48 protein-coding genes (2 of these 48 only partly in view) are annotated in these 57,495 nt (G+C 69.8%); 34 read left to right on the top strand and 14 right to left on the bottom strand.

The window, feature by feature from the left end:
• Positions 1 to 931 carry the 3' portion of a M24 family metallopeptidase gene (locus QRN44_RS09415; protein ID WP_121293753.1) on the top strand. Its footprint begins 122 nt before the window's first position, so only the last 931 of its 1,053 coding nucleotides appear in the window; its start codon lies off the left edge, out of view; it ends in the stop codon at positions 929 to 931.
• Between the two features lie 4 nt (positions 932 to 935).
• Positions 936 to 2,048, top strand: coding sequence for a glycerate kinase (locus QRN44_RS09410; RefSeq protein ID WP_285038983.1), 1,113 nt, complete (start codon positions 936 to 938; stop codon positions 2,046 to 2,048).
• Between the two features lie 25 nt (positions 2,049 to 2,073).
• On the opposite strand, the gene QRN44_RS09405 is transcribed toward QRN44_RS09410, so the two are convergent.
• The 3 genes from QRN44_RS09405 to xylA form a co-directional block, all read right to left on the bottom strand.
• A complete protein-coding gene (locus QRN44_RS09405) occupies positions 2,074 to 3,111 on the bottom strand; it encodes an NADPH:quinone reductase (RefSeq protein WP_285038982.1) in 1,038 nt (345 codons plus the stop codon).
• A gap of 369 nt (positions 3,112 to 3,480) precedes the next feature.
• On the bottom strand, positions 3,481 to 4,908 hold the full coding sequence (locus QRN44_RS09400; RefSeq protein WP_285038981.1) for an FGGY family carbohydrate kinase: 1,428 nt from the start codon (positions 4,906 to 4,908) through the stop codon (positions 3,481 to 3,483).
• Positions 4,909 to 5,038: 130 nt separating this feature from the next.
• The gene (xylA, locus tag QRN44_RS09395) at positions 5,039 to 6,229 is read right to left on the bottom strand and encodes a xylose isomerase (protein ID WP_064295008.1); all 1,191 of its coding nucleotides are present in this window, start codon (positions 6,227 to 6,229) and stop codon (positions 5,039 to 5,041) included.
• Positions 6,230 to 6,416: 187 nt separating this feature from the next.
• Between xylA and QRN44_RS09390 the strand changes: the two genes are divergently transcribed.
• From QRN44_RS09390 to QRN44_RS09360, 7 genes are all read left to right on the top strand, one after another.
• Positions 6,417 to 7,487 (top strand): LacI family DNA-binding transcriptional regulator, encoded by a 1,071-nt coding sequence (locus QRN44_RS09390; RefSeq protein WP_285038980.1) that lies wholly within the window; start codon positions 6,417 to 6,419, stop codon positions 7,485 to 7,487.
• 202 nt (positions 7,488 to 7,689) lie between these two features.
• Complete coding sequence (locus QRN44_RS09385; protein WP_285038979.1) at positions 7,690 to 8,880, top strand: Gfo/Idh/MocA family protein; 1,191 nt, start codon at positions 7,690 to 7,692, stop codon at positions 8,878 to 8,880.
• Between the two features lie 50 nt (positions 8,881 to 8,930).
• Entirely contained in the window at positions 8,931 to 10,241 is a 1,311-nt protein-coding gene (locus tag QRN44_RS09380; protein WP_285038978.1) for an extracellular solute-binding protein, read from the top strand.
• Positions 10,242 to 10,248: 7 nt separating this feature from the next.
• Complete coding sequence (locus QRN44_RS09375) at positions 10,249 to 11,175, top strand: carbohydrate ABC transporter permease (protein WP_071258845.1); 927 nt, start codon at positions 10,249 to 10,251, stop codon at positions 11,173 to 11,175.
• Positions 11,175 to 12,128, top strand: a complete 954-nt coding sequence (locus QRN44_RS09370; protein WP_079003217.1) for a carbohydrate ABC transporter permease — start codon at positions 11,175 to 11,177, stop codon at positions 12,126 to 12,128. The genes QRN44_RS09375 and QRN44_RS09370 overlap by 1 nt, the downstream gene beginning before the upstream one ends.
• A 49-nt stretch (positions 12,129 to 12,177) precedes the next feature.
• On the top strand, positions 12,178 to 12,873 hold the full coding sequence (locus QRN44_RS09365) for a ThuA domain-containing protein (protein WP_064295003.1): 696 nt from the start codon (positions 12,178 to 12,180) through the stop codon (positions 12,871 to 12,873).
• Positions 12,858 to 14,012: a Gfo/Idh/MocA family protein gene (locus QRN44_RS09360; protein ID WP_285038977.1), complete on the top strand. Its 1,155-nt coding sequence runs from the start codon at positions 12,858 to 12,860 to the stop codon at positions 14,010 to 14,012. The genes QRN44_RS09365 and QRN44_RS09360 overlap by 16 nt, the downstream gene beginning before the upstream one ends.
• On the opposite strand, the gene QRN44_RS09355 is transcribed toward QRN44_RS09360, so the two are convergent.
• Positions 14,009 to 14,527 carry a metallophosphoesterase family protein gene (locus QRN44_RS09355; RefSeq protein WP_285038976.1) on the bottom strand — a complete coding sequence of 173 codons (519 nt, stop codon included), beginning with the start codon at positions 14,525 to 14,527 and terminating at the stop codon, positions 14,009 to 14,011. The genes QRN44_RS09360 and QRN44_RS09355 overlap by 4 nt on opposite strands.
• Positions 14,528 to 14,659: 132 nt before the next feature.
• On the opposite strand from QRN44_RS09355, the gene QRN44_RS09350 reads away from it, so the two are divergent.
• Positions 14,660 to 15,271, top strand: coding sequence for a hypothetical protein (locus QRN44_RS09350; RefSeq protein ID WP_064295001.1), 612 nt, complete (start codon positions 14,660 to 14,662; stop codon positions 15,269 to 15,271).
• A gap of 87 nt (positions 15,272 to 15,358) precedes the next feature.
• Here the strand turns inward: QRN44_RS09350 and QRN44_RS09345 are convergent, their stop codons facing one another.
• The gene (locus tag QRN44_RS09345; protein ID WP_285038975.1) at positions 15,359 to 15,832 is read right to left on the bottom strand and encodes a GNAT family N-acetyltransferase; all 474 of its coding nucleotides are present in this window, start codon (positions 15,830 to 15,832) and stop codon (positions 15,359 to 15,361) included.
• Between the two features lie 90 nt (positions 15,833 to 15,922).
• Here QRN44_RS09345 and QRN44_RS09340 point away from each other — a divergent pair, with 90 nt between their 5' ends.
• On the top strand, positions 15,923 to 17,119 hold the full coding sequence (locus QRN44_RS09340) for an ROK family protein (protein WP_285038974.1): 1,197 nt from the start codon (positions 15,923 to 15,925) through the stop codon (positions 17,117 to 17,119).
• 227 nt (positions 17,120 to 17,346) lie between these two features.
• On the opposite strand, the gene QRN44_RS09335 is transcribed toward QRN44_RS09340, so the two are convergent.
• A complete protein-coding gene (locus QRN44_RS09335) occupies positions 17,347 to 18,366 on the bottom strand; it encodes a LacI family DNA-binding transcriptional regulator (protein WP_064294998.1) in 1,020 nt (339 codons plus the stop codon).
• Positions 18,367 to 18,507: 141 nt separating this feature from the next.
• Between QRN44_RS09335 and QRN44_RS09330 the strand changes: the two genes are divergently transcribed.
• The 10 genes from QRN44_RS09330 to QRN44_RS09285 all read left to right on the top strand — a co-directional run bounded on the left by QRN44_RS09330 (position 18,508) and on the right by QRN44_RS09285 (position 30,730).
• Positions 18,508 to 19,527: a serine hydrolase domain-containing protein gene (locus QRN44_RS09330; protein WP_121293787.1), complete on the top strand. Its 1,020-nt coding sequence runs from the start codon at positions 18,508 to 18,510 to the stop codon at positions 19,525 to 19,527.
• Between the two features lie 265 nt (positions 19,528 to 19,792).
• Entirely contained in the window at positions 19,793 to 19,933 is a 141-nt protein-coding gene (locus QRN44_RS09325) for a hypothetical protein (protein WP_153303513.1), read from the top strand.
• A gap of 107 nt (positions 19,934 to 20,040) precedes the next feature.
• Positions 20,041 to 21,153: a multiple monosaccharide ABC transporter substrate-binding protein gene (gene chvE, locus QRN44_RS09320; protein ID WP_079003210.1), complete on the top strand. Its 1,113-nt coding sequence runs from the start codon at positions 20,041 to 20,043 to the stop codon at positions 21,151 to 21,153.
• Positions 21,154 to 21,410: 257 nt separating this feature from the next.
• Complete coding sequence (gene mmsA / locus QRN44_RS09315) at positions 21,411 to 22,919, top strand: multiple monosaccharide ABC transporter ATP-binding protein (protein ID WP_064295024.1); 1,509 nt, start codon at positions 21,411 to 21,413, stop codon at positions 22,917 to 22,919.
• A gap of 32 nt (positions 22,920 to 22,951) precedes the next feature.
• Positions 22,952 to 24,205, top strand: coding sequence for a multiple monosaccharide ABC transporter permease (mmsB, locus tag QRN44_RS09310; protein ID WP_175117388.1), 1,254 nt, complete (start codon positions 22,952 to 22,954; stop codon positions 24,203 to 24,205).
• Between the two features lie 41 nt (positions 24,206 to 24,246).
• Complete coding sequence (locus QRN44_RS09305; protein WP_285038973.1) at positions 24,247 to 25,980, top strand: sugar ABC transporter ATP-binding protein; 1,734 nt, start codon at positions 24,247 to 24,249, stop codon at positions 25,978 to 25,980.
• Positions 25,981 to 26,212: 232 nt separating this feature from the next.
• Positions 26,213 to 27,910: a ribulokinase gene (araB, locus tag QRN44_RS09300; protein ID WP_502928638.1), complete on the top strand. Its 1,698-nt coding sequence runs from the start codon at positions 26,213 to 26,215 to the stop codon at positions 27,908 to 27,910.
• Positions 27,907 to 28,614 carry an L-ribulose-5-phosphate 4-epimerase gene (locus QRN44_RS09295; protein ID WP_121293793.1) on the top strand — a complete coding sequence of 236 codons (708 nt, stop codon included), beginning with the start codon at positions 27,907 to 27,909 and terminating at the stop codon, positions 28,612 to 28,614. The genes araB and QRN44_RS09295 overlap by 4 nt, the downstream gene beginning before the upstream one ends.
• Before the next feature lie 127 nt (positions 28,615 to 28,741).
• On the top strand, positions 28,742 to 30,259 hold the full coding sequence (gene araA, locus QRN44_RS09290; RefSeq protein WP_285038971.1) for an L-arabinose isomerase: 1,518 nt from the start codon (positions 28,742 to 28,744) through the stop codon (positions 30,257 to 30,259).
• A 150-nt stretch (positions 30,260 to 30,409) separates the two neighbouring features.
• Positions 30,410 to 30,730 (top strand): hypothetical protein, encoded by a 321-nt coding sequence (locus QRN44_RS09285; protein WP_121293795.1) that lies wholly within the window; start codon positions 30,410 to 30,412, stop codon positions 30,728 to 30,730.
• A 20-nt stretch (positions 30,731 to 30,750) separates the two neighbouring features.
• Here the strand turns inward: QRN44_RS09285 and QRN44_RS09280 are convergent, their stop codons facing one another.
• From QRN44_RS09280 to QRN44_RS09260, 5 genes are read right to left on the bottom strand one after another with little or no spacing between them, the layout of a single operon-like run.
• Positions 30,751 to 31,845: a hypothetical protein gene (locus QRN44_RS09280; RefSeq protein WP_285038970.1), complete on the bottom strand. Its 1,095-nt coding sequence runs from the start codon at positions 31,843 to 31,845 to the stop codon at positions 30,751 to 30,753.
• Between the two features lie 52 nt (positions 31,846 to 31,897).
• Positions 31,898 to 33,214, bottom strand: a complete 1,317-nt coding sequence (locus QRN44_RS09275; RefSeq protein ID WP_285038969.1) for an alpha-L-fucosidase — start codon at positions 33,212 to 33,214, stop codon at positions 31,898 to 31,900.
• Positions 33,211 to 34,095: a carbohydrate ABC transporter permease gene (locus QRN44_RS09270; protein ID WP_285038968.1), complete on the bottom strand. Its 885-nt coding sequence runs from the start codon at positions 34,093 to 34,095 to the stop codon at positions 33,211 to 33,213. Before QRN44_RS09270 ends, QRN44_RS09275 begins: the two co-directional genes overlap by 4 nt.
• Positions 34,092 to 35,003, bottom strand: a complete 912-nt coding sequence (locus tag QRN44_RS09265; protein ID WP_285038967.1) for a carbohydrate ABC transporter permease — start codon at positions 35,001 to 35,003, stop codon at positions 34,092 to 34,094. Before QRN44_RS09265 ends, QRN44_RS09270 begins: the two co-directional genes overlap by 4 nt.
• On the bottom strand, positions 35,000 to 36,352 hold the full coding sequence (locus QRN44_RS09260) for an extracellular solute-binding protein (protein ID WP_285038966.1): 1,353 nt from the start codon (positions 36,350 to 36,352) through the stop codon (positions 35,000 to 35,002). Before QRN44_RS09260 ends, QRN44_RS09265 begins: the two co-directional genes overlap by 4 nt.
• A gap of 225 nt (positions 36,353 to 36,577) precedes the next feature.
• Here QRN44_RS09260 and QRN44_RS09255 point away from each other — a divergent pair, with 225 nt between their 5' ends.
• A complete protein-coding gene (locus tag QRN44_RS09255) occupies positions 36,578 to 37,558 on the top strand; it encodes a cyclase family protein (RefSeq protein WP_285038965.1) in 981 nt (326 codons plus the stop codon).
• A gap of 55 nt (positions 37,559 to 37,613) precedes the next feature.
• On the opposite strand, the gene QRN44_RS09250 is transcribed toward QRN44_RS09255, so the two are convergent.
• Positions 37,614 to 40,496 (bottom strand): hypothetical protein, encoded by a 2,883-nt coding sequence (locus tag QRN44_RS09250; protein WP_285038964.1) that lies wholly within the window; start codon positions 40,494 to 40,496, stop codon positions 37,614 to 37,616.
• Positions 40,493 to 42,382: an HSP90 family protein gene (locus tag QRN44_RS09245; RefSeq protein WP_285038963.1), complete on the bottom strand. Its 1,890-nt coding sequence runs from the start codon at positions 42,380 to 42,382 to the stop codon at positions 40,493 to 40,495. Before QRN44_RS09245 ends, QRN44_RS09250 begins: the two co-directional genes overlap by 4 nt.
• Before the next feature lie 331 nt (positions 42,383 to 42,713).
• Between QRN44_RS09245 and QRN44_RS09240 the strand changes: the two genes are divergently transcribed.
• Entirely contained in the window at positions 42,714 to 43,955 is a 1,242-nt protein-coding gene (locus tag QRN44_RS09240) for a multidrug effflux MFS transporter (protein WP_231884319.1), read from the top strand.
• Between the two features lie 217 nt (positions 43,956 to 44,172).
• Here the strand turns inward: QRN44_RS09240 and QRN44_RS09235 are convergent, their stop codons facing one another.
• On the bottom strand, positions 44,173 to 44,601 hold the full coding sequence (locus QRN44_RS09235) for a YchJ family protein (protein ID WP_285038962.1): 429 nt from the start codon (positions 44,599 to 44,601) through the stop codon (positions 44,173 to 44,175).
• A gap of 162 nt (positions 44,602 to 44,763) precedes the next feature.
• On the opposite strand from QRN44_RS09235, the gene QRN44_RS09230 reads away from it, so the two are divergent.
• The 11 genes from QRN44_RS09230 to QRN44_RS09180 all read left to right on the top strand — a co-directional run.
• Positions 44,764 to 45,549 carry a phosphatase PAP2 family protein gene (locus QRN44_RS09230; protein WP_285038961.1) on the top strand — a complete coding sequence of 262 codons (786 nt, stop codon included), beginning with the start codon at positions 44,764 to 44,766 and terminating at the stop codon, positions 45,547 to 45,549.
• 259 nt (positions 45,550 to 45,808) lie between these two features.
• Entirely contained in the window at positions 45,809 to 46,861 is a 1,053-nt protein-coding gene (locus QRN44_RS09225; RefSeq protein WP_285038960.1) for a LacI family DNA-binding transcriptional regulator, read from the top strand.
• Between the two features lie 43 nt (positions 46,862 to 46,904).
• Positions 46,905 to 47,927 carry a LacI family DNA-binding transcriptional regulator gene (locus tag QRN44_RS09220; protein ID WP_285038959.1) on the top strand — a complete coding sequence of 341 codons (1,023 nt, stop codon included), beginning with the start codon at positions 46,905 to 46,907 and terminating at the stop codon, positions 47,925 to 47,927.
• 130 nt (positions 47,928 to 48,057) lie between these two features.
• Positions 48,058 to 49,395: an extracellular solute-binding protein gene (locus QRN44_RS09215; protein ID WP_285038958.1), complete on the top strand. Its 1,338-nt coding sequence runs from the start codon at positions 48,058 to 48,060 to the stop codon at positions 49,393 to 49,395.
• A 96-nt stretch (positions 49,396 to 49,491) separates the two neighbouring features.
• On the top strand, positions 49,492 to 50,448 hold the full coding sequence (locus QRN44_RS09210; protein WP_159879807.1) for a carbohydrate ABC transporter permease: 957 nt from the start codon (positions 49,492 to 49,494) through the stop codon (positions 50,446 to 50,448).
• Entirely contained in the window at positions 50,448 to 51,368 is a 921-nt protein-coding gene (locus tag QRN44_RS09205; RefSeq protein WP_138945098.1) for a carbohydrate ABC transporter permease, read from the top strand. The genes QRN44_RS09210 and QRN44_RS09205 overlap by 1 nt, the downstream gene beginning before the upstream one ends.
• Before the next feature lie 145 nt (positions 51,369 to 51,513).
• Complete coding sequence (gene arfA / locus QRN44_RS09200; protein WP_285038957.1) at positions 51,514 to 53,022, top strand: arabinosylfuranosidase ArfA; 1,509 nt, start codon at positions 51,514 to 51,516, stop codon at positions 53,020 to 53,022.
• A 203-nt stretch (positions 53,023 to 53,225) separates the two neighbouring features.
• Positions 53,226 to 53,819, top strand: coding sequence for a TetR/AcrR family transcriptional regulator (locus QRN44_RS09195; RefSeq protein ID WP_285038956.1), 594 nt, complete (start codon positions 53,226 to 53,228; stop codon positions 53,817 to 53,819).
• Positions 53,820 to 54,123: 304 nt separating this feature from the next.
• Positions 54,124 to 55,485 carry an MFS transporter gene (locus QRN44_RS09190; RefSeq protein ID WP_064294978.1) on the top strand — a complete coding sequence of 454 codons (1,362 nt, stop codon included), beginning with the start codon at positions 54,124 to 54,126 and terminating at the stop codon, positions 55,483 to 55,485.
• A gap of 88 nt (positions 55,486 to 55,573) precedes the next feature.
• A complete protein-coding gene (locus tag QRN44_RS09185) occupies positions 55,574 to 56,416 on the top strand; it encodes a sugar phosphate isomerase/epimerase family protein (protein ID WP_285038955.1) in 843 nt (280 codons plus the stop codon).
• A protein-coding gene (locus QRN44_RS09180) for a Gfo/Idh/MocA family protein (protein WP_175117403.1) crosses the window boundary here: on the top strand, positions 56,416 to 57,495 show its 5' portion. The gene runs 99 nt beyond the window's last position; only the first 1,080 of its 1,179 coding nucleotides appear in the window; its start codon is at positions 56,416 to 56,418; its stop codon lies beyond the right edge, outside the window. The genes QRN44_RS09185 and QRN44_RS09180 overlap by 1 nt, the downstream gene beginning before the upstream one ends.

Raw genomic sequence — 57,495 nt, 5'->3', positions numbered from 1 at the left:
CTGGTACCTCGACGGCTCGCGCGTCCATGTGAGTCTCGCGGCCGACCCGATCGTCGCGGTCGTGGTCTCGCCGGGCGACGCGTGGCTCGTCGCGACCTCCAACGAGGTGGACCGGCTGCAGGCCGAGGAGCTGCCCGACATCCGCGTTCGGACGGTGCCGTGGCACACGCCGATCGACACGGTGCTGCCGAGTGGGGACGGGGTGCTGCAGGAGTCCGACGTCGCCGCCGAGCTTCGGGCGGCGCGTGCGTCGCTCCTCCCTGCCGAACTCTCGCGGTTCCGTTCGCTCGGGCGGGCGACGACGTCGGCGCTCGAGACGCTCGTCGACGAGGTCGCTCCTGCCTGGACGGAACGCGAGGTCGCCGCTGACCTCGCCGGGCGCCTCGTCGCGGCCGGGATCGACCCTCTCGTCCTCCTCGTCGCCGGGGAGCACAGACTCGCCCATCGGCACCCGCTGCCGACCGAGGGGCGACTCGGTTCCCGGGCCATGGTCGTCGCCTGCGGCCGCCGCGACGGGCTCATCGTGAACCTCACGCGGTGGTTCGACGAGGGCGGCACCCCGGCCGAGCCGTTCGCCACCGACATGCAGCGCATCCGGGCCGTCGAACGTGCCTATCTCGACGCCACCGTGCCGGGTGCCTCGCTCGCCGACATCCTCCGGACGGGGAGTGCCGCTTACGCCGAGCAGGGCTTCGACGCCGAGGAGTGGACGGAACACCATCAGGGCGGTGCGGCCGGCTACGCGGGACGCGATCCGCGCGCCACGCCTGGGGCGAGCGATGTCGTCCAGCCCTGGCAGGCCTTCGCCTGGAACCCGACCGCACCCGGCGTGAAGGTCGAGGACACCGTCGTGGTCACGCCGGACGGTGTCGAGGTGCTGACGACGAGCTCGGCCTCGACCCACCAGATCCCGTCCACCGTGGGAGGCTGAAGACATGACCCAACACATCGTCATCGCACCGGACTCGTTCAAGGGCACGGCGACCGCCGCGGAGGTCGCTGAGGCGATCGCCGACGGGTGGCGGACCGTCCGACCGGATGACCTCCTGCAGTCGCTTCCCATGGCCGACGGCGGCGAGGGCACGCTCGACGCATTCGCGGCCGCCGTCCCTGGAGCGCGTCGGCACCCGATCACGGTCACCGGCCCGGTCGGCGACCCGGTGGACGCCGAATGGCTCGAGTTGCCCGACGGCTCCGCGGTCGTGGAACTGGCGCAGACGAGCGGGCTGACCCTCCTCGACCCCCTGCAGCCGTTCGCAGCGCACACCGTCGGCTTCGGCGAGGCCATCGCAGCCGCGCTCGACCACGGTGCGCGACGACTGCTGCTCGCGATCGGCGGAAGCTCCAGCACGGACGGCGGAGCCGGACTCCTGTCCGCGCTGGGGGCCCGGTTGATCGACGCCGACGGCGGTTCGACGGCGCACGGCAATGCGGGGCTGGCGACCCTGGACCGGATCGACACCACCGGCCTCCGCGCGCTGCCGGCCGACGGTGCGGTCATCCTCAGCGACGTGACCAACCCGCTGCTCGGCGACCGCGGCGCCGCAGCGGTGTTCGGACCGCAGAAGGGGGCAGACGCGACGGACATCCCCGTCCTCGACGCGAACCTCGCGCGGTTCGCGCGTCGAGCCCAGGACGCCTTCGGCCAGGACCTCGCTGACGCGGCAGCGGTCGAACCCGGCGCCGGTGCCGCGGGCGGTGCGGGCTTCGGCCTCCTCGTGTGGGGAGCCACCGCCACCTCGGGCGCGGGTGGTGTCGGTGAGGCGATCGCCCTCACGGAAGCGGCCGCCGCGGCGTCGATCGTGATCACGGGCGAGGGCCGCTTCGACGACCAGACGGCCGACGGCAAGGTCGCATCCTGGGTCGCGGGGCTCGCGGTGGACCGGACCATGCTCGTCGCCGGAGCGATCCAGGCGCCCACCGAGGGGATCTTCCTCGCGGCGGCCTCGCTCACGGAGCTGGCCGGCGGCGTCGAGGCGGCGATGGCCGAACCGCTCGTCCACCTGCGTGCGGCAGGGGCGGCACTGGCCACCCAGTACCGCCCCTGATCACGTCACCCGGCGGTGACGTACGTCAAGCGGTGACGTCGATGAGGACCTTCCCGACCGTGTCGTCCTCGACGGCGGCGTGGGCCGCAGCCGTCTCGGCGAGCGGGAACACCGTCAGCGCCAGACCGTGGTCTTTGCCGACGTGGAGCGCGCCGTCCTCGATCGCAGCGGTGATGTCCTCAGCGGCGGCGTGGAGTGCGGCGTCGCCGACCGTGTAGAGCAGCATGAACTGGAGCCGTGTGTTGAGCCCCATGTGCGGACGGATGTCGAGCGTGATCGAGTCACCGCCGTTGTTCGCGTAGCTGACGACCGTGCCGCGCGGGGCGAGCACCGCCTGGTCGAGGGGGAGGTTCTGCGCGATCGCGACCTCCACGACGAGGTCGACGCCGTCGGGCGCCACCTCGCGGATCGCCGCGGCGGTGTCGCCCTCGCGGTAGTTCACGACGTGGTGCGCTCCCGCGGCGGTCGCGAGGCGGGCCTTCTCGTCGCTGCTGATGGTGCTGATCACCGTCGCGCCCGCCCAGCGCGCGAGCTGGATCGCGGCATTGCCGACGGCGCCGGCGCCACCCTGGACGAGGACCGTCCGGCCGTCGAGGGCACCGGGGGTGAGGCGGGTCGGACCATCCTGCGCGACGGTGAGTGCACGGTGCGCGGTCATCGCGGGGACACCGAGGCTGGCGCCGAGTTCGAAGGACGCGGCGTCGGGCAGGGGGACCACACGGGAGGCGGGCTGGACCGTGAACTCCTGGGCCGTGCCCAGCGGGCTCTCGTGTGCAGCGAGGTACACCCAGACGCGGTCACCGACGGCGAAGGTGGTCGCCGCGTCGCCGGCAGCGGGGCCGACCGCGTCGATCACGCCGGCACCGTCGAGGTTCGGGACGACCTCGGGGAACGGCATGCCACCCGAGGGGCCGCCGCCGCGCCTGGTCTTCCAGTCGGTCGGGTTGACGCCGGAGAACGCGAGCTTGACGCGGACCTCGCCGGGGCCGGGCTCGGGGAGCTCGCGCTCGACGAGGTGGAGGACGGACGGGTCACCGTTGGTGGAGTAGACGATCGATCGCATACCGTCGCCAACGTCTCCGCCCCGCGGAAGATTCCGTGGTGGCACTTCGACAGGCTCAGTGACCGGTGGATGTTCGCTCAGTGACCGGGTGATGCTCGGTGACCGATGGGGGATATCCGTTCCCTGAGCTTGTCGAAGGGCCCCCGGGTGGCGTTGCGGTTCGGGGGCTTCGGTGTGTGGCACTTCGACAGGCTCAGTGACCGGGGGGATACGCGTTCCCTGAGCTTGTCGAAGGGCCCCCGGGGTGGCGTTGCGGTTCGGGAGGCTCCGGTGTGTGGCACTTCGACAGGCTCAGTGACCGGTGGGGGTCGGCTCGGTGACCGGCGGAGGTCGGCCCCGGGACCGGTGGAGGTCGCCTCGGGCACCGCCTCAGGCTCGGGCGGCGTACTGCTCCCGGGCGATCCCGGACGCGTCGGCAGCGACCGCCCGAACCGCACCGTCGCCGGCCCCCACCGCAGTCCACACCGGACGGGTCCCGCTGAGCACCCAGGCCGCCTGCACCGCTGCGCCGTCGGCGACGTACTCCCCGGGTGCCGGCACGACGACCGGGACGTCGAAGACCTCGCGGGCGATCGCCTGCACCGCCGGGTTCTGCGCCGCTCCGCCGATGAGGAGGACTCGTTCCGCCGTGACGCCCTGCGCGAGCACCGCGTCGAGACCGTCGGCGAGTCCGCAGAGCAGCCCCTCGATCGCCGCCCGGGCGAGCCCCTCCCGCGTCGTCGACTCCAGGGTCATGCCGAAGAGGGTCGCCGTGGCGTCCGGCCGGTTCGGCGTGCGCTCACCCTCGAAGTACGGCTGGAGCACGAGACCGCGCGCTCCGGCCGGGGCCTCGAGCGCGAGTCGACCGAGTTCCGCGTGGTCGACGCCGAGTAGCGCGGCCACCGCGTCGAGGATCCGGGCGGCGTTGAGCGTCGCGATGAGCGGCAGGAACGCGCCGTCGGCGGAGGCGAACCCGGCGACGGTGCCCGAGCTGTCGCGGACCACGGCCGGCGTCACGGCGAACACCGTCCCGCTCGTCCCGATCGACACGACGACGTCGCCGGCCGTCGCCCCGAGCCCGAGGGCGGCTCCCGCGTTGTCACCGGCGCCCGCCCCGATGACGGTGTCCGGCCCGATGATGCCACCGTCGACACCGGTGCCGGCCGACTCCTCCGGCGCGAGCACACGCGGGAGGATCGCATCATGGCCGAGCGCTGCGACGAGTAACTCGCGGTCGTACTCACCGTCGGCGGGCGACCAGTACCCGGTGCCGGAGGCGTCGGATCGGTCGGTCGTCAGTTCGGCGAGGTCCGCGCCGAGTGGGCTCTCGTCGGTTGGGCCGAAGCCGCGCAGACGCCAGCTCAGCCAGTCGTGGGGGAGCGCGACGGCGGCGACCTCGGCGGCGTTCGCGGGTTCGGCATCGCGCAGCCAGCGCAGCTTCGTGATCGTGAAGGAGGCGACGGGGACGCACCCCGTCCGCTGGGCGAGTTCCGCAGCGCCGAACTCCGTGATGAGGTCCGTCGCGGCCTGCGCGCTCCGGGTGTCGTTCCAGAGGAGTGCCGGACGGATGACGCGTCCGTCGACGTCGAGCGCGACCATGCCGTGCTGCTGCGCCGCGACCGACACCGCGGCGACATCTGCCAATCCGCCTGCGGCGGAGGCCGCCTCCTGCAGCGCCTGCCACCACGCGGCCGGGTCGACCTCGGTGCCGGCGGGGTGCGCCGCACGTCCTTCGCGGACGAGTGCTCCCGTCTCGGCGTCGCGGATGACGACCTTGCAGCTCTGGGTGGACGAATCGATGCCGGCGACGAGCGTCATCGCTCTCCCTGTTCTCGGTGGTGGGCGGTCGGGTGACCGCCGGGTCTGCTGTGGGGGTGGAACGCGGAACGGCGTTCCGCCCCCGATCCTCTCGGATCGGGAGACGGAACGCCAGGTTCGCGGGTGTCGGCTAGCGCGCGCCCATGAGGTGGTCGACGGCCAGCTGCTGCAGGCGGACGAACCCGAAGCCCTTGCCGCCGAAGTAGGCGTCGGCGTCGAAGTCCTCGTACGACGAGCGGTCGGCGAGCAGCTGCTCGACGGTCTCGCCGGGGTTGAGCGTCGGCTCGCGCAGCTCGGGCACGCGGGCGGCGGCCAGCGCCTCCTGCACCTCGGGGTCGGCGCGGAACGCCTCGGCGCGCTCCTTGAGCAGCAGGTACATGCGCATGTTGGCGGCTGCGGAGTCCCACACGCCCGTGATGTCCTCGGTGCGGCTCGGCTTGTAGTCGAAGTGACGCGGGCCGTCGTACGCGGGGCCGCCGTTCACGCCACCGTGCTCGAGGAGGTCGACGAGCGAGAACGCGTTCTGCAGGTCGCCGTGCCCGAAGACGAGGTCCTGGTCGTACTTGATGCCCCGCTGGCCGTTGAGGTCGATGTGGTAGAGCTTGCCCTGATACAGCGCCTGGGCGATGCCGGCGGTGAAGTTGAGGCCCGCCATCTGCTCGTGGCCGACCTCGGGGTTGATGCCGACGAGCTCCGGGCGCTCGAGGGTCTCGATGAACGCCATCGCGTGGCCGAGCGTCGGGAGCAGGATGTCGCCGCGGGGCTCGTTGGGCTTCGGCTCGATCGCGAAGCGGATGTCGTAGCCCTTGTCGGTCACGTAGTCGCCGAGGAAGTTGACGGCCTCGCGGTAGCGCTCGAGCGCCGCCTGCACGTCCTTCGCGGAGTCGTACTCGGCACCCTCGCGGCCGCCCCACATGACGAAGGTCTTGGCGCCGAGCTCGGCGGCGAGGTCGAGGTTGCGGAGCACCTTGCGGAGGGCGAAGCGTCGGACGGCGCGGTCGTTCGAGGTGAAGCCGCCGTCCTTGAAGACGGGCGCGCTGAACAGGTTGGTGGTCACCATCGGCACGATGACGCCGGTGTCGGCGAGCGCCTGCTTGAGGCGGTCGATCTGCTTCTGGCGTTCGGCGTCGGTCGAGCCGAAGGCGAAGAGGTCGTCGTCGTGGAAGGTGAGGCCGTAGGCGCCGAGGTCGTTCAGGCGGGTGACGGCCTCGACCACATCGAGGTCGGGGCGGGTGGGGCCACCGAACGGGTCGGTCCCGTTGTAGCCGATCGTCCAGAGGCCGAAGGAGAACCGATCGGCTTTGGTGGGGGTGAGGCTCATGCGTGCAGTCCTTCAACGTCGTTGGTGAGTGGATGATTTGTTGTTAACCACAACTTATAGTCGAGACTAGCAGATCGTCGGCCTCGCGTCACCGGTCGAAGGTCGCGAAATATTTCGTTAGCATGGGCAGAACTTCTCGCTGGAGAGACGGCCGTCCGGCCCGACGGAGCGGGATCGGAGGACTCGGATGAGCGACGACCTCGCGGTGCAGACCGCTGGACCCGGTGCCGTTGGCGGACGCGCGACCCTGTCGCGCATCGCCAGGGAGGCCTCCGTGTCGGTGTCGACCGCCTCGAAGGTGCTCAACGGGCGGCCGGGGGTGTCGCCGGACACCCGGGAGATCGTCGAACGGCTGCTGGACCGCCACGGGTACAGTCGCCGCGGTGCCGAGCTCGCGCAGGGCTCGCTCATCGAGCTCGTCTTCGAGTACATCGACAGCTCGTGGTCGCTCGAGATCATCCGCGGTGTCGAGAAGGTCGCGCGCCAGCACGGCATGAGCGTCACCCTCACCGAGACGGGCGCTCGGCGTTCGACCGGTGAGGGCTGGGTCGAGAGCATCATCTCGCGGAAGCCGGTCGGGGTCATCCTCGTGTTCTCGGACATCGACCCGGCGTACCGGCGCCAGCTCCACACGCGCAACATCCCGGTCGTCGTGGTCGACCCGGCGGGGGACCCGGGCCCGGAGGTCGCCGCCATCGGCTCCACGAACTGGTCCGGCGGGATGGCCGCGACGCGCCACCTCATCGAGCTCGGTCACCGCAGGATCGGCCTGATCTCGGGCCCGCAGGACCTCATGTGCTCGCGGGCGAGGGTCTCCGGCTACCGGTCCGCGCTCGAGGAGGCCGGGATCCCGCTCGACGAGACGATCCTGCGCCGCGGGGAGTTCATCCCGGAGGCTGGACGCGTCCTGGCGCTCGAACTGCTGCAGCTCGAGGACCGACCGACCGCGATCTTCGCCGGCAACGACATGCAGGCGTTCGGCGTCTACGAGGCTGCGCGCTCGCTCGGGATCTCGATCCCGGAGCAGCTGTCGGTCGTGGGGTACGACGACGTCCCGCCGGCCAAGTGGGTCGGCCCGGCTCTCACGACCATCCGGCAGCCGCTCATCGAGATGGCCGAGGAGGCGACCCGCCTGGTGCTGAAGCTCCGGTCCGAGACGGTCGACAACATCCGCCTCGACCTCGCCACCTCCCTCGTCGTCCGGGGTTCGACCGCTGCCCCGCCCACCCCTAGCCCGCGAACTGTCACTCGCCGCTAGTCCCGGCGGTCGGGAATGTGCCGGAGTGACAGTTCGCGGGTAAGGGTGGGGGTGGACGGGCTGGCGATGGGTGCGAAAAGTTTCCAATGCGGGATAGGGAAGTTGCGGGGGAACAGGCGGCGGGGCTAGCTTCAGGGCACCGCAGCGAAGCGATCCGGAACCCCGGGGCCGCAGCTGCGCGAGCAGCTCGGGAGCGTTGCACATGGCGGGAAGCGGACGGCCGGAACTCCGGGTGGCGATGATCGGATACGGCTTCATGGGAGCCGCACACTCGCAGGCCTGGCGCACCGCACCGCGCTTCTTCGACCTCGACGCGGAACCGGTCATGGCGACGATCGTCGGCCGCAACGCCGAAGCACTCGAAGCGGCCCGCGTGAAGTTCGGCTGGGAGTCGGCCTCGACCGACTGGCGGAGCGTCATCGCCGACCCGTCCATCGACATCGTCGACGTCTGCACGCCCGGCTCCTCGCACGTCGAGATCGCGATCGCCGCCCTCGAAGCCGGCAAGCACGTCCTCTGCGAGAAGCCGCTCGCCAACAGTGTCGAGGAGGCGGAGCTGATGGTCGCCGCGGCCGAGGCGGCGAGGGCCCGCGGCGTCCGCTCCATGGTCGGCTTCAGCTACCGTCGTGTGCCCGCCATCGGGTACGCCCGCCAGCTCATCGCGGAGGGCGCGCTCGGCGACGTCCGTCAGATCCGCGCGCTCTACCTCCAGGACTGGCTGAGCGACGCGGAGGGCCCGATGACGTGGCGCCTCGACAAGGACCAGGCCGGCTCCGGCTCGCTCGGTGACATCGGCGCGCACGCCATCGACCTCGTGCAGCACCTGACCGGTGCCCGACTCGACACCGTCAGCGGGACGCTCGCCACCTTCGTCACCGAGCGACCGCTCCTCGGTGAGACCGTCGGCCTGAGCGGGACCGCCTCGGAGGAACGCGGCGCGGTCACCGTCGACGACGCCGCCTGGTTCACCGCGAAGCTCACGGGCGGACTCGCGGACGGCGCGATCGGTGCCTTCGAGGCCACCCGCTACGCGACCGGCCGGAAGAACGCGCTCCGCATCGAGCTGAGCGGCTCCCGCGGAGCCATCGCCTTCGACCTCGAGCGGATGAACGAGCTCGAGGTGTACGACGCCACCGCTCCTGCCGGTAAGCAGGGCTTCACGCGCATCGTCGTCACTGAGCCGGAGCACCCGTACATGGCCGCCTGGTGGCCGACCGGTCACGGCATCGGCTACGAGCACCCGTTCTCGCACCAGGTGCGCGACCTCGTCCAGGCCATCACCGCCGGCACCGATCCCGAGCCGTCCTTCGCCGACGGGCTGCAGGTCCAGCGGGTCCTGCGTGCCGTCGAGTCGAGCGCGGCGAACGGCAGCGCCTGGACACCCACCGACTGATCCGTCCCCATCGCACCATCAGCAGCAGCACCCACCAAGGAGAGAACGCAATGACGCTTCGTACTTCATCCCGCCGTCGGACCCGACTGGCCGCAGTCGCCCTCGGCGTCTCGGCCCTCATGCTCGGCGCGACCGCCTGCTCCAGCGGCGGCGGCGCCCCGAGTGGCAGTGCCACCCTCTGGGGCCTCACCGGCACCGACGAGGACACCGTCCTCGGCCCGTCGCTCAAGGAGTGGAACGGCGCCAACGCCGACGGCCAGGTCGCCGCGACCTACTTCCAGAACGACGCCTACAAGACCAAGATCCGTACGGCCGTCGGCGCGGGCAGCGCCCCGACCATCATCTACAGCTGGGCGGGCGGCACCCTGAACTCCTATGTGGACGCCGGCAAGGTCGCCGACATCACTTCGGAGACCGCGGACGCGAAGGGCAAGTTCCTCGAGTCCGTCTGGAACCAGGGCGTCATCGACGACAAGGTCTACGCGGTGCCGATGAACGCCACCACGCCGATCATGTTCTACTACAACAAGGACGTCCTGAAGGCCGCCGGGGTCGAGGTCCCGACGAACTTCGACGAGATCGTCGACGCCATCCCCAAGCTCAAGGCCGCAGGCGTGGCCCCGTTCTCGCTCGCCGGTGCCTCCAAGTGGCCGTCGCTCATGTGGGAGGAGTACCTCGTCGACCGCGTCGCCGGACCCGAGGCCTTCAACAAGATCATGGCCGGCGAGGCCGACGCGTGGAGCGACCCCGGCATCATCGAGGCGAACGAGAAGATCCAGGAGCTCGTGAAGGCCGGCGCGTTCGTCGACGGCTACGCCTCGGTCACCGCCGACAGCAACGCCGACGTCGCCCTGCTCTACACGGGCAAGGCCGCGATGATGCTCCAGGGCGCCTGGGTCATGACGACCTTCAAGCAGCAGGCGGCCGAGTTCGCCGAGAAGGGTCTCGGTTACACGACCTTCCCCGCTGTCACGGGTGGCAAGGGCGACCCGTCGAACATCGTCGGCAACCCGTCCGGGTACTTCTCCATCTCCGCCTCGGCGACGAAGGAGCAGAAGGCCAGCGCGCTGAAGTACCTCACCGAGGGCGTGTTCGACAAGGGCTACATCGACCGCATGGTGAAGGCCGGCCAGGTGCCGCCCATCACCGACATCGACTCCGAGATCGCGGACGCCGGCGGCGACTTCGGCACGACCGTCTACGACCTGACGAAGAACGCCAAGAACTTCCAGATGTCGTGGGACCAGGCGCTCCCGCCGGCACAGGCGACCGCGCTGCTGACGAACCTCGACCAGCTGTTCAACCTGCAGATCACCCCGCAGGAGTTCTCCGACAACATGAACAAGACGATCGGACAGTGATCTCCCGATGACCGTCACCCGTCCATTGAACGGGGCCCGAGGGGCCGGTGCGGCAGCGATGCGCCGCCGCACCGGCCCCAGCGGCTGGATGGTCGCGCCGGCGCTGGGCTTCTTCCTCGTCTTCGCGATCATCCCGCTCATCGTCGCCCTGTACCTGAGCTTCACCCGCTGGGATGCGATCACCGACCCCGCGTGGGTCGGCCTCGACAACTGGGCTTCCGTCCTCGTCGACCCGGTCGCGATCGACGCCCTCGTCCTGACCCTCAAGGTCATCGTGATCTCCTGGATCGTCCAGACCCCGATCAGCCTGCTGCTCGGGACCTGGACCGCCGGCAAGCAGCGCAACCGGGCCGTCCTCGGCGCGATCTTCTTCCTGCCGCTCCTGCTGTCGTCGGCGGCGACGGCCATCGCGTTCAAGGCGATCCTCGACCCGAACTTCGGCCTGTCGGCGTCGCTCGGCATCCCGTTCCTCAAGCAGGACTGGCTCGGCAACCAGCAGCTCGTGCTCTTCGTCGTGATCTTCATCATCGCGTGGCAGTTCGTGCCCTTCCACACGCTCCTGTTCCAGGGTGGCGTGCGGCAGATCCCGGCGTCCCTCTACGAGGCGGCCGAGATCGACGGCGCGGGGACGGTCAAGCAGTTCTTCCACATCACGCTCCCGCAGCTGCGGTACACGCTCGTGACGTCGTCCACGCTCATGATCATCGGTTCGCTCACCTACTTCGACGTGATCTTCGTGCTCACCGGCGGCGTTCCGAGCGCCGGCACCCGCATCCTCCCGATCCTCATGTACGTGACGGGCTTCTCCGCGAGCCAGTTCGGGCAGGCGAGCGTCATGGCGATCATCCTGGCCGTCATCGGTCTCGCCATCGCCCTGCTGCTCACCAAACTGAGCGGCTTCGCCAAGATGGACAGTCAGCAGGAGGGCCTCTGATGTCAGCGACCAACCCACTCACGAAGCCCGGTGCGCTCCCGACCGGGAGCCTCGACACGGTCAGCGTCTCGACCGCCGGGTCCAAGCGCGGACGCCCGGGCGAGCACGAGACGCGCGGCAGGCGCCCCCGCGGTGCCCGCCGTAAGCCGAACATCATCGGCGGGATCGGCGCATGGATCTGGCTGCTCATCATCGTGCTGCCGATCTACTACATCGTCATCACGAGCGTGCGCCCGCAGGCCGGGTTCTTCTCGAGCAACCAGCTCATCCCGCCCACCGACCCGACCCTCGACGGCTACGCCCTCGTCCTGCAGAGCGACTTCTTCCTCTATCTCGGCAACAGCGTCGTCATCACCGTCGCGAGCGTCGCCGTCACCGTGTTCGTCTGCCTCATGGCCGCGTACGCGATCGTGCGCACCAACTCCCGGTTCACGCGGGGAGCGTTCTCGTTCTTCCTGCTCGGCCTCGCGATCCCGCTGCAGGCGACGATCATCCCGCTGTTCTACATGCTCAGCAAGGCGGGACTCTACGACACCCTCCTGGCGCTGATCCTGCCGTCGATCGGCTTCGCGGTGCCCGTCACCGTGCTCATCCTGTCGAACTTCATCCGCGACATCCCCAAGGAGCTGTTCGAGTCGATGACCGTCGACGGGGCGTCGAGCTGGCGGACCCTGGTCTCGCTCGTCCTCCCGCTCGCCCGGCCGGCGATCGTCACGGTCGCGCTCTACAACGCGCTCAACGTGTGGAACGGCTTCCTGTTCCCGCTCGTGCTCACGCAGTCGCCGAGCAACCGGGTGCTGCCGTTGTCGCTGTGGACGTTCCAGGGCTCCTTCAGCGTGAACGTGCCGGCCGTGCTCGCCGCCGTGGTGCTGTCGACCCTGCCGATCTTCATCCTGTACCTGTTCGGCCGACGCCAGTTGATCAGTGGCATGACCGCCGGCTTCAGCAAGTAGTGCCGGTCGCGAGTCGACCGGAGACGGAACCACCCCCTGAGAGGAACACATGACTGACAAGCAGGCGCTCGTGGTGCGAGGCGGCTGGGACGGGCACATGCCCGTCGAGACGACCGCGGCCTTCATCCCCTTCCTGGAGGCGAACGGGTTCACCGTCCGCGTCGAGGACGGGACCACCGTCTACACGGACACCGACTACCTCGACACGGTCGACCTCATCGTGCAGATCAACACGATGAACACCATCGAGCCGGAGGAGTTCGCCGGCCTGCAACGCGCCGTCCTGAACGGGACGGGCATGGCCGGTTGGCACGGCGGGATCGCGGACTCGTACCGCAACAACGCCGACTACCTCCACATGATCGGTGGCCAGTTCGCGCACCACGCCGGCAAGGACCCGGCCGAGCGGACGGGGGAGCAGTCCGACAACTACATCCCCTACACCGTCCACATCACCGAGTACGGCCGGACGCACCCCATCACCGAGGGGATCGAGGACTTCGACCTCGTCACCGAGCAGTACTGGGTGCTGAGCGACGAGTACAACGACGTCCTCGCGACGACGACGCAGGAGGTGCGGCCCTGGGACGCGTGGAACCGTCCCGTCACGGCGCCCGCCATCTGGACCCGCCAGTGGGGGAAGGGCAGGATCTTCGTGTCCGCGCCCGGCCACCGCATCGAGATCGTCGAAGACCCGAACGTCCGCACCATCATCGAAAGGGGCCTGCTGTGGGCAGCACGCTGAACGGGTCATCGGAGAGCACGGGAGGGTCCGTCCTCCGGGTCGGCGTCATCGGCGTCGGCAACATCTCGAAGCAGTACTTCGCCGAGTTCCCGAAGCTCCCGAACCTCGAGCTCGTCGTCGTCGCGGACCTCGACCTCGCCCGCGCCGCGGAGGTCGCCGCCGAACAGGGCGTGCGGTCGTCGAGCGTCGACGAACTGCTCGCCGACCCCGAGGTCGACGTCGTCCTGAACCTCACCATCCCGGCCGCGCATGCCGAGGTCGCGCTCCGGGCCCTCGAGGCCGGCAAGCACGTCTACGGGGAGAAGCCCCTCGCGCTGTCGACCGCCGAGGCACGACCGGTGCTCGAGCTCGCGGCGGCGAAGGGCCTCCGCGTCGGCAGCGCGCCGGACACCGTCCTCGGGTCCGGGGTCCAGACGGCGCTCGCCGTGCTCGACAGCGGCGCCATCGGTCGGCCGATCGCCGCAGCCGTCGCCTGGAGCGCCCCGGGACATGAGCTGTGGCACCCGGCCCCCGCGTTCTACTACCAGCCGGGTGGCGGACCGCTCCTCGACATGGGGCCGTACTACCTGACGAGCCTCGTGTCGTTCTTCGGTCCCGTCGTGCGGGTGTCGGGCGCGGTCGCGCGGTCGGATCGTGAGCGGTCGGTCGCGACCGGAGCGCTGGCCGGGACGCCGATCCCGGTGCACGAGGAGGTCGACACGCATGTCACCGCGATCCTCGAGCACGCGAACGGGGTGGTCTCCACCGTGACGGTCTCGTTCGAGGTGTGGGCGAGCCGCGTGCCGCTCTTCGAGGTCTACGGGACGGGCGGGACGGTCGCCGTGCCCGACCCGAACCGGTTCTCGGACCCGGTGGAGATCGCGACGGCCGACGACCGCACCTGGCGGGCCGTCCCCGACAGCGCCGGCTTCGTCGACGCCGGGCGCGGGGTCGGCCTGTCGGACCTGGCCGAGGCGATCGAACAGGACCGACCGCATCGGGCATCGGGCGACCTCGCGTTCCACGTGTTGGAGATCATGGAGGCGATCATCGTCGCCGGTCGTGAGCACCGCGTCGTGGAACTGACGAGCACCGTCCCCCGCCCGGCGCCGGTGGCCCGCGAACTGTCACTCCGGCACAGTTCCAGCCGCTCGGACTAGCGTCGAGTGACCGTTCGCGGGACCGGAAGCAGGCGGACGTCGGTGAGGGTGCCGTCGGTCACTCGCGCGGTCATCATCGTGCAATCCGGTTGACGACGGCGGTCCGTCGGCGACCCGGGGTTGAGCAGACGCAGGCCGGCGGGCGAAACCGAGTCCCACGGGATGTGGCTGTGTCCGAAGACCAGGACGTCGGTGTCGGGGAAGGCCTCGTCGGCCCGTCGCTCGCGACCGGTCGCCGCCCCCGTCTCATGGACGACGGCGAACCGCAGTCCGTCGATCTCGAAGCGCGCGACCTCGGGAAGGCGCGCGCGGAGACCTGGGCCGTCGTTGTTGCCGAAGACACCGACGAGGCGGGCAGCCCGGGCCTTGAGGGCGTCGAGGGTCGCCTCGTCGACCCAGTCACCCGCGTGGACGACGACGTCTGCTGCGTCGACGGCGGCCCAGGCCGCGTCCGGCAGGGCCTTCGCCCGCTTCGGCAGGTGGGTGTCGGCGAGGAGGAGCAGCGAGGTCGGCATGTTCCCACGGAAGCGGATCGCGCCGACCTCGTCAACCGGGTGGTGCTCCCGCGCCTGTCCACCGGCACGGGGGCCGGGCCGTGGACCCCCGTTCACGGACACTCCCGCAGGAGGGGCGACTAGGGTGATCCCATGCCCGCAACCGACCTTCGTTTCTCCGGGAGGATCGCCGGCTACGGCACCACGGGTGGCGTCCGCATCGTCCTCGGGCTCTGGTCCACCTCGCCGTTCGGCTCGTTCGCCGACGCGATGATCGAGGACTCCCGCGGCAAACGCCTGCTGCTCGCGCCGACCCAGGAGATCGCCGACTTCATCTCCTCCACGTACACCTTCGACGACGTCGAGATCGGCACCGTCGGCTGGACCCGCCTACCGACGGGGCTCCGCTTCGTGGGCGGTCCGCTCGACACGACCCTCCGCATCGGCGGGAGCTCTCCGCTCGGTCGTGCGCTCCGGGTCGTCCCCAAACCCGTGGCCGTGAACCCCGTCTGGCTGCAGACGATCGACCCCCTCGCCCGCGTGCTCCAACCCGGCGCCCGGACGGCGGGCTCCGCAGGCAACGGTCGACGCGAGTACTACGGCGTGACCGGCGCCCGCCGCATCACCGCCGCCACCGCGAGCTGGTCCGGTGCCGACCTCGGCACCCTCGCCCGACTCGACCCGCCCGTGCGCTTCGGCTTCGGCTCCGCGCCGGCCGACCCGCACCTCGTCGACATCGTGACCACGGTCCGCCAGCCCGCGTGAGCTGGTCGGGCGTCGCGCTGCTCACCCGCTAGCCGCTAGCCGGTGCCGGCGTCGCAGGAGGAGATCCGCGCGGTGGCAGGACGTCACTCACCCGAACGTCCTGGCGCCGTGCCGATCTCCTGCTGTCGAGCCGCGGACCATCCAGACGTCGACCTCGTCCTCGCGTTCGAGCGTGAAGCCGTGGCGCTCGTAGAGGCGGCGGGCCGGGCTGCCCTGCAAGACGTTCAGGCGGAACGGGCGCGGGTCGCCGTCGTCGGCCAGGAGCCGTGCGAGCACCGCGGTGCCGAGGCCCACGCCCTGGTGTTCGGGCGCCAGATAGAAGTGCTCCAGCCACCGCTCGTCGGGTTCCGGGCGGAGGGCGACCAGCCCGGCCGTGATGCCCTCGACCTCGATCACCGAGGTGTGTTCCGGTCGATATCCGCCGAGGAAGCGCTGGCGCACGCGGGTCTCGTCGTAGCGACCGAGGCGCTCGAGGTCGGGTCGCATGACGACGGCACGCAACTCGACCATCCAGGTCGAGTCGTCGATGGTGGCGGGGCGGAGTGTCCAGGCGGCGGGCATCCGTCCAGTCAACCATCCGTGGCCGGAGGCGGGTGAACCGGCGTGTGCTCGGATAGGGGACACTGGAGGGATCGAGCAGAGGGTGTGCGTGTGAGCGAGTCGACAGCGGTCGGGGCGGGTCCAGCGGGCGGATCCGGCATGGGGAGCGGACTCGACTCGGTGCGCCGTCGCAACCTCGGCCGGATCGTCGAGCTCGTGCATCAGGGCGGCGTGCAGTCGCGGTCGGCGCTCACGAGGACGACCGGGCTCAACCGGTCCACGGTCGCCGCGCTCGTCACGGAACTCGCCTCGATCGGAATCGTCACGGAGTCCGTCCCGGTCGGTGGGCAGGGTGTCGGCCGGCCGTCGCCACTCGTCTCGGCCGGCCCGCGAGCCGTCGCCTTCGCAGCGAACCCGGAACTCGACGCGATCACGGTGGCGGCCGTGCGACTCGGCGGCGAGGTCCTCGAGCGCGTACGTCGCGAGGTCGACACGACACCGTCGGCGGCCGAGGCGACGGCGATCATCGCTGAACTGGTCGCGGAGCTCGCCGACCGCCTGCCCGAAGAAGCTCTCGGCGGCGGTGGGATCGGGCTGGCGGTCCCCGGTCTCGTCCGGGACGCCGACGGGGTCGTCCGGCTCGCACCGCACCTCGGGTGGGTCGACGAGCCCTTGGTCGAACGGCTGCGTGCCGCGACCGGTCGTGCGGTGTTCGCGGCCAATGACGCGAGTCTCGGCGCCCGGGCGGAGCGGACCTTCGGGGCGGGCCGCGGTATCGACGACCTCGTCTACCTGAACGGTGGCGCGAGCGGTATCGGTGGTGGCATCATCGCCGGTGGCCGACCGGTCGGGGGTGCGCGCGGCTATGCGGGGGAGTTCGGCCACACCTCGGCGACGACCGCCGGCAATGCGCTCGAAGACGCCGTGCGACGCAGCGAGCTCCTCCGTGTCGCCGGTCTCGCCGCCGGGGACGACACGGTCCTCGAAGCGGCGCTCGCCGAGGGCATCGCGGCCGATCCGGCTGGGGCGATGCGGGAGGAGGTCGTCCGGCAGGCCAGGACGCTCGGACGGGCGCTCGCCGGGACGGTGAACATCCTCGACCCCGAACTCGTCGTCCTCGGTGGGCATCTCGGGATCGTGCTCGAACTGGCGTCGGAGGAGTTGCACGACGCGGTCCGTGAGCGGGCGCTCGTCCCGCCGTTCGAGGACGTCTCGATCGTGCGCGCGGAACTCGGCCAGGACCTCCTGCTCATCGGTGCCGCGGAACTCGCGTTCGATCGACTCATCGCGGACCCCGCCGCCTGGTGATCGTCGCCCTGGGTGCTGTCGGCCTGGTGGTCAGCGCGGTGCGCCGGCGTGAGATGTGCTCACCCGGCGTCAGCGCGGTGCGCTGACGCGAGGTCACCCGAACAGGCGTGGGCGCGGGGCGTGGACTCGAGCGCGGGTCTCCAGAGGGGCGCGCTCACGCGTGTGACCCTCGCTCACGTCAGCGCACCGCGCTGGCGCCACCACGACACACCACGACGACACGAGGGTCAGAAAGCGGGGCGACCGGTCGACTTCCGTACGATCAGCTCCGGCTCGATCGTGCCGCGGTAGCCGACGGCGTCGACCTCGAGGTTGCCGAGCAACCGCGCGACACAGCGACGCCCCAGCTCGTCGAAGTCCTGCCGCACCGTCGTGAGCGGCGGCCAGAAGTGGGGCGCTTCCGGGATGTCGTCGAACCCCACGATCGACACGTCGCGCGGCACGTCGTACCCCTCGTCGCGGATCGCGTGGATGAGGCCGAGCGCCATCTGGTCGTTCGACGAGAAGATCGCGGTGAAGTCGCGCACCCGCATGAGTTCGATCCCGGCGCGATAGCCGAAGTCGGCGGTCCAGTCACCGAGGATCGGCGCGGTCGTCGGCACGTCCTGCGCGCTCATCTCGGCGAGGAAGCCGTGCATGCGCGCCTCCGCCTCGATCCAGTCCTGCGGGCCGGCGAGATGGTAGATGTTCCGATGCCCGAGCTCGATGAGGTGCCGCGTCGCCAAGCGTCCACCGGCGACCTGGTCGACACCGATCGAGTGGTCGTCGAGGTCACCGCCGGACTGCACCGCGATGAACGGCACCCGTACCTGCAGCTCCTCGATCGCCCGGAACACCCGGACCTGCGGCGCGATGACCACGATGCCGTCGACCGACTGCGCGAGCAGATGCTCGACGGCGGCGACGATCGACGCGTCGGAGACGTCGGGCAGGTTCGCCGTGCTGACGAGGTACCCGGCGTCCTTGCTCGCGTTCTCGATCGCCTGGATCATGCTCGCCGGACCGTACTGCGACCGCTGGCTCGCGAGCACGCCGATCGTCCGCGACCGACTCGTCACGAGTGCCCTGGCGGCCCGGTTCGGACGGTAGTTGACCTCGTCCATGACGGCGAGGACCCGGTCGCGGGTGGAGTCGCGGATGCTCGGATGGTTGTTGAGCACCCGTGAGACCGTCTGGTGGGAGACCCCGGCCAGGCGCGCGACATCGCGGATATTGGGGGCTCGCCCCCGTTCGGCGTCGTCGCTCACGGATTCCTCGGACCTCGATGTGCACGGTCACATTTCGTGCTGCACCCATTATGCACACGCGTCAGGCCCCCCCCCCCCGACGGATCGGGTCCCCCAGGGCGCGTGGAGCCACGGAGGGGTCCGCGACGGTACCGTTGGGGGATGGATACCGAAAGCGTCGCCCGCGTCATCGAAGCCACCGACTTCTCGGGCGTCGTGCTCGTCAAGCGCGGTGACGAGACGCTCTTCGAGGCCGCCCGAGGCCTCGCCTCGAGGGAGCGCGACGAACCCATCACGCTCGACACCCGCTTCGACACGGCCTCCATCACGAAGCTCTTCACCGCCGCCGCCGTGCTCCAGCAGGTGGACGCCGGACACATCGACCTCGACGAGTCGATCCACGAGTACGTCGACCTCGACGGCACGACCATCCGCCGCGACGTCCAGCTGCTCCACCTGCTCACCCACACCTCCGGCATCGCCGACGACGCCGACGAGACGGCCGGCGAGAGCTACGACGACCTCTGGGCGGAGCGCCCGGCCTCGTCGATCCGCGAGACCGCCGACCTCCTGCCGCTCTTCGCCGACAAGGAGCCGCTCGCGGCCCCCGGCGAGGAGGCGAACTACGTCAACGCGGGCTACGTGCTGCTCGGGCTCGCGCTCGAGGGCGTGACGGGGCTGCCCTACCGCCAGCTCGTCGAGCAGCAGGTGTTCGCGCTCCTCGGCATGGACCACTCGGGCTTCGTGGACCGCCGGACGGGCGAGCCCGGTCTGGCCGAGGGCGGCGACGTCGACGACGACGGCGTCTGGCACTCGAACGCCGACGCGTTCCCGCCGCTCGGCGGCCCGGACGCCGGTGCGCAGTCCACCGCGGCCGACCTCATCACCTTCCTCCGCGCCGCCCGCGACGCGAAGATCCTCACCGCCGAGCTGACCGAGGAGTTCACCTCCCCGCAGGTCGAGGTCGACGAGGAGATCTCCTACGGCTTCGGTTTCGAGTTCGACGTCGACGAGGACGGCCAGGTGCGATCGATGTACCTCGACGGTGTCAACCCCGGTGCGAGCGGCATCGTGCGCACCTACTTCGGCCCGACCGCCGCCGACGCGATCGACGTCGTCGTGCTGTCGAACTCCGAGGACGGCGCCTGGGACGTCATCCGCGCGATCGACGCCGAACTCTAGGCGCCCACTGGGATCTGCCGGACACGTCCCCGGTTTCCGGCCATGCCGATCGGGGCGTACCTGCGCCCCCGGCACGTGCCTGCACGGGCACGCTGAGAGCGCGACCATGCCCCGACCGTCGCCGGTTATGAAAATGAGACCCATCCCGACTTGACATCAGGTGGAGGTCTGGGGCTATCGTGTGACACACAATGTGAACGGTCACATTCGGAGTGACGAGGAAGTCGACGTGGGAACGAAGCGCAATGGAGCGAGCAGGTCGGCGATGAGCCGCCTCCCGATCCACGGCACCGATCGATCCGACCACAGCTCCCTCTCGGCCCGGCTCTCCGCCGGCCACCTCTCCCTGCACCCTCGCCGGCACCACGACGAGGCGCCCGCACCCGCACCCGCGAACGCCACGTAACCGACGAGCGGCCTCGATGAGCTGGACACATCGGGGCCGACAGACCTGCGCATGACAATGACGTCCAAGCAACTCCCTAGGGAAGGAACCACACAGTGAAGAAGAGAATGCTCCTCGCCACGCTGGCCGCAGGCACGATGATCGTGTCGCTCGCCGGCTGCTCCGGCGGCGCAAGCGGCGGATCGGGCGGCGGCGAAGGCGACGGCAAGCTCGTCGGCGTCGCGATGCCCACCAAGAGCTCCGAGCGCTGGATCCAGGACGGCAACGCCGTCAAGGAGCAGCTGGAGAAGGAGGGCTTCAAGGTCGACCTGCAGTACGCCGAGGACGACATCCCGACCCAGGTCTCGCAGATCGAGAACATGATCACCAAGGGCGCCTCCGTCCTGATCATCGCCTCGATCGACGGCACCACGCTCACGAGCGTGCTGCAGGAGGCCAAGGACGGCGACATCCCCGTCATCGCCTACGACCGCCTGATCCGCGACAGCGAGAACGTCGACTACTACGCGTCGTTCGACAACTACAAGGTCGGCGTGCAGCAGGCCAACTCGGTCCTCAACGGCCTCGGCCTCGTCGACCTCGAGGGCAAGCCCACCGAGGGCGCACCCGCCGGTCCGTTCAACATCGAGATGTTCGCCGGCTCGCCCGACGACAACAACGCCACGTTCTTCTGGGACGGCGCTCAGGACACCCTGAAGCCGTTCATCGACGCGGGCACCCTCAAGGTCGCCAGCGGCCAGACCTCCTTCGAGCAGGCTGCAACGCTCCGTTGGGACGGTGAGACCGCGCAGAAGCGCATGGAGAACATCCTCACGTCGACCTACTCCGACGGCAGCAAGGTCAACGCGGTCCTGTCGCCCTACGACGGCATCTCGCGAGGCATCATCTCGGCGCTGACCGACGCCGGCTACTCGGTGGGCGACGGCTGGCCCGTCATCTCCGGCCAGGACGCCGAGCTCGACTCGGTCAAGGCCATCGAGTCCGGCGAGCAGTACGCGACCATCTTCAAGGACACCCGCCAGCTCGCTGCCGAGGCCGTCAAGATGGCCGTCGCCGTGCTGAACGGTGAGAAGCCCGAGGTCAACAACACCGAGGACTACGACAACGGCAAGAAGGTCGTCCCGTCCTTCCTCCTCGAGTCGCAGATCGTCGTCAAGGACAACATCAAGGAGGTCCTCGTGGACTCCGGGTACTGGACCGAAGACGAGATCAAGGGCTAGTCAGTCCTGTTCCTCCCCGCTCTCCGGGGTCGGCTCATCCCGACCCCGGAGGGCACCCCCGCTTCACCTCGCACTTCGACAGGCTCAGTGACCGGAGTCCGGCTCAGTGACCGGAGTCCGGCACCGTGACCGGAGTCCGGCACCGTGACCGGACCGACCCGGTCCCTGAGCCTGTCGAAGGGCGGGAGCGGACACCATCGCACCTCGACCACCTGTAAGGAGACACGGTGTCAGGCGAGACCACGAGCATCCTCGAGATGCGCAACATCATCAAGACCTTCCCCGGCGTCAAGGCCCTCTCGAACGTCACGCTCGATGTGCAGCGCGGTACCGTGCACGCCATCTGCGGTGAGAACGGCGCCGGCAAGTCGACGCTCATGAAGGTGTTGTCCGGCGTCTACCCGTTCGGCACCTACGAGGGCGACATCGTCTTCGAGGGCGAGACGATGGAGTTCAAGGACATCCGCGACTCGGAGTCCAAGGGCATCGTCATCATCCACCAGGAGCTGGCCCTCAGCCCCTACCTCTCCATCGCGGAGAACATCTTCCTCAACAACGAGCTGAAGGGGCCGCTCGGCCTCATCGACTGGAACCGCACCAACCAGGAGGCGGCAGCACTGCTCGCCCGGGTCGGCCTGCGGGAGAACCCGACGACCAAGATCCTCGAGATCGGTGTCGGCAAGCAGCAGCTCGTCGAGATCGCGAAGGCCCTCTCGAAGCGCGTCAAGCTCCTCATCCTCGACGAGCCGACCGCCGCATTGAACGACGAGGACTCCGACCACCTGCTCGACCTGATCCTGCACCTCAAGGAGCAGGGCATAACGTCGATCATCATCAGCCACAAGCTCAACGAGATCAAGAAGGTCGCCGACACCGTCACGGTCATCCGCGACGGCAAGACCATCGAGACGATCGTGAAGAACGACGTCACCGAAGAGCGCATCATCAAGGACATGGTCGGCCGCGACCTCGAGCACCGCTACCCGGACCACACGCCGAACATCGGCGAGGAGATCCTGCGCGTCGAGGACTGGACCGCCCACCACCCGCAGGACCCGACCCGCGTGATGGTGGACGCCGTCAACCTCAACGTCCGCGCCGGTGAGATCGTCGGCATCGCCGGCCTCATGGGCGCCGGCCGCACCGAGTTCGCGATGAGCCTGTTCGGTCAGTCGTACGGCAGCCGGATCAGCGGCAAGGTGTTCAAGAACGGCACCGAGATCCGCACGCGCACGGTGTCCGAGGCGATCGACAACGGCCTCGCCTACGCCACCGAGGACCGCAAGTACTACGGCCTCAACCTCATCGAGGACATCAAGCGGAACATCTCGATGGCCTCGCTGAAGAAGCTCGAACGCGGCGGACTCGTCAACGACAACGAGGAGTACAAGGTCGCCGAGGAGTACCGGAAGAGCATGAACATCAAGGCTCCGAACGTGCTCGCGAAGACCGGGAAGCTCTCGGGCGGCAACCAGCAGAAGGTCGTCCTCTCGAAGTGGATCTACTCCGACCCCGACGTCCTCATCCTCGATGAGCCCACCCGTGGCATCGACGTCGGCGCGAAGTACGAGATCTACACGATCATCAACCGCCTCGCCGCCGAGGGGAAGGGCGTCATCGTCATCTCCTCCGAGCTCCCCGAGCTCATCGGCATCTGCGACCGCATCTACGCCCTCAGCGAGGGCCGCATCACCGGCGAACTGCCGATCGAGGAAGCGAACCCCGAAGCGCTCCTCAAGCTCATGACCATGGAGAAGCCCCGCTGACGCGGGCGCGGACGGATCGAAGGAGAACCGCAATGTCCGATCTGGACACCAAACCCACCGTCCCGGCAGGCGACGGTACCGCCGCCGGCGGCCTCGTCAACCCGGCCACCAACCGCTTCACGAGCTGGCTGACCCACATCCTCAGCGACCTCGGCAAGAACGGCATCTTCATCGCCCTCCTGCTCGTCGTCGTGTTCTTCGCCGTCATCACCGACGGCATCCTGCTGCGGCCGCAGAACATCTCCAACCTGATCGTGCAGAACGGGTACATCCTCGTCCTCGCGATCGGCATGGTGATGGTCATCATCGCCGGCCACATCGACCTGTCGGTCGGTTCCGTCGCGGCCTTCGTCGGTGCGGTGTCCGGTGTGTTCGCCGTGCAGATGCAGATGCCGTGGTGGATCGCGGTCATCCTGTCGCTCGCCATCGGCGCGCTCGTCGGTGTCTGGCAGGGATTCTGGATCGCCTACGTCGGGATCCCGGCGTTCATCGTGACCCTCGCCGGCATGCTCATCTTCCGCGGCCTCGCGCTCGTGGTCCTCGGCAACGCCAACATCGGTTCCTTCCCGGCGGAGTACCGCGCGCTCGGCAACGGCTTCCTGAACGACGTGTTCGGTGACTTCCCGATCGACCCGCTCACGCTCGGGATCGGCGTCATCGCCGTCGTCGGCCTCGTCGTGCAGCAGGTCCGCACGCGCCTCGGCCGTCAGAAGTACGGCCAGGACACCGAGCCCTTCCCGTGGTTCGTCGCCAAGCTCGTCCTCATCATCGCGGGCATCGGCTTCTTCGTGTACTCGCTCGCGGCGTACAAGGGCATCCCGGTCACGCTCATCGTCCTGGCGGTCCTCGTGCTCGTCTACGGCATCGTCATGAACCGCTCGGTCTTCGGCCGCCACATCTACGCGATCGGCGGCAACCGTCACGCCGCGGAGCTGTCCGGCATCAAGACCCGCAAGGTCGACTTCTTCCTGTTCGTCAACATGGGCTTCCTCGCGGCGCTCGCGGGCCTCATCTTCACGGCCCGCCTGAACCTCGCCGGTCCGAAGGCCGGTGACGGCTTCGAGCTCGAGGCGATCTCCGCCGCCTTCATCGGTGGAGCCGCGGTGCAGGGTGGCGTCGGTACCATCGGCGGCGCGATCATCGGTGGTCTCATCATCGGTGTGCTGAACAACGGTATGTCGATCATCGGCCTCGGCATCGAGTGGCAGCAGGCCGTCAAGGGTCTCGTGCTGCTGCTGGCCGTCGCGTTCGACGTCTACAACAAGCGCCGCAGCGGCGGACGCTGATCCCGAGGTCCGCGACCGCGGAACCCGGATCGATCCGACGCATGGACATCCACCACGGAGGCGAGAGCACCGGCGACCTGGCCGGTGCCCTCGCCTCCGTGCGTGGTGGCGAGGCGACCGCCCCACCCGAGTCCTCGTCGGTCGTGCCGGCGCTCGCCGTCCTGCGGGACGGCACGCCGCTGCTGGAGGTGCCCTTCGGCACGGTGCACGCCGTGCTCGGCCCGGTCTCCGCGCTCCGGCGCCTGATCGCGCGGTTGTCCGGGACGGCTCCCGTCCCGCGCGGCGTGACCAGGTCGTCCGGTTCCGAGACGGTGCTCGTCGCCGGTCGACCGGCGCGGTTGTCGTCCCGGGCCGCGTCGAGCGCCTCCGGGGTGGCCGTCGTGACGGCCGGGCAGGCCATCAGCTGGTCGCAGACCATCGGCGAGAACGTGCTGCTCGGTTCCGAGCGTGCCGCGGGCCTGCGGGAGACGGTCATGCGGCTCCTCCGAGGACCGTCCGCCGACCGGACGTCCGTGGGGCGGAGCGATGCCGCGCGGATCCACCGCGCTCTGCGTGTCGTCGGGCTCGACCGGTCACCCGCGGACCCCGCCGGTACCCTGTCGGTCGTGGAGCGTCGGCTCGTGGAGCTGGCCAGGGCCGTCGCCGCGGAGGCGTCCCTCATCGTGGTCGACGACAGCGGACCCGCGCTTCGAGCGGACGAGGTCGAGCGCTGGCGGCAGGCGATGGTCGAGGTGGCCCGAGTTCCTCGAACCGCCGGCCCAGCACCCGGCGTCCTGCTCGCGACCGGGGCCGTCACCGGGCTGGCGGGCGTCGCATCGACCGCGACCGTGCTGGCCGTCGGCGGTGCGCACTCGCCCTCGATCCGACTGACTCCCGACAGCGGTGAACGCGAGGTGCTCGAAGCCTTGGCCGATGGTGCGCTCGCCCTCGACGCCGCAGGTCCGGCCGGGGCCCGCGCGTGGACATCGGGCACCGAGACGGTTCCCACGGATCGGGTGTCGGGCACCGGCCTCGCCGTCGAACACTGGACCGCGAGCCACCCGGCGGACCCCGAGCGGACCGTCGTCGACGACCTCTCCTTCGCCTGTGCACCGGGGGAGGTGCTCGGGCTGTTCGGTCCGCCCGACTCCGGTGCCGGGGAAGTGCTGCTGAGCGTCTTCGGTCGGTCGTACGGTGCGCGGACCCGCGGTACGGTCGCGCTCGACGGTGCGGCGGTCGACGTCTCGACGACGGACCTGGCGCGCGCCGCGGGGGTGCTCTACACGACCGAGCATCCGATCCGCTTCGACCTCTCCTTCCTCGGCGGAGTCCCGTCGAGTGTCTCCCCGGACGCCCTCACGAGGATGGTCAGGCTCGGTGTGGCCGACGCGCGCCGCGACTACCGGGCGACCACCGTGCCGAGCGGCCTGGTCGCCGCACTCCCCGGCGTGCACCGCGGGCCGGACGCCGACCAGTTCACCGAGTCGCTCCGGATCATCGCGGACACGGGGGCCCGCGCCGTGCTGCTCGCCGAACCGTTCGGTGCGACGGGCGCCCCCGGCTCCGAGGACGGACGCCGGCGGGCTGAGCGGTGCTCCCTGATCCGATCGCTCGCGGCGTCCGGCCGGGCGGTCGTCGTCTCGAGCGAGGACCCGGCGGCGCTCGCGGCCGTCTGCGACCGGGTCGTCGCCGTCCGCGCGGGCCGGATCGTGGGGACCGTCGGCGCTGCTGACGCGCCGGATCCCGAGCCGCTCGACGCACGCGCCGTCATCGAGACGATGGGCGGTCTCGCATGAGTCGAGATCGCGTCGTCCTGTGCATGGCCACGGCAATATACAACGTTGTACACTGGAGTGCGGCCCAGCCCTGATCCACCCGAACGAGCAGCCGCCCCCACCCGCTTCACCACAGCATCGCGAATTAACCGAGCACCAGATCGACGAAGGAGTCCCACCGGTGAACACCGAGCAGAACCCGGCCGCCAGCGCCCCCGAGCAGGCGACAGCCACGCACGCCGAGACCTACACGATCGGCGTCGACTTCGGCACGCTGTCCGGCCGAGCCGTCGTCGTGCGCGTGTCCGACGGCGCCGAACTCGGGTCGGCGGTGCTCGACTACCCGCACGCCGTGATGGACCGTGAGCTCGCCTCCACCGGCGCCGCGCTGCCGCCCGACTGGGCGCTGCAGGTGCCGGCCGACTACGTCGCCGTCATGCAGTCCGCCGTGCCGCGCGCCGTCGAGGCCGCCGGGATCGACCCCGACGCCGTCATCGGCATCGGCACCGACTTCACCGCCTGCACGATGGTCCCCGTCATCGCCGACGGGACGCCGCTCAACGAGCTGCCCGAATACGCCGACCGCCCGCACGCCTACGTGAAGCTGTGGAAGCACCACTCCGCGCAGCCGCAGGCGGACCGCATCAACGAGCTCGCCGCCGAGCGGGGCGAGTCCTGGCTGCCGCGATACGGCGGGCTCATCTCGAGCGAGTGGGAGTTCGCCAAGGGCCTCCAGCTCCTCGAGGAGGACCCCGAACTCTACGAGCGCATGGACCACTGGGTCGAGGCGGCCGACTGGATCATCTGGCAGCTCACCGGCACCTACGTCCGCAACGCCTGCACCGCCGGCTACAAGGGCATCTACCAGGACGGCGCCTACCCGAGCCACGAGTTCCTCGCGGCCCTCAACCCCGCCTTCGAGCGCTTCGCCGACGACAAGGTCGCGCACGAGATCGGTGAGCTGGGCGCCGCCGCCGGCACCCTCTCGGCCGAGGCCGCTGCGTGGACCGGTCTCCGCGAGGGCATCGCGGTCGCGGTCGGGAACGTCGACGCGCACGTCGCGGCACCCGCGGCGCAGGCCGTCTCGCCCGGCCAGATGGTCGCGATCATGGGCACCTCCACCTGCCACGTCATGAACGGCGACGTCCTCCGCGAGGTCCCGGGCATGTGCGGCGTCGTCGACGGCGGCATCATCGCCGGCCTCTACGGCTACGAGGCCGGGCAGTCCGGCGTCGGCGACATCTTCGCCTGGTACGTCGCGAACCAGGTCCCCGCCCGATACACCGAGGAGGCTGCGGCGCGCGGCGTCAGCATCCACGAACACCTCACCTCCCTCATCCAGGACCAGCCGGTCGGCGCGCACGGCCTCGTCGCCCTCGACTGGCACTCCGGCAACCGCTCGGTCCTCGTCGACCACGAGCTCTCGGGAACCGTCCTCGGCCTGACGCTCACCACCCGCACCGAGGAGGTGTACCGCGCATTGTTCGAGGCGACGGCCTTCGGCACCAGGAAGATCGTCGAGACGTTCAACGCCTCGGGCGTCCCCGTCACCGAGTTCATCGTCGCCGGCGGTCTGCAGCGGAACCCCTTCCTCATGCAGACCTACTCCGACATCCTCCGCCTGCCGATCTCGATCACCGCGAGCGACCAGGGGCCCGCGCTCGGCTCGGCCATCCACGCCGCCGTCGCCGCCGGAGCCTACCCGGACGTCCCCGCGGCCAGCGCCGCCATGGGCAAGGTGAACCGCGCCGTCTACACGCCGAACGAGGCGGCGGCCGATGCGTACGACCTGCTCTACGCGGAGTACGCGACGCTGCACGACTACTTCGGTCGTGGCGCCAACGACGTCATGAAGCGCCTGAAGCGCATCCGCCGAGCCGCCCTCGGTGGCGGCGTCGACGGCCTGCCGACCGACACCGAGACCACCGCCCTCGAAGGAGCCACCGCGTGAACACCTACTCGCCCGAGATCGAGGTCGCGATCGCGCGCGTCCGGTCCGACGTCGCCAAGCTGCACGGCGAGCTCGTCCGGTACGGGCTCGTCATCTGGACCGGCGGCAACGTCTCCGGTCGGGTGCCGGGAGCCGACCTCTTCGTCATCAAGCCCTCCGGCGTCGACTACGACGACCTCGCACCCGAGAACATGATCCTCTGCGACCTCGACGGCAACGTCATCCCGGGCACGCCCGGCGCTGAGCGGTCGCCGTCGAGCGACACCGCGGCGCACGCATACGTCTACCGGCATATGCCCGAGGTCGGTGGCGTCGTCCACACCCACTCCACCTACGCGGTGGCCTGGGCGGCACGCGCCGAGCCCATCCCGTGCGTCATCACGGCGATGGCCGACGAGTTCGGCGGAGAGGTCCCGATCGGTCCGTTCTCGATCATCGGCGACGACTCGATCGGACGCGGCATCGTCGAGACGCTGACCGGTCACCGGTCGCGCGCCGTACTCATGCAGAACCACGGGCCGTTCACGATCGGGAAGGACGCCCGCGACGCCGTGAAGGCCGCGGTCATGGTCGAGGACGTCGCCCGCACCGTGCACATCTCGCGTCAGCTCGGCGAGCCGAAGCCCATGCCGGTCGAAGCGATCGACGCCCTGTTCGACCGCTACCAGAACGTCTACGGCCAGGCGCCGCAGGGCGCGCTCTGACCAGAACGACCTCCGGTCCCCGCGCCGTTCCCGGTCCCTGAGCCTGTCGAAGGGCAGGGACCGCCGCACCGAACTCCGGTCCCTGAGCTTGTCGAAGGGCCCACCCACTCAGAAAGCAGACCCACCCATGCCGAAGCCCACCACCACGCTCGACCACTACACCGTCTGGTTCCTCACCGGCAGCCAGAACCTGTACGGCGAGGAGACCCTCCGTCAGGTCGCCGAGCAGTCCCAGGCCATCGCCGCCGAACTCGGCGCCGCCGCCGACGTCCCCGTGCGGATCGAGTGGAAGCCCGTCCTCAAGGACTCCGAATCGATCCGTCGCGCCATGCTCGACGCGAACGCCGACGACAGCGTCATCGGTCTCGTCACCTGGATGCACACCTTCAGCCCGGCCAAGATGTGGATCGCCGGCCTCGACGCGCTGCAGAAGCCGCTGCTGCACCTCCACACGCAGGCGAACGTCGAGCTGCCGTGGTCGGAGATCGACTTCGACTTCATGAACCTCAACCAGGCCGCACACGGCGACCGCGAGTTCGGGTACATCCAGACGCGTCTGGGCGTCGCCCGCAAGACGGTGGTCGGCCACGTCTCGGACCCGCGCGTCCAGCGTGAGGTCGGCACCTGGCAGCGCGCCGCCGCCGGTTGGGCGGCCACGCACGAGCTCAAGCTCGCACGCTTCGGCGACAACATGCGGTACGTCGCCGTCACCGAGGGCGACAAGACCGAGGCCGAGCTGCGCTTCGGGGTGCAGGTCAACACGTGGAGCGTCAACGAGCTGGCCGAGGCCGTGCACGCGTCGACGGACGCCGACATCGACGCGCTCGTCGCCGAGTACGAGGAGCTGTACGACGTCGTCCCCGAGCTGCGGAAGGGTGGCGAGCGGCACGAGTCGCTCCGCTACGGCGCCGCGATCGAGCTGGGCCTGCGCTCCTTCCTCGAGGCCGGCGACTTCGCCGCGTTCACGACGAGCTTCGAGGACCTCGGCGAGCTGCGTCAGCTGCCGGGCCTCGCCGTCCAGCGCCTCATGGCCGACGGCTACGGCTTCGGCGCGGAGGGCGACTGGAAGACCGCCGTCCTCGTGCGCGCCGCGTCCGTCATGGGCGCCGGCCTCCCCGGCGGCGCCTCGCTCATGGAGGACTACACGTACCACATGGAGCCCGGCAACGAGCTCATCCTCGGGGCGCACATGCTCGAGGTCAGCCCGACGCTCTCCGCGGCTCGTGCCACCCTCGAGGTGCACCCGCTCGGCATCGGCGGCAAGGAGGATCCGGTGCGCCTGGTCTTCACGGCCGACTCCGGCCCCGCCGTGGTCGTCGCGATGAGCGACATGCGCGACCGCTTCCGGCTGACGGCGAACGTCGTCGAGGTCGTCCAGCCCATCGAGGCCCTGCCGAAGCTGCCCGTCGGGCGCGCCGTGTGGAAGCCGGCTCCGGACTTCGCGACCTCGGCCGCTGCCTGGCTCACCGCCGGCGCCGCGCACCACACCGTCATGTCGACCGCGGTCGGAGTCGAGGTCTTCGCCGACTTCGCGGAGATCGCCAAGACCGAGCTCCTCGTGATCGACGAGTCGACCACCACGCGCGACTTCCAGCGCGAGGTCCGTTGGAACAACGCGTACTACCGCCTGGCCCAGGGGTTCTAGCCTCGGGACGATCCGCCCGAGACGGCCTCCTGGACACCAGCGGGAGGCCGTCTCGCGTCGTGCTGTCGTCGATCGTGCGGTGCGACGACGGCGCTTGCTAGCCTGGGGCGACGCGCCGGGGGTGGCGCACTGAACGACGGGGGTCGACCGATGACGGATGTGTTCACGCGGACGGAGCAGCACGAACCGGGCGACCAGGGGTCGGCCGAGCCGACGAGGCTCGGATGGAAGCTCGCGATCGGTGGGACCGTCCTCGTCGCCGGTGTCGGAGCGGTCCTCGCGATCGTCGCAGCGACGGGCGGGTTCACCGCCGCCGACCCGGCGGCCGCCGAGCGGGCGATGGAACGGTGCATCGCGGAGCGGGCGAGCAGCATCGTCGACGCCGGCGACCGTACCCCGACCGAGGCCGCCGCCGAGGGATGTGCGCTCGATGCCGAGTCGGACACCTTCCTCGACGAGTACGGCGACTGACCCGTACCCGTCCGGACGGGCTAGGGGAGGAGCCCGACGACGGCGCCGACAGCGAAGAGCGCCAGCGCGCTCCACATGAGGATGTCGTCGGTACTCATACGGAGCTTGAGGCGTCGGCCGCGAGTGCTGACGCGGCCGACCATCGCGTCGGGCGCCGGTGCGACCGTCTCGGTGCTCCGTCGGTCGCCCCGGGTCTCGCGCCACCGGGCCCAGCGCTCGACACGGTCGTCCACGGCGTCGACAGCGGCGGCGATGTCCTGCCAATCGTGGACCTTCGTCGTGACGAGGTCGTCGGTGGTCACGAGGAGGAGCCAGTCGTCGACGATCTCGACGTCGAAGCCGCGCACGTGGTCGAGGAGGCGCGCCATCACGTCGGGCGTGAACAGGTAGAGCGCGTCCGCCTCGTAGCCGATCGGGCAGTAGAGGTGGAAGTGTCGGTCGAAATCGCCCTCGAGCTCCAGTCGCTGAGTGCCCACCGGGGCGCTCGCGGCGCTCATGCCGCGGCGTCGGCCGTCCTGCGCGCGGAGCACCAGGTGCGGCAGGGCGATCGGTATCCGGAGCGCGCAGTAGCCGCCGAAGGGGGCCGCGAGGTTCTTCCGGTTTCCGGTGATCTCGTAATTCGTGATCTCGATGCCGCGCGGTTGGCGGCTTCGGAGGACGCGGTGAAGGTTCAGTGCACCGCGGTTCCGCCAGGGCATGTCGCGCGGCGCCGCAACGGGGCCGACCAGGTAGTCGAATCCGTTCGCCTCGGCGAAGGCGACGAGACGGAGGTGCGTGCGTCGCATGGTCCTGCGTGACCAGACCCTGACCGTCGTCCGGACGAGGATCACGGCGACGGTGACCATGGCCAGCGCGAGCGTTCCCAATCCGAAGGCGATTCGTGCAGCATCCGCGCCGTGTTGTGCGAGCGCCAGGACGCCGATCAGCGTGAAGAGCGGGATGCTCAGCAGTCCGCCCACCGTGCCGATCGTGGTCGTGATCCGGCGCGCCCGCCCGATGCGGTCGAGGGCGTCGGGCTGTTCGGCGACGAAGGCTCGCCATTGCTCTCGAACCTCGCGACGGGGAAGCGGGCGGGTGAGCGCACTCGTGTCGAGTGGTTCGGGGAGTGCCTGCACGTTCACCAGCCTAGTTCCGCGTCGGGGCGTGGCCCGATCAGGTGCGGCCCGCTCAGTCGGGGGCGTCCGTCGGGGCCTCGTAGCCGACCGGCAGCTCGGGGACGGTGCTCGTGCCAGTGTGGAACGCGGCGACCGCCAGAAGCGTCGGGTTCGGCGTTTCCTCGGGGTGGCCCGCCTCGTCGGTGACGTCGGGGACGAGCTCGATCGTCAGCCGGTCGGTCGTGACCGGTTCGAACACATGCACCCTCGAGACGCCGACGGAACCGGCTTCGACGAGCGTGCGGCCGTCCGCTGTCCGGACCTCGTGGCGGTCGACGAGCTGTCCGGCTGCGAGGTCCTCGTGTAGCCGGAGGTGATCGATGGTGACCTGCTCCGCGAACGTGACGGTGACCGTCGACCCGTCGGTGGTCAGCGTTCCCGGGATCGGCTGTGCGAAGCGTCGGTCGCGCTCCGCGGCCCAGGCGGTCACGCGTTCCACATCGGCGTCGGGGAGGAGCCCGCGGCTGTCTGGTGGGAGATTGAGGAGCAGGTTCGCTCCGAGCCCGACGGACCGGTAGAAGATCGCGAGCAGATGATCGACCGACTTCGGCTCGTCGTCCGGGTGCCAGAACCAGCCGCGGCGGATCGAGACGTCGCACTCGGGCGGCAGGTAGAGGGCCTCCTCGAACCGGCTGGTGACGACCGTGTAGTTGCTGAAGTCGGTGTGGTCGACGACGTACCGCACCGGGTCTTCGGCAAGACCGTTCTCGTTGCCCACCCAGCGGATCGTCGGGGCGCCCATGTTGAACACCATCGCCTGCGGCTGGAGTCGTTCGATGATGGCGGTGATGCCGGGCCAGTCGTAGGTGTACCCCTCGGACCCGGCGCCGTCGAACCACAGCTCGACGAGCTCGCCGTAGTTCGTGCACAGTTCGGTGAGCTGCCGGGCGTACACCTCGGCGTAGCGCGCCTCGTCGGCGTACTCGGGAGCGTGGCGATCCCACGGCGAGAGGTACAGCCCCAGTCCGAGGCCCGCCTCGCGACAGGCCGCTGCAAGCTCGGCCACGATGTCGCCGTGGCCGTCCCGCCACGGAGAGGATGCGACGCTGTAGTCGGTCGTCGCGGTCGGCCAGAGACAGAACCCGTCGTGATGCTTCGCGGTGAGGATGACGTATCGGGCGCCGATCGAGGCCGCCACGCGCACCCACTGCCGTACATCGAGGTCGCCTGGATCGAAGCTCGAGGCGGGCAGGGTGCCGTCGCTCCACTCCTTGCCGGCGAAGGTGTTGACGCCGAAGTGGAAGAACACGCCGAAGCCGTCCTGTTGCCAGCGCAACTGGCCCTCGGTCGGGACGGGACGGTGCTGGCGGTGGTGCGACTGGTGACTCACTTGACTCCTCCTGCTGCGACGCCTCGGTGGAACCATCGTTGCAGCACGATGAACACCACGAGGACCGGGACGACGGCGATGATGGATCCGGCCATCACGACCCTGGGGTCGAACCCGAACGACGACGCCGAGAGTCGTGCGAGTCCGAGCGAGACGGTGAACGACGACTCGCTCCGCAGGACGAGGAGCGGCCAGAGGAAGTCGTCCCATGCGGTGATGAAGGAGTTGACGACGACGACGAGCATCGCGCCGATGGACGACGGCAGGAAGAGGGCGGTGAACCGCTGCCACTCCGAGGCTCCGTCGAGGAAGGCGGCGTCCTCGATCTCGTCGGGCACCGCCGTGAACGCGGCCCGCATGATGAGGACGTTCATCGCGGAGACAGCACCGGGTAGCCATGCGCCGACGAGGGTGTCGAGCAGGCCGAGCTCCTGGGTCATGAGGAAGAGCGACACCATGATCGACTCGAAGGGCACGACCATCGACACGATCAGCACGGTGAAGGTGACCCGCCGGCCGTGCCAGCCGCGTCGGGAGAGCATGTAGCCGGCTGCGGTCGGCAGCACCACCTGGGAGGCGATGGTGAGCGCGCAGACGATCGCGCTGTTCGTCAGGTAGGCGTCCATGGGGATCTGCCGGAAGATCGTGACGTAGGCGTCGAGCGTCGGCGACTGGGGGAACAGGGTGGTGTCGCGCCCGAAGAGTGCTTCGCCTGAGCCCTTGAGCGACGACAGGAACTGCCACAGCAGCGGGCCGACGGAGATGAGCAGCACGAGGAGCAGGAGCGCGTACCGCACCGGTGTCGTCCTCGACCAGCGCCGACGCCGACGCCGACGCCGCAGGAGTGGTCGCGCGGGTGGCTGCCCGATGTGCGCGATCATGCGTCCCGCTCCCCGCCGAAGCGCTGAGCCAGCACGGCGAACACGGCGGTGAGCGTGAAGAGCGCCACGCTCGCGGCCGCGCCGTAGCCCGCGTTGCCGGAGAGCGGGTCGAGCGCTGCGTCGCGGATGAAGAACGGGAGTGTCCGCGCTTCGCCTCCCGGGCCACCGGTGGCGCCGCCGAGCAGGTAGACCTCGCTGAACACGCGGAGCGACCCGATGCCGGCGAGGAGCCCGACGAGGAGCATCGTGAGGCGGGTGCCCGGCACCGTGATGGTGAGGAACCGTCGTGTCGGGCCGGCGCCGTCGAGTTCCGCCGCCTCGTACAGCTCACGGGGGATGTTGGAGAGCGCCGCCAGGTAGAAGATCAGATACCACCCGAGCCCACGCCACACCGTGAGGGCGATGGCGCTGAGCAGGATGAGCGACCCCTCGGAGAGGAACGGCACCGCCTGCTGGATGAGACCGACCCGTTGGAGCACCGTGTTCACGGGCCCCTGTTCACCGAGGAGGTTCTGCCAGACCAGCCCGACCGCGACGACGGACGCCACGATCGGAGCCGCGTAGGCGGAGCGGAAGAACCCCATCCCGGGGAGCCGGGTGTGGACGAGCTGCGCGAGCAGCAACGGGAGGACGACCAGCAACGGGACGGCGATGACCGCGTACAGCACGCTGTTGCCCGTCGCGGACCAGAACGCGGGATCCTGCAGGATCGAGCGGTAGTTGTCGAGGCCGACGAAGGCTCCACCCATGCCGAGCGGGGAGGTGTCGGTGAACGACAGCGCGATGGTCCCGACGAAGGGCCCGACGCTCCAGATGGTGATCATGAGCAGCGCGGGTGCGCACCACAGCAGCGGCACCCAGGGCGGTCGGTAGCGCGCCGCCCCGTTGAGGTGGATCGCGGTCGTCATCGAGCATCGGCTCCGATGACCCGGTTGGCCGCGTCCTGGGCGGCCTGGAGCGCCTCACGCGGCGCCTTCCTCCCGGTGAGCGCCAGCTGGAGCTCGGCGTTGACCGCGTTCGCGACCGCGTCGCTCCACTGCACGATGGTGACGATCTCCGCTTCGTCGGCGAGCTCGACGGCGAGACGGTTCGCCTCGTCGATGGGTGCGGTGCCGGTGATGTCCGTGAGCTTCGGGATGCCGAGCGACTCGGTGGTGCTCGGGAAGTTCTGGATGCGCGGGTCGCTGATGAAGCGGTTCTGCTGCTCGGCGGCGAGGAGGAACCGCGCGAACGCGATGGCGGTGGCCGGGTTGGTGCTCGTGCTCGGGACACCGATGGTCTGCACCTCGGCGATCGCCGTGCCGCGGCGGTCGAGGAGGGACGAGACGCCCACGTGCTCGTACACGCCCGGGTTGCCCTCCTGCACGTATCGGAGCGAGGAGGCGTTCGGTGACCCCCAGACGGTCGCGCCCTGGGTGAACAGGGCGGTGGGCTCGTCGTCGGACGCGATCGAGTCCTTCGGGATGCCGCCGGCCAGCGCGAGTCGCGTCATGCGCTCGGTCCACTCCTGCACAGCCGGATCGTCGGCGAAGACGAACGCCGAACCGTCGTCGGCGATGACCTCGGCCTCCTGCAGCTGCCACTCGAGCGGGAGTCGCAGACCGAGACTCGCGGAGAAGGCACTGAACTCGCCGTTCGACCGTTCGGCGACCTGATCGGCCGCGTCGAAGAGTTCCTCGAAGGTGGTCGGCGGCTGTTCCGGGTCGAGCCCGGCGCGCTGCATGAGCTCGGTGTTGTACGTCTGGAGGCCGATGAGGCCCCAGTACCAGGGGAGTACGTAGTGGTGGTCGTCACCGGGGAGGACCAGGCTGTCCCACAGGCTCGGGATGAAGTCGGCGCCGATGCCCGGTGACGCGGCGTCGAGGTCGGCGAGGAAGCCCTGTTCGCGGAGCCCGCCGGCAGTGGCGAGCGGCATGTTCACGACGTCCGCCAGCGAGCACGCCTGCGCGTCCGCGACGAGCCGAGTGGCGAAGCTGCCGTCGCCAGGGTCGTCCTCCCAGATGACGGTCGTGCCGGGGTAGGCGGCCTCGAAGTCCTCGATGAGCTCGGTGAAGTACTCGGAGAACGAGGCCTTCAGCGCGGTGGTCTGGAAGGTGATCTCGCCGGACGGCGTCGCGTCGACCGGCGTGCCAGCGGCGAATTCGTCGGCGATCGTGCAGCGGCCGACACGCTCGCCCCCGGCGTCGCCCGTGCACGCGGAGAGCGCGACCAGCGTGGCGGCTGCAGCGGCGATCGACAGGGTTCGTTGGTGCTTCATGGGGGCTCTCCTCGTCCGCGGACGGGTTCGTCAGCCGTCCTTGCATATCGAGGATAGGCATGAGATATGTGATATGCAAGCCCTGTGTACAAAAGCCTCATGAGGGCTGTTTGTGGAGTGCACTCAGCCGTCCAGTCGACGGAACCGCACGGTCGTGGCCGGATATCGGTGGCCCATGGCCGGGAATCCCTCGGCAGGGTTCGCGGCACCCGTCAGAATGAGGGCATGACCGAACAACGCGCCGTCCTCGATGCCACCGTCAGCTTCCTGAACGGCGGCGGTCTCGCCGTCGAGGACTTCCGCCTCGACCTGCCGCCCGCCGTCGCGCAGGCGAAGGGGAAGGCGCAGCAGCAGGAGGTCGGTCGGCTGCTCGTCACGCACCTCGGTCTCGCGATGGTCGGCGAGATCCGCATCACCAAGCTGGAGATCGTGCGCGAGCAGCACAAGGGCTCCCGCGGGATCCTGGCGGCGGCTGCGGCGGCCGGGCTCGAGATCCCCGACACCACAGCGGCTGCGGACGCCGTGCGCCCCCGTCCGGAGGGCGCGCTCGTCGAACTCAGCCACCCGATCCGTGCCGGCCTCCGCACCTACCCGGGGTTGCCGGAGCCCGTGATCCGTCCGTTTCTCACCCGTGAGGACTCTCGCCCGAAGTACGCCGAGGGCACCGAGTTCGCGATGGACATCATCGAGATGGTCGGCAACACCGGCACCTACCTCGACAGCCCGTACCACCGCTACGCCGGCGGCGGCGACCTCGCGAGCCTGCCGCTCGAGCAGCTCGTCGACCTCCCGGCCGAGGTGTTCCACCTCCAGGACTCGACGGAACGCGGCATCGGCGCGAACGTCTTCCTCGACCGCGAGCTGCGCGGGACCGCCGTCCTCCTGCACACCGGGTGGGACCGCCACTTCGCGACCGAGGCGTACACGAAGGACGCTCCCTACCTCGCCGAGGACGGGGTGCGGTACCTCGTCGAGCAGGGCGTGGTGCTGGTCGGCATCGACTCCATCAACATCGACGACACCGAGCCGGGATCCGGTGGCGCACGTCCCGCCCACTCGCTGCTCCTCGAAGCCGGGATCCAGGTGGTCGAGCACCTCACCGGCCTCGAGCAGCTCCCCGCGAGCGGCGCCGCCTTCACCGCGACGCCACCGCTCGTCGAGGACTTCGCGACCTTCCCCGTCCGCGCCTTCGCGCGACTGCCCTAGGCGCGGTCCGAAGACCGTCCTCGCGGTGCCGTCGGCGCGCTGAGGACGGTCCCGATCACTCCTCGATCTCGGCCCGGAGCAGTGCCGCATCGGTGTGCTGCTCCAATCGCTCGTACGCGTCCGCGAGCTCGGCCGTGACCGTCGTCCAGTCGGGCGAGCCTGCAGGGAGGCGTCCGCGAGCCGAACGGAACAGGTCGACGGCACCGGCGTGGTCGTCGACGGCGACCCGGGACCTCGCCGCGAACACCTCGGCCACCGCCGCCCCGTTCTCGTCACCGGCGGCCACGAACCCCGCAGCGGCGAGCCGAGCCGTCGCCGTCGCTTCGTCGGCGCGTCCGAGCGCTCCGAGCGAGCGGGCCTCCGAATCGGTGATGTCGGCCACGAGCCACGCCGCCTCGTGCGCCGAGGCGATGTCACGAGCCTCCGAGTAGAGCGGCAGCCCGGTGTCGTCGCCGAAGGCCGCCCGTGCGCTCGCCGCGCGCTGGAGCGCCTGGATGAGGAGCTGCGGGTCGCCCAGGCGCCGAGCGGCGGCGAGTGCCTGGTCGATGACCTCGATCGCGTCGTCGTCCTCGAACTGGATGAGGAGCGTGCTCAACCCGAAGCCGGTGCGGATGACCACTTGGTCGTTCCCGACGGACGCGGCGTCGTCGATCGCGGCGCGCCACACGCCGTACGCCATGCCGTGTTCACCGATCATGCGCGCGGCCTCACCCATGTTGGCGAGCAGATCCGCGAGCTCACCCGGCGCGGCGTGCTCACGCTTCGCTTGGTAGACCTCGTCGTAGTGCTCGAGCGCCGTGGCGGCATCGCCCGCGAACTGGAGGTACCGCGCGAGTTGGAGCGTCAGCGAGTCGAGGTCGGCGTACTCCGCCCGCTTCGCGTGGGTGATCGCGAGCTGCATGCGAGCCGCGGCCTCGCGATCGCGGTCGGCGTCGCTCAGGAGGGCTGCGGAGAGGGTGCACGCCTGGATGATGCCGAGCCGGTTGCCGAGGAGGGTCTGGAGCGCGACGAGCTCGTCGGCGAGCGCGACCCCCTCGGCGAAGGCCCCTGCCCCGCCGAGCATCCGGGTGCGGAGCGTCAATGCCGGGAGGCGGACCGACGCCCGCTGCCCGGGCTCGAGGAGCGGGTCGAGGAGCTCTGCCGCCTCCTCGATCCGGCCGGTCACGGCGAAGAGGTGCGCGTGCAGGAGGCGGGCCGGCGGGCCTGCCTCGCCCGGATCGTCGACCGCGGCGGCGAGCACGGCCTCACCCGCGAGCCGGTCGGCGATCCCCATGAACCGTTCCGCGGACTCCTGCTCGGTCTGCGCTCCCGCGAGCTCGAACGCATGGCGCGCCGTGACGACGAGCGTGTGGATGAGCCGGTCCGCGTCGACGGGGACGAGACGGGCGTCGTCCAGCTCGGCGAGCAGGAGGGTGAGCCGGTCCTCGGTCGCCGTGCCGAGCAGGGCCACGCCGAAGCGGGCCTCGACGTCGGCGACCTCGATGCGTCCTGCTGCACGGAGCGCCGTACCGCGGTCGGTCCAGGCCGCCCCAGCGCGATCGTCGTCACCCTCGATGACCGCAGCCTGCGCGATCGCGCCCAGGAGTCCGGCGCGGAGGTTCTCGTCGGGATCCGCGTCGTCCGCCAGGAGCGCGAGGCCCTGCTCCGCGGCGACGATCGCAGCCCACGGATCGGCGCTCTGCAGGAGCGCGGAGGTCCGTTCACGCCACTCGGCGGCCGTGGTCGCCGGCTCCGGCTCGGCGACGGGGGCTGCGAACCCCTCGACCGACAGCGGGAGGTCCCAGTGCTCCGTCGCGAGTGCGCGCGCGGCCTCGAGTCGCTCGGTACGGAAGCCGTTGCCGTTGCGTTCGTCGAAGGCACGGGTCAGGTGCTCGGCGGCCGCCCAGGCGCGAGCCGCGACCGCGGTGACGGTCCAGTCGGCGGCGTCGGTCGACTCGGTGCCGAGGTACCGGGCGAGGTCGGGGGCGTCGGCACCGCGGACGGGCAGATCACCGTGACCGGCTCGGGCGACGGCGTCCAGGAGGACGCCGACCGCGATGAGCCCGTCGGCGTGCCCGGACAGGTTGATGGGGTCGTTGACGAGGGTCGGCAGGTGGCGTTCGAGCATCGCCAGGCCGCGCGCCTCGTTGCCCGTGACGGCGCAGAACACGAGGTGGTCGGCGATGATGCCGAATCCGTCGGCGTTGGAACGGGCGACCCGGTAGCTGCGCTGGTGCGCCGCCTTGGCGTCGTCGAACCGGCCGGCGCGGAGGTAGGGGAGGAGCGCCTGTGCCTCGCTCGTCTCCGGTTCCTCACCACAGCTCATGCGGTTCTCGAACATCTCGTCGTAGATCCGGATCGCGTCGTCGTCGTGCCCGCGGAGCTGGTGGAACCAGGCGTCCTCGTTCCGCACGCACGCTTCGCAGTGGCTGTACTGGTCGTCCTCGATGGTCGAGCGGCGTTCCAGGAATGCGGCGGCCTCGTCGAGGCGACCGGTCACCGTCGCGATGTGGAACTGCGACTGCACCACGCCGCTCATCGTGGCGCCCGCTGCCGCGTACCGCGCGCGCATGTCCTCGTGCATGGCCTCGATCTGCGCGAGCGAGAAGGTCGGGTTCGTCGACAACCGGCCGGCCATCCACTTGTACTGGAACAGCAGATCGCAGCCGTCGACCGTGATCGGGAAGCGCTCCGGGTCTGCGTCGTGCTTGCCGACGCACCAGCCGAAGGAGCTGAACATGGCGTCGGTGTCGCCCGTCATGTGCGCCGACTGGGTCAACCGCATGCGGGTGGCGTACGCGGCCTCCTCGTCGCCGGCGGCCTCGGCTCGCCGGAGCGCCTCGTCGAGCAGGGCTCGCTCGGCGGGACCACACGGCAGGGTGTCGGCCTCCTCGAGGAGGTCCTGGACGCTCGCGTCGGGATCGATGTCGTTCACGGGGGTGGCGGTGGTGTCGGTCATCGGAGTTCCTTGTCGTCGAGACCGACACTGAGGCCGATCAGGTCGGTCATGGCTGCGTCGAGCATGCGGCGGTCGCGCGCTTCGAGGGGGCGGTGCCCGGCGAGGAGCGCCTGGACGTAGAGCAGTTGGATGCTGCGCTCGAACACGAGGTCGTCGTCGAGGGTCGCCAGGCGGCGGACGAGCGCCGCGTTCCAGTTGAGGCAGAGCCGGGCGGCGGTGTCGGCCTCAGCACCTCCCGGGCCGGCGTCGGCGAGGAAGGAGTCGACGGCCCCGACGACCTGCGACCAGATACCCGGTGCGACCGAGGCGGCCCGGTGCCGCTCGAGCCGGCGGAGCACGGACGGGTCGGCGACGTACAGCGCGGCGAGGTCGTCCGGCCGGTACCGGCGGACCGAGACGCGGCACTCCACCTCGGCGAGCACACGACTGGCGCGGTCCTCGAGTGCCGTCGTCGCGGCGAGGTCGTCCAAATGGGGCGGCTCGAGGTTGTCGAGCTCGTCGGCCACCGTCACCCGTTCGACCCGCACGCCGTCGATCAGGTGGGGCAGCCGCTCCAGGATCTCCTGGTCGTACACGTACCCGCCGTTGACGATCGGAGAGGCCGGATCGACGACCGCGGCGATCTGACGGAACTCGTCGCGGGATGCCGTGTACCGGATGACGCCGGTCTGCGACAGATGTTCCTCGATCGTCATCGTGCCGGCGGAGGTCTCGATGGGGAGCCACCGGACGACGGCACTCGCGAGGTCGTCGTCGTGAGCGGCGATCGCCTTGATGCCGAGCTGGTGGACGCCGATGAACTCCTGGAGTCGGTGCGGCCGCTGGCGAGCGAGGTCGAGGATCCACCGTCGCAGGGTTGCTCCGATGGCCTCGCGGGTGAACTCCAACGCGTCGTCCTGCACGAGCTGCTCGCGCGACGCCGTCGGGCGGAGCCCCGTCGTGTCGACGATGCAGCGGACGAAGAACGCCCACTCGGGCAGCAGGTCGTCGATCTGTTCGCTCAGCAGCATGCCGCCGAGGTAGACGCGGCTCGCCTGCCGGGCGCCCGGCGGAGGCGGTGAGGGGAGGACGAAGGCGGTGCCCCGGGTGCCGGTGCCGGGCACCACGATCTCGACGGCGTCGAACGGGCGCGTCCCGAGGAGGTCCTCCCCGAACGCCAGGAGCGCTTCGCGAGTCGTCGCCTCAGCCGTCCGGAACACCGGGTCGACGTTGATGCGCACCGGGTGGTCGGGGGCGGAGGGATCGACCACCTCGACATCGAGGTCGAGGAAGCGTCCGAACGTCGTGGCGAGGCCGAGCACCGAACCGTGCCCGAGCAGACTGCCGTCGTGCATCGGACCGTCGATGCGTGGATCGAGGACGACCTCGGAGCCGATCGGCATGGCGGCGGTCGCGGCGTCGTCGAGTTCTCGGATCGTGAACGTACCGTCGGCATCGCCGATCCACTCGATGGCCGGACCGCCACGAGCCGAGCGGCTGCGGACGGTGATGGTGTCGGCCACCATGAAGCAGCTCAGCAGACCGATGCCGAACCGGCCGAGGTAGTCGCCGCGCTGGAGTTCGTCGAGGTCGCCGCGCTTGGAGCTGCGGCCGACCGTCGCCAGGAGTTCTGCGGCCTCGTCGCGGGTGAGCCCGACACCGTCGTCGCGGAATCGGAACGGCGAGCCCGCCTCCGAGCCGGACGGTGGCACGTGCGGGGTGATGAGGAGTCTGCCGGGAGGCGCCGTCGGGTCGTCGGCGCGACGGGCTGCGACGGCGTCGCGTCCGTTCTGCAGGAGCTCGCGGAGGTAGACGCGCGGTCCCGAGTAGATGTGGCGGCTCAGGAGGTCGACGACTCCGCGGAGGTCGACCTGGAACGGCAGCGGGGCTCGGGAGTGGTCTGGCATGGCTCTCTTCCGTCGGCGGCTGCGGGGCCTGCATCGGGCGTCTGTGCGGGGTGGATCGGGCTTCAGGCAGACGGACCGCGACCGGTTCGTCTGCAGCCGGATCAGCCTAGCGAACGTCGTGAAACGGATGCTGGGCGGTCGCCTGGGAGTCGGTGAGACGACCCTGCTCCCCAGGGCCTGTGGAGCGAGGTCGACGCCGATCGGTCGTCCTGGGGTGTCGCGAAAACGCGTCCCCGGCTGCTAGCCTTGACGCCGATTCTCGAATCGATTCGACATCGATTCGGACCACCCCTCTCACCCCCCCCGCACCTCGCTAGGAATCCGTTCACCAGTGCACACCGCAGGAATCACCGTCGTCCACCCCGGCGACTCGCTCTCGGGCAGGCAGCGCCTCGTCTACATCCTCGTGCTCGGCGCGCTCACCGCACTCGGGCCGTTCACCATCGACCTCTACCTGCCGGCGTTCCCGATCCTCGAACAGGACCTCGACGTCCCGGTCAGCCTCATCCAGCTCACCCTCACCGGGACCACGATCGGCTTCGCGGTGGGCCAGCTCTTCATGGGGCCCTGGAGCGACAAGGTCGGCAGGCGTCTCCCGCTCATCCTCGCGACGAGCATCCACATCGCGGCCTCGGTCGGCGCCGCGTTCGCGCCCGACATCGGATGGCTCATGGTGTTCCGCGTGCTGCAGGGCGCCGGTGCGGCGGCCGGTGGTGTGGTCGCGATGGCGATGGTCCGCGACCTCTTCGGCGGGAAGCCGCTCGTGCGGATGCTGTCGCGACTCGCACTCGTGAACGGGCTCGCGCCGATCGCCGCCCCCGTCATCGGGTCGCAGCTCCTCCTCGTCCTCGACTGGCGCGGCCTCTTCGTGTTCCTGGCCGCCTACGGACTGTTCGTCGTCATCGCGGTGTCGCTCTGGATCGTCGAGACCCTGCCTCCGGCGCGGCGTCGCGACGCCGGACACAGCACCGTCCGCGACCGCTACCGCTCGGTGTTCAGCGACCGCGTGTTCGTCGGTGTCGCCCTCATCGGCGGCATGAGCTTCTCGGGCCTGTTCGCCTACCTCTCGAGCTCGTCGTTCCTCTTCCAGGAGGTCTACGACTTCGACGCGCAGGAGTACGGTCTCCTGTTCGCGGTGAACTCGCTCGGCATCGTCGCCGGGGTGCAGATCTCGTCGCGCCTCATGCGCTGGTACGGGCCGCAGTGGATCCTCGCGTGCACGACCATCGTGCAGCTCATCTCGGCGGTCACGATCGTCGCGCTGACGATGGCGGATGTCGGGCTGTTCGGTGTGCTGGTGCCGCTGTTCTTCTTCATCCTGTCGTGCGGCTTCGGCTTCCCGGCGGTGCAGGTGCTCGCACTCGCGAACCACGGGCACGAGGCCGGGACGGCGGCGTCGCTCCTCGGGGCGCTCAACTTCGGTCTCGCGGGGCTCATCTCGCCGATCGTCGGTGTGCTCGGGATCGGTACCGCGATCCCCATGGGTGCCGTGATGGCCGCGACCTCGGTCGTGTCGGTGTGTGCGCTCTGGTTCATCGTGCAGCCGAAGAAGGTCCCGGCCCTCGCCGGCTGACCTGGTGGGCTGCGCCAGCGCGGTGCGCTGACGTGAGCGCGGACCTGTGGCGTGAGCGCGGGTCTCCGGAGCGGCGCGCTCACGGCTGCGGCCCGCGGTCGCGCCCGTTCGGGCTCGCTCACGTGGCCGCACCGCGCTGACGCCGGTCCCGGGCGGTTCAGGCCGGCGCACCGCGCTGACGCCGGCATCGGGGCCGGATCGGGCGGGCGGGTCCCGGTCAGACGGAGGGGTCCACGCCGTCGACGTACGTCCACGCGCCGGTGTCCTTCGAGAACCGACTCCGTTCGTGCTGGCTCCCCGCGGAGCCCCGCACGCCGGGAACCTTGTGGTGCGCGACGAACTCGACCATCCCCTCGGTGTCGAGCAGCCCACCGCGGGAGGTCGCGACGATGTCGAGCCGGTACCAGCGGAGCGAGCCGTCCAACTCGAGCGATGCCGGCCTGGTCGACGGATGCCACGTGCGCAACAGGTACTCCGGGTCGCCGACCGCGAAGGCCGAGAACCGCGACCGCATGAGCGCCTCCGCGGTCGCCGCCGACGACTCGCCTCGGTGCAGGCGCCCGCAGCAAGCGCCGTACGTCTCACCGGACAGGCAGGGGCACCGTGCGTCGTCGGCGAGGGCAGCGGTTCGGGCGTCGGTCGTCACTGCTCCAGTATCGCCCGCCAGGCTCGCGGGTCGTGCTCGCCGGACGTCGGTTGTCACTGCCCGTCGGCACTCGTCCGGTGGCGCATCGGCGCGGCGATCAACGTGTCATCCTCCTCGCGCAAGCCCACGCGTGGGACATACCCGACACGGCATGATGGGACGATGACGGCACCCGACGACCACGACGACCCAGCAGCTGCACCGGCTCCCGAGGTGCACGAGGCGGTCTCGCCCGCGCTCGACGAGTCGGGTGCGCTCGCGATGGATCCGGACCCGGCGTCGATCCGGCCCGACCCGAAGCTCGCCGCGAAGGTCTCCCGTCGGTGGCCGTTGATCAGCGGCGCCATCGCCGTGGTCCTCGTCCTCCTGCTCGGCGTGCTGCTCTTCCAGCGCGGTCCGAACGCCCCGTTCGGGTTCGACGAGGAGTGGATGCAGGAGGTCCTCGAGGAGCGTTCGCCGTGGCTCGTCCAGGCTGCGCTCGTCATGAACTGGCTCGGCGGCGGGGTCGTCGCGATCTTCGTCGTGCCGCTGCTCGGGATCGCCGTCCTCCTGCTGCTTCGCCGACCGTGGGCCGCCCTGTACTTCGCGCTCGTCTCCGCCCTGAGCGCAGGAGCAGTGCAGATCATCAAGAACATCGTCGGTCGATCGCGGCCCGAGGACATCCTCGTCCACGCGGACTTCGGTTCGTTCCCGTCCGGGCACAGTGCGAACGCGGCGACCATCGCCGTCGCGTTCGGGATCATCTTCCCGCGGGTCTGGGTGTGGTTGATCGGTGTCGCCTACACGCTGCTGATGATGCTGTCGCGCACCTATCTCGGTGCCCACTGGGTGAGCGACACGATCGGCGGGCTGCTGCTCGGTGCCGGTGTCGCGCTCATCATCGCCGTGCCGTTGCTGCACCGGATGTCGACCGAGCCGAAGAAACGGGTCCCGCTCGCCGACGGCTGATCGCGTGGAGGCCCGTCCCTCGATGCCGGTCCTCCAACGTTCGTCGTTCGTGTTCCGTCCTGGCGCCAGCGCGGTGCGCTGACTCCAGACCGCCTGGATCGGCGTGACCGCGGGTCCACCGCCTGGGCGCGCCCCTCCGGAGGCCCGCGCTCACGCCACAGACCCGCGCTCGCGTCAGCGCACCGCGCTGGCGGCCCCCCCCCGTGCCGGCGGAGCGGTAGTCTGCTGACAGCCGGGAGCCGGCCGGGGGAGGAGACGCGTGTCGATCACGATGCACGACGTCGCCGCACGAGCGGGCGTCTCGATCAAGACCGTCTCGAACGTCGTCAACGACTACCCGCACGTGAGCGACGCGACCCGCTCCAAGGTCGAGCGCGCGATCGCCGAACTCGGCTACCGCCCCAACCTCTCGGCCCGGAGTCTCCGCTCCGGCCGGTCCGGCGTGATCAGCCTCATCATCCCCGACCTCCGCAACGCCTACTTCGCGGAGCTCGCCGACGCGGTCATGCGTCAGGCGCGTGCGCGCGGGCTCTCCGTGCTCATCGAGCAGGTCGCCGGCGGTCGCGACGTCGAGCTCGAGATCCTCCGTGGGCCGCGCATGCAGCTGGTCGACGGCATCCTCTACAGCCCGCTCAGCCTCGACCGCGACGACAGTGCACTCCTCCCGGAGGGCCCCATGGTGATCCTCGGTGAGCAACTGTTCGACGGCGACCGCGACCACGTGACGATGGCCAACGTCGACGGCGCCCGCGCGGCGACCGAACACCTGCTCGCGCAGGGTCGCCGCCGCATCGTCGCACTCGGCACCGACCCGCACGACACCCTGGGGCCGGCCGCCCTCCGCCTCCAGGGGTATCGGGAGGCGCTCGAAGCCGCCGGTATCCCCGCCGATCCCGCCTACGTCAGCACGGTCGTCAGCTGGCACCGCAGCGACGGGGCGAACGCGATGCGCGAGGTCATCGCCGCAGGCCTGCCGTTCGACGGCGTGGTCGCCTTCAACGATGCGATGGCCCTCGGCGCCATGCGCGTCCTCCAGGACGCCGGTCTCCGCATCCCCGACGACGTCGCGATCATCGGCTTCGACGATTTGGACGAGACGCGCTACGCCCTCCCGACCCTGTCCACGGTCGACATCGGCCGGGAGGAGATCGCCGAGCGCGCCGTCGAGCTGCTGATCGAGCGGATCGCCGCGCCCGGGCAGCCGGAGGAACCGCGGGCGATCGTCAGCGGATACCGCGTCGTACCGCGGGAGTCCACCGGCTCCGTCACCGCTCACGAGCCCGGACCCAGGGACGCTCCTTCAACGTTGTAGAGTGCGTACAGGGCGGCCGGGCATGCCGCCGCCGAGGAGGATCATGGCGACCACCCTGCACGACGTGGCGAAGCTCGCCGGGGTGTCCGCCAAGACAGTCTCGAACGTCGTCAACGACTACCCCCACATCAAGCAGGCGACGAAGGAGCGGGTGCTCGCCGCCATCGCCGAACTCGGCTACCGCCCCAACCTCTCCGCACGCGGGCTCCGCTCCGGTCGTTCCGGCGTCATCAGCCTGATCATCCCCGACCTCCGGAACTCCTACTTCGCCGAACTCGCCGACGCCGTCATGCACGCCGCCGCGCAGCGTGGTCTGTACGTGCTCATCGAGCAGACCGGCGGCGACCGCGAGCGCGAGGCGGCGCTCGTCCGTGGTCCGCGGACGCAACTCGTCGACGGCATCCTGTATTCGGCGCTCGAGCTGGGGGAGGAGGACGTCGACATCCTCGCCGAGGTGCGCACACCGATGGTCCTCCTCGGCGAGCGGATCTTCAATGCTCCGAACGACCACGTCACCATGCAGAACACTGAGGGTGTCCGGGCGGCGACAGAGCACCTGATCGCTTCGGGGCGCCGACGGATCGTGGCGTTCGGCGCACACCCGGGGGAGGAGATCGGTTCGGCCGGACTGCGCCTCGTCGGCTACCGCGAAGCGCTCGACGCCGCTGATCTGCCGTACGACGAGTCCCTCGTGCGGGAGGTCGAGATCTGGCATCGCCTGGACGGCGCGGTCGCGATGCGCACGATGCTCGACGAGGGGGTGCAGTTCGACGGAATCGTCGCCTTCAACGACGCGCTCGCCCTCGGCGCGATGCGCGTGCTGAGTGAGCGTGGCATCCGCATGCCGGAGCAGGTGGCGATCATCGGCTTCGACGACATCGACGAGGGGCGGTACTCCCTGCCATCGCTGTCGACGATCGCGCCGGGGCGCGACCAGATCGCCGAGACGGCCGTGGATCTGCTGCTGGAGCGCATCGAGCGGCGCGACGAGTCCTTCCCGCCGCGCCTCGTGCTCGCTGACTTCGAGCTCGTCCAGCGGGAGTCCACCGCGCTCCCAGCCGTCTGATCCACCACTTCGATTCGTCCTTGACATCGTTGGAACCACCCGGCATCATGCTTTTACAACGTTTACCTTCAACGTTGTAAAACCCGGCACGATGACAACGAAGTTCCATCTCCGAGAGGACAGCACCCACATGAAGTCACGAGTTCTCGCAGCAGTCGGCACGGTCGCCGTCGCAGCGATGGCCCTCACCGGATGCTCCACCGGTGGCGCAAGCGGAGGCGGCGAAGCCTCCTGCACCAACACCATCACCAAGAAGGACGTGCCGCAGGTCACCGTCTGGGCTTGGTTCCCCGCCTTCGAGCAGGTCGTCGACCTCTTCAACGAGACGCACGACGACGTCCAGGTCTGCTGGACGAACGCCGGCCAGGGCAACGACGAGTACACGAAGTTCTCCACCGCCATCGAGGCGAAGTCCGGCGCACCCGACGTCATCATGCTCGAGTCCGAGGTCATCTCCAGCTTCACGATCCGCAAGGCGCTCGTCGACATCGGCGAGTTCGGCGCGAACGAGGTCAAGGACAAGTACACCGATGGCGCCTGGAACGACGTCACGAGCGGTGATTCGGTGTACGCGATCCCGGTCGACAGCGGCCCGATGGGCATGCTCTACCGCCAGGACCTGTTCGACAAGGCCGGCATCGCCGTCCCGACCACCTGGGACGAGTTCGCCGCCGCCGCGAAGCAGCTGAAGGACGCCGGCACGGGTGTCCTCGCCAACTTCCCGACGAACGGCCGGGCCTTCAACCAGGCGTTGTTCGCGCAGGCCGGCTCCAAGCCGTTCGAGTACGACAAGACGAAGCCCACCGAGGTGTCGATCGACGTGAACGACGACGCGTCCAAGCGGGTCCTCAACTACTGGGACGGCCTCGTGAAGGAGGGACTCGTCACCACCGACGACGCCTTCACCGCCGACTACAACACGAGCCTCGTCGACGGCACGTACGCCGTCTACCTCGCGGCCGCGTGGGGCCCGGGATACCTGCAGGGCCTCTCCGATGCCGACGACTCCGCCGTGTGGCGCGCCGCCCCGCTCCCGCAGTGGGACGCGGCGAACCCCGTCCAGGTGAATTGGGGCGGTTCCACCTTCGCCGTGACCGAGCAGGCGAAGGACAAGAAACTCGCCGCAGAGGTCGCGAAGGACATCTTCGGCACCGACGAGGCGTGGAAGATCGGCATCGAGCAGGGCGCGCTCTTCCCGACGTACAAGCCGATCCTGGAGTCCGACTACTTCACGAACCTCGAGTACCCGTTCTTCGGTGGTCAGCAGATCAACAAGGACGTCTTCCTCGCCGCTGCGGCCGGCTACAGCGGCTTCACGTTCAGTCCGTTCCAGAACTACGCGTTCGACCAGTTGACCGAGCAGCAGTACGCGATGGTCCAGGGGGAGAAGACCGCCGACGAGGCGCTCGACGACCTCCAGGCGAGCCTCGAGAAGTACGCCACCGAGCAGGGCTTCACCTCGAAGTAGCCCGCGGGGGCGGCCGCGACGTCGCCCCGCACGTCCTCCATCACCGGGGCGGCGCAGTCGCCGCCCCGGTGGTCCCCACGACTCGAAAGCAGCATCATGGCACTCACCACCGGATCGGCCTCCACCGCCGCGTCGGCCGCCAGGATCGTCCGTCCGCGACGAGGCGGCATCGGCGCGATCGACCGGCGGCGGCAACGCTGGGGCTGGCTCTTCGTCGCCCCCTTCGCCGTGGTCTTCGCGGCGTTCCTCATCTTCCCGCTCTGCTACGCGTTCTGGATGAGCCTCCAGACCTCCACCCTCGCGACCGGTACCGAGTTCACGGGCCTCGCGAACTACGCGAAGGCCTTCACCGACCCGATCTTCCTCAGTGGGCTCGCACGGGTGGCGATGTTCGCACTCGTCATGATCCCCGCACAGATGCTCGTAGCGCTCGTCGCAGCCCTCGTGCTCGACAACCTGGCGACCGTCCTGTCGAAGTTCTCGCGGCTCATGATCTTCGTCCCGTACGCCATCCCGGTGGTCATCGGCGCGCTGATGTGGGGCTTCCTCTACAGCCCCCGCTTCGGTCCGGCGACCGACGTCTTCGCACTGTTCGGGGCCACGGCGCCGTCCTTCCTCGACCAGAGCAGCATCTTCGGCAGCCTCGTCAACATCGTGACCTGGCAGTGGTCGGGGTACTACATGATCATCATCTACGCGGCGCTCCGCGGGATCGACCCGTCCATCTACGAGGCCGCCCGCATCGACGGCGCGAACGCGTTCCAGACCGCGCTCCGCATCAAGGTGCCGATGATCTCCTCGTCGATGGTGATGGTGCTCATCTTCGCCATGATCGGCACGCTGCAGTTCTTCACCGAACCGCAGGTGCTGCGCGGGGTCGCCCAGGGCGCCATCCCCATCTCGTACACACCGAACATGTACGCGTACTCCCTCGCCTTCTCGTACAGCCAGTTCAACTACGCCTCCGCGATCTCCTTCGCGCTCGGGATCATCGTGTTCATCGGCTCGTACGTCTTCCTCTTCCTCACGCGCAAGCAGAGCGGACTCAAATGATGAGCGCCACCACCGCCATCCCGGCCGTCAACCCGAAGGCCGGACGACGACGTCAGGGTCCCGAGGCCCGTACCGGCGGCCGACGCGTCGGCTCGCACCTCTTCCTCCTCGCTCTCGTCATCTACTTCATCCTCCCGCTGTGGTGGTTGATCGTCGCGGCCACGAAGGACACCTCCGGGCTCTTCACCGGCTCCGGCGGGCCGCTCTGGTTCGACGGTGAGTTCAACTTCTTCGACAACGTCGCCGAGCTCTCCACCCACCAGGGCGGGATCTACTGGCGCTGGCTCGGGAACTCCTTCCTGTACGCGTTCTCGGGCGGGATCGGTGCCACGGTCCTCGCGGTGCTCGCCGGATACGGCTTCGCGAAGTACCGGTTCCGTGGTCGCTCGCTGTTCTTCAACCTGCTGCTCGGTGCGGTCATGGTCCCGCTCACGGCCCTGGTCATCCCGACCTTCGTCCTGCTCAGCCAGGTCGGCCTCGTCAACACGATCTGGGCCGTGATCCTCCCGTCGCTGCTCAGCCCGTTCGGCGTCTACCTCATGCGCATCTACACCCAGGACGCCATCCCGGACGAGATCCTCGATGCCGCGCGGGTCGACGGCGCAGGGGAGCTGCGGACGTTCTTCCAGGTCGCCCTCCCGCTGCTGCGACCGGCGATCGTGACGGTGCTGCTGCTCTCGATCGTCGGCACGTGGAACAACTTCTTCCTGCCGCTGGCGGTGCTCAGCGACCCGAACCTGCTTCCCGTGACGGTCGGACTGAACAACTGGACGGCGCTGTCGAACGCGGGTGCCGGCGGCGAGCAGGTGTGGAACCTCATCGTCACCGGGGCGTTCATCTCGATCGTGCCGCTCATCATCGCCTTCCTCTCCCTGCAGCGGTACTGGCAGGGCGGGCTCTCCCTCGGCAGCGTGAAGTGAGCCGCTCCACAGACGCGCCGCCGCGGCGTCGCCCCGACCGGGAACTCCGCGACATCATCGACACCACGACCGCCCACGCAACGCACGAACGACCAGCACTGCACGCCACGGCCGACTCCGGCCCGAACGAAGGACACCTCCCGTCATGACCACCGCACGCATCGCCATCGACCCGAACGTCACGGTCGCCCCCGTCAACCGCCGGATCTTCGGCTCGTTCGTGGAGCACCTGGGCCGCTGCGTCTACGACGGCATCTACGAGCCCGGCCACCCCACCGCCGATGCCGACGGCTTCCGCGGCGATGTGGTGGACCTCGTCACGGAGCTCGGCACGAGCACCATCCGCTACCCCGGCGGCAACTTCGTCTCCGGCTACCGCTGGGAGGACGGCGTCGGGCCGCGCGAGAACCGTCCCGTGCGCCGCGACCTGGCCTGGCACTCGCTCGAGACCAACCAGGTCGGCGTCGACGAGTTCGCCAAGTGGTGCAAGCTCACCGGCAGCGAGATGATGATGGCCGTCAACCTCGGTACGCGCGGGGTGCTCGAAGCGCTCGACCTCCTCGAGTACACGAACCACCCGAGCGGCACGGCGCTGTCCGACCAGCGGATCGCGAACGGCGCACCCGAGCCCTACGGCATCAGCATGTGGTGTCTCGGCAACGAGATGGACGGGCCGTGGCAGGTCGGCGCGATGTCGGCCGACGATTACGGCAAGCTGGCCGCCCGGACCGCGTCGGCGATGAAGATGGTCGACCCGAAGCTCGAACTCGTCGTCTGCGGTTCGTCGAGCTCCTCGATGCCGACCTTCGGCGACTGGGAGCGCACCGTCCTCGAGCACAGCTTCGACTCGGTGGACTACATCTCCTGTCACGCGTACTACCAGGAGCGCGACGGCGACCTCGGGTCGTTCCTCGCGTCGTCCCTCAACATGGAGTACTTCATCCGGACGGTCGTCGCGGCCGCCGACCACGTGCAGCACAAGCGTCACTCCGACAAGCAGATCCAGCTCTCGTTCGACGAGTGGAACGTCTGGTACCTCGACGAGTGGAACGCGATCGAGGGCACGATCGAGGAGTGGGCTTACGCGCCCCGACTCATCGAGGACGTCTACTCGGTCGCCGACGCGGTCGTGTTCGGCAACCTGCTGATGACGCTCCTCAAGCACAGCGACCGCGTCGGGTCGGCGAGCCTCGCGCAGCTCGTGAACGTCATCGCCCCGATCATGACCGAGCCGGGTGGTGGCGCCTGGCGGCAGACGACGTTCTTCCCGTTCTCGGTCACCAGCCGGCTTGCGTCGGGTGTCGTGCTCTCGCCGCGCATCGAGGTCGGCAGCTACGCCACGAAGGTCCACGGCGATGCACCGCTCGTCGACTCGGTCGCGACGTACGACGCCGAGGCCGGGACCGCGGCCGTGTTCCTCGTGAACCGCCACCAGGACGAGGCCATCACGGTGACCCTCGACGTCTCGGCGCTCGGCGTCGGTTCGATCGTCGAGGCGAACGGCATCCACGACGAGGACGTCTACGCGAAGAACACGATCGACGACCGCGAGCGCGTCGGCCTCGTCGCGAACGAGAGCGCGTCGCTCGCCGACGGCACCCTCACGATCACGCTCCCGCCCGTGTCGTGGACGGCGGTCGCGCTCGGCGTCTGAGTCGGGAAGCGGGCTGCGGGCTCCGGTCTGCGAGTCAGGGGTCTCGACGTTCGTAATGCAGGACGATCGCGGCGGGTCTGCCGCGCTCGCGGCGATCGCGGGGCGGCGCGCCGGACCCGTCCTGCGTTGTGCACGTATCGGCGTCGGCGGTGGGTGGGGAAATCCCACGCACCGCCGTCGTCGTGCGGCCCTACAATCGGCACATGACGGCACGGGGCTCCTACGCGAAGGGCGTCGCGCGTCGGGAGGAGATCCTGCGCGTCGCGCTCGCGGTGTTCGCGCGCGAGGGGTACCGCGGCACGTCGCTCCGCGAGGTCGCACGTGAGGTCGGCGTCAGCCTTCCGGGGCTGATGCACTACTTCGAATCCAAGGAGCACCTGTTCGCGGCGATCCTGCGGGAGCGCGACGCCGTCGACTACGAGGAGTTCGCCGCGGCCGGGTCGCAGGACGCGATCGAGGGTCTGGTCGCGGTCATGCGCCACAACAGCGATGTCCCGGGTCTCGTCGAGCTGTACCTGACCATGGCGGCCGCCGCCGGTGATGCGGAGCACCCGGTGCGCGGGTTCTTCGTCGATCACGTCACGGCGGTGCGTCGGAGCATCGCCGACGTCGTCCGGGATCGCCAGGCCTCCGGGCGGGTCGCTGCGGGCCTCGACCCTGATCACGTGGCGCGTGTCATGGTCGCCCTCGCCGACGGTCTGCAGGTGCAGTGGACGCTCGACCCCTCCGTCGACATGGCCGGTGACCTCGAGCGCGCCTGGGCGCTCCTCGTCGGTGAGGCCGGCGCGGTGCGCTGACCCGAGCGCGGGTCTGTGGGGCCCGGCGCGGTGCGGTGACGCGAGCGCTGCGGAACCGGCGTGGGCGCGCCCCGGCCGCGTGAGCGCGACCCTCCGGAGACCCGCGCTCACGCGGCTGGGCCGCGCTCGCGTCAGCGCACCGCGCTGGCAGCAGCAACACCGACGGGATTCTTGAAAACCTATTGACCACTCGGGTTTCGCGCCTATACTCAAAGCCGTGCAGTGATCGGTTTCCTGATCCTGCCAGGACAGCACCACCCGCGGGCCAGAGCCGGTCCGCAGCTCAGCGTTGAGAGGAACTCGGATGTCCAACCCACCCCGCCGCCCCAAGCCCACCGGTCAACGTGCCTCGAGCGGCCCCTACGTCAGCCTCGTCACCGGCCCGTCGGGACCGACGGAACGGGCATCGAAACGGGTCGTCACCACCATGGCGCTCGCCCAGTTCGGTCTGTTCGTGGCCTTGCTCGCCCCGGTCACCGTCAGCCTCGCCCTCAAGACGCAGCAGCTCGTCCCGGGGGATCAGGCGGCGGTCGTCAACGGCAACGTCCTCTCCATCGCCGCCCTGTTCGCCCTCGTCGCGAACCCGGTGATCGGCCGACTCTCCGACCTCACGCTCTCTCGCTTCGGTCGCCGTCGCCCATGGATGTTCCTCGGCGCCATCGGCTTCGTCGCCTCGCTCACCATCGTCGCCCTCGCACCGAACGTCCCGGTCCTCATCGCCGGGTGGTGCCTCGCCCAGCTGACCGGCAACGCCATCCTCGGCCCGCTCCTCGCGACGATCGCCGACCAGGTCCCGCCGGAGCAGCGGGGGAGCGTCTCCGCGAACGTCGGCGTCATGCAGAACGTCGGCATCCTCGCGGCGGCGTTCGTGGCCAGCTGGTTCGTCACCGACATGCTGCTGCTCTTCGTCGCTCCGGCCGTCTTCGCGCTCATCACCGTGTGGCTGTACTGCTTCGTCCTGCCCGACCGCGCGATCACCACCCGTCCGGACGTCGGCGGGTGGAAGGGCCTGCTCTTCACCTTCTGGGTGAACCCGCTCAAGCACCCCGACTTCGGCTGGGTCTGGCTCTCGCGGTTCCTCCTGACGCTCGCCTCGTTCCTCTTCGTCGCGTTCCGCCTGTTCTTCCTACAGGAGGAGGTCGGGCTGTCGCAGCAGGGCGCGGTCGACACCCTGACCATGGGTGTGCTGATCTACACGATCGCGCTCGTCATCACCGCGAAGCTCGGCGGCTGGCTGTCGGACCGGATGCTCAACCGCAAGGTGTTCGTCATCGGGTCGACGGCGGTGTTCGCGGTCGGACTCATCCTGCTCGCCCACACCACGACGGTGCCCATGTTCTACGTCGTCGAGGCGATCATGGGAGCGGCGTACGGCGTGTACGTCGCGGTCGACACCGCCCTCGTCGTGGACGTCCTGCCGAACCCCGACGACGCGGCGAAGGACCTCGGCGTCCTCAACATCGCGAACGCGCTGCCGCAGTCGCTCGCCGGCGCGGTGGGCGCGTTCCTCCTCGGACTCGGCGCGGTCGGCAACAACTACACGGCCCTGTTCTGGGGCGCTGGGGTCATCGCCGTGCTCGGCGCGCTGACGATCCTGCCGGTCCGACACCGCATGACCCGGAACGCAGACGGGACCATCACCGGATCGATCGCGACCCGTGGGTGAACCAGGTCACAGCCTCCCGCACCCCGATCACCAGCTCCACTCCACCACCAGCGATGCCAACGACGGCGTCAGAACGGACGACAACACCATGACCGCACCAGCGCTCTCCGTGCAGCTCTACAGCATCAAGGAGCACCTCGACCAGGGCCTCGACGACGCCCTCGCCCGGCTCGCCGGCATGGGCCTGCGCGAGGTCGAGGCGTTCGACTTCGTCTCCCGTGCGCCCGAACTCCGTGAGGCCTTCGACCGCCACGGTCTCGCCGCCCGCACCGGGCACGCGACCCTCCTCTCCGACGAGATCCGCTTCGGCGACCAGGTCATGCCGGCCGCCTCACAGGAGGACGTCTTCGCCGCCGCGACCACACTCGGCCTCGAGATCGTCATCGACTCCTTCGTGAGCCCCGACCGCTGGCTCGACGAAGCCGCCGTCGCCGACACGGCATCCCGCCTGAACGCCGCAGCGGAGCGCGCCGCCGACCACGGTCTCCGCGTCGGCTACCACAACCACTCCCAGGAGTTCGTCGCATCGTTCGGCGGACGCAGCGCGTTCGAGGTCTTCGCCGATCAGCTGCGTGACGACGTCGCGCTCGAGGTCGACCTGTTCTGGGCGGCGACCGCCGGTCAGGACGTCCCCGCGCTGCTCGGCCGCCTCGGCGACCGCGTGCAGGCGCTCCACATCAAGGACGGCCTGCTGCCCGCCGACCCGTTCGCACCGGGCGCCGCACCCTTCGTGCCGACGAGTCTCGACCAGCGACCGTTCGGGCAGGGCGAGGTCCCGCTGCGCGAGTCCATCGCAGCGGCCCCCTCGGCACGCTTCGCGATCATCGAGTTCGACCACTACGGTGCCGGCGACATCTTCGACGGCATCCAGGCGAGCGTCGACGCGCTCGTCGCCGAGCAGCTCGTCTCGACCGAAGCGGTGGTCCGCTGATGGCCGCGGCAGCGCACGACACGGCGGCAGCGCAGGGCACGGCACGCGCACCGCAGGGCAGCGGCCCGGTCGGCGTCGGGTTCATCGGCACCGGCATGATCAGCGACACCTACCTCGAGCACCTCACCTCGTTCCCCGACGTCCGCGTCGTGATCCTCGGCGACCTCGACGTCGACCGCGCGAAGGCCCAGGCCGAGAAGTGGGGCGTCGGCGAGTGGGGGACCGCCGACGACGTCCTCGCGCACCCGGACGTCGAGCTCGTCGTGAACCTTACGATCCCCGCCGTCCATGCACAGGTCGCGTCGCAGGTGCTCGCCGCCGGGAAGCACGTGTGGACGGAGAAGCCGATCAGCGTCGACCGTGCGAGCGGGCTCGCGCTCCTCGAGCAGGCCGACGCCGCAGGACTCCTCGTCGGCATCGCGCCGGACACGGTGCTCGGCCCGGGCGTCCAGTCCGCGCGTCGCGCCATCGCCCGCGGCGACATCGGTCAGCCGCTCACCGCCCAGACCGTCATGCAGTACGCCGGGCCGGACATCTTCCACCCGAACCCGGAGTTCCTGTTCGCGAAGGGTGGCGGGCCGCTCTTCGACATGGGGCCGTACTACCTGACGACGCTCGTGCAGGTGTTCGGTTCGGTCGCCTCGGTGTCGGCGGCCGGCTCCCGCGGGCGTGCGACGCGGACGATCCAGCAGGGCGACCGCGTCGGCACCGAGTTCGCCGTCGAGGTGCCGACGCACGTGAGCGCCATCGCCCGCTTCGTGGAAGGCGGCGTGAGCCAGAGCGTCTTCAGCTTCGAGTCGCCGCTCGCGAAGATGGGCGTCGTCGAGATCACCGGCACCGAGGGGACGCTCGTGATCCCTGACCCGAACATGTTCACGGGCGAGGTGCGGATCACCCGTGCGGCGCCCATCGAGCGGATGCAGCAGGACCCGGAGTGGGAGGTCGTGCCGACCGAGGGTGTCCTCGCCGGCCGCGGGACCGGGGTCCTCGACCTCGCCCGGGCGATCCGTTCCGGCGGCACGCCGCTCGCCTCGGGTGCCCTCGGTTACCACGTGCTCGACACGCTCGTCTCGATCGAC

Origin of the sequence: Plantibacter sp. lyk4-40-MEA-4, assembly GCF_030209415.1 — a bacterium.
Classification (GTDB): Bacteria; Actinomycetota; Actinomycetes; order Actinomycetales; family Microbacteriaceae; genus Plantibacter; species Plantibacter flavus_A.
The sequence above is the reverse complement of the archived record's forward strand: the minus strand, read 5'-3'. Positions and strand labels throughout refer to the sequence as shown.

What these genes read in the sequence shown, in the direction of transcription:
- QRN44_RS09410 (WP_285038983.1), top strand. Translation starts at nt 936, where the DNA reads ATGACCCAACACATCGTCATCGCACCGGACTCGTTCAAGGGCACGGCG.
- QRN44_RS09405 (WP_285038982.1), bottom strand. Translation starts at nt 3,111, where the DNA reads ATGCGATCGATCGTCTACTCCACCAACGGTGACCCGTCCGTCCTCCAC.
- QRN44_RS09400 (WP_285038981.1), bottom strand. Translation starts at nt 4,908, where the DNA reads ATGACGCTCGTCGCCGGCATCGATTCGTCCACCCAGAGCTGCAAGGTC.
- xylA (WP_064295008.1), bottom strand. Translation starts at nt 6,229, where the DNA reads ATGAGCCTCACCCCCACCAAAGCCGATCGGTTCTCCTTCGGCCTCTGG.
- QRN44_RS09390 (WP_285038980.1), top strand. Translation starts at nt 6,417, where the DNA reads ATGAGCGACGACCTCGCGGTGCAGACCGCTGGACCCGGTGCCGTTGGC.
- QRN44_RS09385 (WP_285038979.1), top strand. Translation starts at nt 7,690, where the DNA reads ATGGCGGGAAGCGGACGGCCGGAACTCCGGGTGGCGATGATCGGATAC.
- QRN44_RS09380 (WP_285038978.1), top strand. Translation starts at nt 8,931, where the DNA reads ATGACGCTTCGTACTTCATCCCGCCGTCGGACCCGACTGGCCGCAGTC.
- QRN44_RS09375 (WP_071258845.1), top strand. Translation starts at nt 10,249, where the DNA reads ATGACCGTCACCCGTCCATTGAACGGGGCCCGAGGGGCCGGTGCGGCA.
- QRN44_RS09370 (WP_079003217.1), top strand. Translation starts at nt 11,175, where the DNA reads ATGTCAGCGACCAACCCACTCACGAAGCCCGGTGCGCTCCCGACCGGG.
- QRN44_RS09365 (WP_064295003.1), top strand. Translation starts at nt 12,178, where the DNA reads ATGACTGACAAGCAGGCGCTCGTGGTGCGAGGCGGCTGGGACGGGCAC.
- QRN44_RS09355 (WP_285038976.1), bottom strand. Translation starts at nt 14,527, where the DNA reads ATGCCGACCTCGCTGCTCCTCCTCGCCGACACCCACCTGCCGAAGCGG.
- QRN44_RS09350 (WP_064295001.1), top strand. Translation starts at nt 14,660, where the DNA reads ATGCCCGCAACCGACCTTCGTTTCTCCGGGAGGATCGCCGGCTACGGC.
- QRN44_RS09345 (WP_285038975.1), bottom strand. Translation starts at nt 15,832, where the DNA reads ATGCCCGCCGCCTGGACACTCCGCCCCGCCACCATCGACGACTCGACC.
- QRN44_RS09330 (WP_121293787.1), top strand. Translation starts at nt 18,508, where the DNA reads ATGGATACCGAAAGCGTCGCCCGCGTCATCGAAGCCACCGACTTCTCG.
- QRN44_RS09325 (WP_153303513.1), top strand. Translation starts at nt 19,793, where the DNA reads ATGAGCCGCCTCCCGATCCACGGCACCGATCGATCCGACCACAGCTCC.
- chvE (WP_079003210.1), top strand. Translation starts at nt 20,041, where the DNA reads ATGCTCCTCGCCACGCTGGCCGCAGGCACGATGATCGTGTCGCTCGCC.
- mmsA (WP_064295024.1), top strand. Translation starts at nt 21,411, where the DNA reads ATGCGCAACATCATCAAGACCTTCCCCGGCGTCAAGGCCCTCTCGAAC.
- mmsB (WP_175117388.1), top strand. Translation starts at nt 22,952, where the DNA reads ATGTCCGATCTGGACACCAAACCCACCGTCCCGGCAGGCGACGGTACC.
- QRN44_RS09305 (WP_285038973.1), top strand. Translation starts at nt 24,247, where the DNA reads ATGGACATCCACCACGGAGGCGAGAGCACCGGCGACCTGGCCGGTGCC.
- araA (WP_285038971.1), top strand. Translation starts at nt 28,742, where the DNA reads ATGCCGAAGCCCACCACCACGCTCGACCACTACACCGTCTGGTTCCTC.
- QRN44_RS09285 (WP_121293795.1), top strand. Translation starts at nt 30,410, where the DNA reads ATGACGGATGTGTTCACGCGGACGGAGCAGCACGAACCGGGCGACCAG.
- QRN44_RS09270 (WP_285038968.1), bottom strand. Translation starts at nt 34,095, where the DNA reads ATGATCGCGCACATCGGGCAGCCACCCGCGCGACCACTCCTGCGGCGT.
- QRN44_RS09265 (WP_285038967.1), bottom strand. Translation starts at nt 35,003, where the DNA reads ATGACGACCGCGATCCACCTCAACGGGGCGGCGCGCTACCGACCGCCC.
- QRN44_RS09260 (WP_285038966.1), bottom strand. Translation starts at nt 36,352, where the DNA reads ATGAAGCACCAACGAACCCTGTCGATCGCCGCTGCAGCCGCCACGCTG.
- QRN44_RS09255 (WP_285038965.1), top strand. Translation starts at nt 36,578, where the DNA reads ATGACCGAACAACGCGCCGTCCTCGATGCCACCGTCAGCTTCCTGAAC.
- QRN44_RS09250 (WP_285038964.1), bottom strand. Translation starts at nt 40,496, where the DNA reads ATGACCGACACCACCGCCACCCCCGTGAACGACATCGATCCCGACGCG.
- QRN44_RS09245 (WP_285038963.1), bottom strand. Translation starts at nt 42,382, where the DNA reads ATGCCAGACCACTCCCGAGCCCCGCTGCCGTTCCAGGTCGACCTCCGC.
- QRN44_RS09230 (WP_285038961.1), top strand. Translation starts at nt 44,764, where the DNA reads ATGACGGCACCCGACGACCACGACGACCCAGCAGCTGCACCGGCTCCC.
- QRN44_RS09220 (WP_285038959.1), top strand. Translation starts at nt 46,905, where the DNA reads ATGGCGACCACCCTGCACGACGTGGCGAAGCTCGCCGGGGTGTCCGCC.
- QRN44_RS09215 (WP_285038958.1), top strand. Translation starts at nt 48,058, where the DNA reads ATGAAGTCACGAGTTCTCGCAGCAGTCGGCACGGTCGCCGTCGCAGCG.
- QRN44_RS09210 (WP_159879807.1), top strand. Translation starts at nt 49,492, where the DNA reads ATGGCACTCACCACCGGATCGGCCTCCACCGCCGCGTCGGCCGCCAGG.
- QRN44_RS09205 (WP_138945098.1), top strand. Translation starts at nt 50,448, where the DNA reads ATGAGCGCCACCACCGCCATCCCGGCCGTCAACCCGAAGGCCGGACGA.
- arfA (WP_285038957.1), top strand. Translation starts at nt 51,514, where the DNA reads ATGACCACCGCACGCATCGCCATCGACCCGAACGTCACGGTCGCCCCC.
- QRN44_RS09195 (WP_285038956.1), top strand. Translation starts at nt 53,226, where the DNA reads ATGACGGCACGGGGCTCCTACGCGAAGGGCGTCGCGCGTCGGGAGGAG.
- QRN44_RS09190 (WP_064294978.1), top strand. Translation starts at nt 54,124, where the DNA reads ATGTCCAACCCACCCCGCCGCCCCAAGCCCACCGGTCAACGTGCCTCG.
- QRN44_RS09185 (WP_285038955.1), top strand. Translation starts at nt 55,574, where the DNA reads ATGACCGCACCAGCGCTCTCCGTGCAGCTCTACAGCATCAAGGAGCAC.